At 72.4% G+C, this 54803-nt stretch carries 58 protein-coding genes and 1 tRNA gene (2 of these 59 only partly in view); 41 read left to right on the top strand and 18 right to left on the bottom strand.

Annotated elements, in window-relative coordinates; all coding sequences use genetic code 11:
• Together AB0O19_RS16305 and AB0O19_RS16300 are read left to right on the top strand one after the other, a co-directional pair.
• On the top strand, positions 1–208 hold the end of the coding sequence (locus AB0O19_RS16305) for a S8 family serine peptidase (RefSeq protein WP_363620083.1). It extends 944 nt beyond the left edge of the window; 208 of the gene's 1152 nt are visible here — the last part of the coding sequence; the start codon falls outside the window, past its left edge; it ends in the stop codon at positions 206–208.
• Between the two features lie 87 nt (positions 209–295).
• Positions 296–862 carry a DinB family protein gene (locus AB0O19_RS16300; RefSeq protein WP_363587187.1) on the top strand — a complete coding sequence of 189 codons (567 nt, stop codon included), beginning with the start codon at positions 296–298 and terminating at the stop codon, positions 860–862.
• 6 nt (positions 863–868) lie between these two features.
• Here AB0O19_RS16300 and AB0O19_RS16295 read toward each other — a convergent pair whose 3' ends face one another.
• Together AB0O19_RS16295 and AB0O19_RS16290 are read right to left on the bottom strand one after the other, a co-directional pair.
• The gene (locus tag AB0O19_RS16295; protein ID WP_063349204.1) at positions 869–1309 is read right to left on the bottom strand and encodes a hypothetical protein; all 441 of its coding nucleotides are present in this window, start codon (positions 1307–1309) and stop codon (positions 869–871) included.
• Positions 1310–2010: 701 nt separating this feature from the next.
• A complete protein-coding gene (locus tag AB0O19_RS16290) occupies positions 2011–2607 on the bottom strand; it encodes a hypothetical protein (protein WP_363620081.1) in 597 nt (198 codons plus the stop codon).
• 256 nt (positions 2608–2863) lie between these two features.
• Between AB0O19_RS16290 and AB0O19_RS16285 the strand changes: the two genes are divergently transcribed.
• Positions 2864–3871: a hypothetical protein gene (locus tag AB0O19_RS16285; protein ID WP_363620079.1), complete on the top strand. Its 1008-nt coding sequence runs from the start codon at positions 2864–2866 to the stop codon at positions 3869–3871.
• Between the two features lie 98 nt (positions 3872–3969).
• Here the strand turns inward: AB0O19_RS16285 and AB0O19_RS16280 are convergent, their stop codons facing one another.
• Both AB0O19_RS16280 and AB0O19_RS16275 read right to left on the bottom strand, forming a co-directional pair.
• Positions 3970–4560, bottom strand: coding sequence for an isochorismatase family protein (locus AB0O19_RS16280; protein ID WP_363620077.1), 591 nt, complete (start codon positions 4558–4560; stop codon positions 3970–3972).
• A gap of 330 nt (positions 4561–4890) precedes the next feature.
• A complete protein-coding gene (locus AB0O19_RS16275) occupies positions 4891–6207 on the bottom strand; it encodes a nicotinate phosphoribosyltransferase (protein ID WP_363620075.1) in 1317 nt (438 codons plus the stop codon).
• A gap of 141 nt (positions 6208–6348) precedes the next feature.
• On the opposite strand from AB0O19_RS16275, the gene clpS reads away from it, so the two are divergent.
• The 7 genes from clpS (at position 6349) to AB0O19_RS16240 (ending at position 11187) form a co-directional block, all read left to right on the top strand.
• The gene (clpS, locus tag AB0O19_RS16270; protein ID WP_063351371.1) at positions 6349–6642 is read left to right on the top strand and encodes an ATP-dependent Clp protease adapter ClpS; all 294 of its coding nucleotides are present in this window, start codon (positions 6349–6351) and stop codon (positions 6640–6642) included.
• 109 nt (positions 6643–6751) lie between these two features.
• Positions 6752–7324 carry a DUF2017 domain-containing protein gene (locus AB0O19_RS16265; protein ID WP_363620073.1) on the top strand — a complete coding sequence of 191 codons (573 nt, stop codon included), beginning with the start codon at positions 6752–6754 and terminating at the stop codon, positions 7322–7324.
• A 187-nt stretch (positions 7325–7511) separates the two neighbouring features.
• Positions 7512–8954 (top strand): amino acid permease, encoded by a 1443-nt coding sequence (locus tag AB0O19_RS16260; protein ID WP_363587181.1) that lies wholly within the window; start codon positions 7512–7514, stop codon positions 8952–8954.
• Between the two features lie 100 nt (positions 8955–9054).
• Positions 9055–9486, top strand: a complete 432-nt coding sequence (locus AB0O19_RS16255) for a M67 family metallopeptidase (protein ID WP_363587180.1) — start codon at positions 9055–9057, stop codon at positions 9484–9486.
• 139 nt (positions 9487–9625) lie between these two features.
• Positions 9626–9745: a putative leader peptide gene (locus AB0O19_RS16250; RefSeq protein ID WP_347878546.1), complete on the top strand. Its 120-nt coding sequence runs from the start codon at positions 9626–9628 to the stop codon at positions 9743–9745.
• Positions 9746–9860: 115 nt separating this feature from the next.
• Positions 9861–10139 (top strand): MoaD/ThiS family protein, encoded by a 279-nt coding sequence (locus AB0O19_RS16245; protein ID WP_363370276.1) that lies wholly within the window; start codon positions 9861–9863, stop codon positions 10137–10139.
• Positions 10140–10218: 79 nt separating this feature from the next.
• Positions 10219–11187, top strand: a complete 969-nt coding sequence (locus AB0O19_RS16240; protein ID WP_350881189.1) for a cysteine synthase — start codon at positions 10219–10221, stop codon at positions 11185–11187.
• Positions 11188–11221: 34 nt separating this feature from the next.
• Here the strand turns inward: AB0O19_RS16240 and AB0O19_RS16235 are convergent, their stop codons facing one another.
• Positions 11222–11692 (bottom strand): type II toxin-antitoxin system PemK/MazF family toxin, encoded by a 471-nt coding sequence (locus AB0O19_RS16235; protein WP_363620071.1) that lies wholly within the window; start codon positions 11690–11692, stop codon positions 11222–11224.
• 186 nt (positions 11693–11878) lie between these two features.
• On the opposite strand from AB0O19_RS16235, the gene AB0O19_RS16230 reads away from it, so the two are divergent.
• Together AB0O19_RS16230 and AB0O19_RS16225 are read left to right on the top strand one after the other, a co-directional pair.
• Positions 11879–12070, top strand: a complete 192-nt coding sequence (locus AB0O19_RS16230; RefSeq protein ID WP_363583755.1) for a MarR family transcriptional regulator — start codon at positions 11879–11881, stop codon at positions 12068–12070.
• A gap of 199 nt (positions 12071–12269) precedes the next feature.
• Complete coding sequence (locus tag AB0O19_RS16225; RefSeq protein ID WP_350881195.1) at positions 12270–13016, top strand: MBL fold metallo-hydrolase; 747 nt, start codon at positions 12270–12272, stop codon at positions 13014–13016.
• 41 nt (positions 13017–13057) lie between these two features.
• Here AB0O19_RS16225 and AB0O19_RS16220 read toward each other — a convergent pair whose 3' ends face one another.
• The 4 genes from AB0O19_RS16220 to AB0O19_RS16205 all read right to left on the bottom strand — a co-directional run bounded on the left by AB0O19_RS16220 (position 13058) and on the right by AB0O19_RS16205 (position 19201).
• A complete protein-coding gene (locus AB0O19_RS16220) occupies positions 13058–14344 on the bottom strand; it encodes an LLM class flavin-dependent oxidoreductase (RefSeq protein ID WP_363620069.1) in 1287 nt (428 codons plus the stop codon).
• Positions 14341–15405 (bottom strand): LLM class flavin-dependent oxidoreductase, encoded by a 1065-nt coding sequence (locus AB0O19_RS16215; protein ID WP_363620067.1) that lies wholly within the window; start codon positions 15403–15405, stop codon positions 14341–14343. The genes AB0O19_RS16220 and AB0O19_RS16215 overlap by 4 nt, the downstream gene beginning before the upstream one ends.
• A gap of 406 nt (positions 15406–15811) precedes the next feature.
• Positions 15812–17083 (bottom strand): PTS transporter subunit EIIC, encoded by a 1272-nt coding sequence (locus AB0O19_RS16210; RefSeq protein WP_363620065.1) that lies wholly within the window; start codon positions 17081–17083, stop codon positions 15812–15814.
• Between the two features lie 816 nt (positions 17084–17899).
• Positions 17900–19201 (bottom strand): PTS transporter subunit EIIC, encoded by a 1302-nt coding sequence (locus AB0O19_RS16205; RefSeq protein WP_363583747.1) that lies wholly within the window; start codon positions 19199–19201, stop codon positions 17900–17902.
• 399 nt (positions 19202–19600) lie between these two features.
• Here AB0O19_RS16205 and AB0O19_RS16200 point away from each other — a divergent pair, with 399 nt between their 5' ends.
• The 4 genes from AB0O19_RS16200 (at position 19601) to rdgB (ending at position 21907) form a co-directional block, all read left to right on the top strand.
• Entirely contained in the window at positions 19601–19834 is a 234-nt protein-coding gene (locus AB0O19_RS16200) for a PTS glucose/sucrose transporter subunit IIB (protein ID WP_063349220.1), read from the top strand.
• A gap of 148 nt (positions 19835–19982) precedes the next feature.
• A complete protein-coding gene (gene rph / locus AB0O19_RS16195; protein WP_363620063.1) occupies positions 19983–20708 on the top strand; it encodes a ribonuclease PH in 726 nt (241 codons plus the stop codon).
• Positions 20709–20880: 172 nt separating this feature from the next.
• On the top strand, positions 20881–21270 hold the full coding sequence (locus tag AB0O19_RS16190) for a hypothetical protein (RefSeq protein ID WP_363620061.1): 390 nt from the start codon (positions 20881–20883) through the stop codon (positions 21268–21270).
• 31 nt (positions 21271–21301) lie between these two features.
• Positions 21302–21907 (top strand): RdgB/HAM1 family non-canonical purine NTP pyrophosphatase, encoded by a 606-nt coding sequence (gene rdgB, locus AB0O19_RS16185; protein ID WP_363620059.1) that lies wholly within the window; start codon positions 21302–21304, stop codon positions 21905–21907.
• A 69-nt stretch (positions 21908–21976) separates the two neighbouring features.
• Here rdgB and AB0O19_RS16180 read toward each other — a convergent pair.
• Positions 21977–22060, bottom strand: a tRNA-Leu gene (locus AB0O19_RS16180).
• 408 nt (positions 22061–22468) lie between these two features.
• On the opposite strand from AB0O19_RS16180, the gene AB0O19_RS16175 reads away from it, so the two are divergent.
• Positions 22469–24868, top strand: a complete 2400-nt coding sequence (locus tag AB0O19_RS16175) for a chitinase C-terminal domain-containing protein (RefSeq protein ID WP_363620173.1) — start codon at positions 22469–22471, stop codon at positions 24866–24868.
• Positions 24869–25009: 141 nt separating this feature from the next.
• On the opposite strand, the gene bcp is transcribed toward AB0O19_RS16175, so the two are convergent.
• The gene (bcp, locus tag AB0O19_RS16170; RefSeq protein ID WP_063349225.1) at positions 25010–25486 is read right to left on the bottom strand and encodes a thioredoxin-dependent thiol peroxidase; all 477 of its coding nucleotides are present in this window, start codon (positions 25484–25486) and stop codon (positions 25010–25012) included.
• A gap of 146 nt (positions 25487–25632) precedes the next feature.
• Here bcp and AB0O19_RS16165 point away from each other — a divergent pair, with 146 nt between their 5' ends.
• The 3 genes from AB0O19_RS16165 (at position 25633) to AB0O19_RS16155 (ending at position 27837) form a co-directional block, all read left to right on the top strand.
• Entirely contained in the window at positions 25633–25974 is a 342-nt protein-coding gene (locus AB0O19_RS16165) for a DUF3618 domain-containing protein (protein ID WP_063349226.1), read from the top strand.
• A 285-nt stretch (positions 25975–26259) separates the two neighbouring features.
• The gene (locus AB0O19_RS16160) at positions 26260–26562 is read left to right on the top strand and encodes a co-chaperone GroES (RefSeq protein ID WP_079136310.1); all 303 of its coding nucleotides are present in this window, start codon (positions 26260–26262) and stop codon (positions 26560–26562) included.
• Between the two features lie 96 nt (positions 26563–26658).
• Complete coding sequence (locus AB0O19_RS16155) at positions 26659–27837, top strand: winged helix DNA-binding domain-containing protein (protein WP_363620057.1); 1179 nt, start codon at positions 26659–26661, stop codon at positions 27835–27837.
• 59 nt (positions 27838–27896) lie between these two features.
• On the opposite strand, the gene AB0O19_RS16150 is transcribed toward AB0O19_RS16155, so the two are convergent.
• Positions 27897–30260 (bottom strand): transglycosylase domain-containing protein, encoded by a 2364-nt coding sequence (locus AB0O19_RS16150; RefSeq protein ID WP_363620055.1) that lies wholly within the window; start codon positions 30258–30260, stop codon positions 27897–27899.
• Positions 30261–30531: 271 nt separating this feature from the next.
• On the opposite strand from AB0O19_RS16150, the gene AB0O19_RS16145 reads away from it, so the two are divergent.
• The 12 genes from AB0O19_RS16145 to AB0O19_RS16090 all read left to right on the top strand — a co-directional run bounded on the left by AB0O19_RS16145 (position 30532) and on the right by AB0O19_RS16090 (position 42875).
• The gene (locus tag AB0O19_RS16145) at positions 30532–31401 is read left to right on the top strand and encodes an ABC-2 family transporter protein (protein WP_363620053.1); all 870 of its coding nucleotides are present in this window, start codon (positions 30532–30534) and stop codon (positions 31399–31401) included.
• On the top strand, positions 31394–32221 hold the full coding sequence (locus AB0O19_RS16140; protein ID WP_363620051.1) for an ABC-2 family transporter protein: 828 nt from the start codon (positions 31394–31396) through the stop codon (positions 32219–32221). Before AB0O19_RS16145 ends, AB0O19_RS16140 begins: the two co-directional genes overlap by 8 nt.
• Before the next feature lie 50 nt (positions 32222–32271).
• Positions 32272–33231, top strand: coding sequence for an ATP-binding cassette domain-containing protein (locus tag AB0O19_RS16135; RefSeq protein ID WP_363620049.1), 960 nt, complete (start codon positions 32272–32274; stop codon positions 33229–33231).
• 159 nt (positions 33232–33390) lie between these two features.
• Positions 33391–34623 (top strand): glycosyltransferase family 2 protein, encoded by a 1233-nt coding sequence (locus tag AB0O19_RS16130; RefSeq protein WP_363620048.1) that lies wholly within the window; start codon positions 33391–33393, stop codon positions 34621–34623.
• Between the two features lie 92 nt (positions 34624–34715).
• Entirely contained in the window at positions 34716–36011 is a 1296-nt protein-coding gene (locus AB0O19_RS16125; protein ID WP_363620171.1) for a nucleotide sugar dehydrogenase, read from the top strand.
• A gap of 230 nt (positions 36012–36241) precedes the next feature.
• Complete coding sequence (locus tag AB0O19_RS16120; RefSeq protein ID WP_363620046.1) at positions 36242–37537, top strand: DUF445 domain-containing protein; 1296 nt, start codon at positions 36242–36244, stop codon at positions 37535–37537.
• A 115-nt stretch (positions 37538–37652) separates the two neighbouring features.
• Positions 37653–38669, top strand: coding sequence for an adenosine deaminase (locus AB0O19_RS16115; RefSeq protein WP_363620169.1), 1017 nt, complete (start codon positions 37653–37655; stop codon positions 38667–38669).
• A gap of 182 nt (positions 38670–38851) precedes the next feature.
• The gene (locus AB0O19_RS16110) at positions 38852–39427 is read left to right on the top strand and encodes a YlcI/YnfO family protein (RefSeq protein ID WP_363620044.1); all 576 of its coding nucleotides are present in this window, start codon (positions 38852–38854) and stop codon (positions 39425–39427) included.
• A 132-nt stretch (positions 39428–39559) separates the two neighbouring features.
• A complete protein-coding gene (locus AB0O19_RS16105; RefSeq protein WP_363620042.1) occupies positions 39560–40396 on the top strand; it encodes a DUF4097 family beta strand repeat-containing protein in 837 nt (278 codons plus the stop codon).
• Positions 40396–41322 (top strand): ATP-binding cassette domain-containing protein, encoded by a 927-nt coding sequence (locus AB0O19_RS16100; RefSeq protein WP_363620041.1) that lies wholly within the window; start codon positions 40396–40398, stop codon positions 41320–41322. Before AB0O19_RS16105 ends, AB0O19_RS16100 begins: the two co-directional genes overlap by 1 nt.
• Positions 41319–42089, top strand: a complete 771-nt coding sequence (locus tag AB0O19_RS16095) for an ABC transporter permease (protein ID WP_363583716.1) — start codon at positions 41319–41321, stop codon at positions 42087–42089. Before AB0O19_RS16100 ends, AB0O19_RS16095 begins: the two co-directional genes overlap by 4 nt.
• A gap of 192 nt (positions 42090–42281) precedes the next feature.
• Complete coding sequence (locus tag AB0O19_RS16090) at positions 42282–42875, top strand: hypothetical protein (RefSeq protein WP_363620040.1); 594 nt, start codon at positions 42282–42284, stop codon at positions 42873–42875.
• 70 nt (positions 42876–42945) lie between these two features.
• Here AB0O19_RS16090 and AB0O19_RS16085 read toward each other — a convergent pair whose 3' ends face one another.
• From AB0O19_RS16085 to AB0O19_RS16075, 3 genes are all read right to left on the bottom strand, one after another.
• On the bottom strand, positions 42946–43350 hold the full coding sequence (locus AB0O19_RS16085; RefSeq protein ID WP_363620039.1) for a hypothetical protein: 405 nt from the start codon (positions 43348–43350) through the stop codon (positions 42946–42948).
• A gap of 267 nt (positions 43351–43617) precedes the next feature.
• Positions 43618–43803, bottom strand: a complete 186-nt coding sequence (locus tag AB0O19_RS16080) for a DUF397 domain-containing protein (protein WP_363620038.1) — start codon at positions 43801–43803, stop codon at positions 43618–43620.
• A 4-nt stretch (positions 43804–43807) separates the two neighbouring features.
• A complete protein-coding gene (locus AB0O19_RS16075; RefSeq protein WP_363620037.1) occupies positions 43808–44659 on the bottom strand; it encodes a helix-turn-helix transcriptional regulator in 852 nt (283 codons plus the stop codon).
• 180 nt (positions 44660–44839) lie between these two features.
• On the opposite strand from AB0O19_RS16075, the gene AB0O19_RS16070 reads away from it, so the two are divergent.
• The 6 genes from AB0O19_RS16070 to AB0O19_RS16045 all read left to right on the top strand — a co-directional run bounded on the left by AB0O19_RS16070 (position 44840) and on the right by AB0O19_RS16045 (position 50177).
• On the top strand, positions 44840–45202 hold the full coding sequence (locus tag AB0O19_RS16070) for an ATP-binding protein (RefSeq protein ID WP_363583708.1): 363 nt from the start codon (positions 44840–44842) through the stop codon (positions 45200–45202).
• Positions 45199–45456, top strand: a complete 258-nt coding sequence (locus tag AB0O19_RS16065; RefSeq protein ID WP_350881245.1) for a hypothetical protein — start codon at positions 45199–45201, stop codon at positions 45454–45456. Before AB0O19_RS16070 ends, AB0O19_RS16065 begins: the two co-directional genes overlap by 4 nt.
• Positions 45457–45634: 178 nt before the next feature.
• Positions 45635–46483 (top strand): helix-turn-helix transcriptional regulator, encoded by an 849-nt coding sequence (locus AB0O19_RS16060; RefSeq protein WP_363620036.1) that lies wholly within the window; start codon positions 45635–45637, stop codon positions 46481–46483.
• A gap of 254 nt (positions 46484–46737) precedes the next feature.
• Positions 46738–47868 (top strand): methyltransferase domain-containing protein, encoded by a 1131-nt coding sequence (locus AB0O19_RS16055; protein ID WP_363620034.1) that lies wholly within the window; start codon positions 46738–46740, stop codon positions 47866–47868.
• 177 nt (positions 47869–48045) lie between these two features.
• On the top strand, positions 48046–49209 hold the full coding sequence (locus AB0O19_RS16050; RefSeq protein ID WP_363620031.1) for a PQQ-binding-like beta-propeller repeat protein: 1164 nt from the start codon (positions 48046–48048) through the stop codon (positions 49207–49209).
• A gap of 137 nt (positions 49210–49346) precedes the next feature.
• On the top strand, positions 49347–50177 hold the full coding sequence (locus tag AB0O19_RS16045) for a putative adhesin (protein WP_363620030.1): 831 nt from the start codon (positions 49347–49349) through the stop codon (positions 50175–50177).
• Positions 50178–50270: 93 nt separating this feature from the next.
• On the opposite strand, the gene AB0O19_RS16040 is transcribed toward AB0O19_RS16045, so the two are convergent.
• Positions 50271–51260, bottom strand: coding sequence for a zinc-binding dehydrogenase (locus tag AB0O19_RS16040; protein ID WP_363620028.1), 990 nt, complete (start codon positions 51258–51260; stop codon positions 50271–50273).
• Between the two features lie 142 nt (positions 51261–51402).
• On the opposite strand from AB0O19_RS16040, the gene AB0O19_RS16035 reads away from it, so the two are divergent.
• Entirely contained in the window at positions 51403–51816 is a 414-nt protein-coding gene (locus AB0O19_RS16035) for a helix-turn-helix domain-containing protein (RefSeq protein WP_363620026.1), read from the top strand.
• 30 nt (positions 51817–51846) lie between these two features.
• Here AB0O19_RS16035 and AB0O19_RS16030 read toward each other — a convergent pair whose 3' ends face one another.
• Positions 51847–52614, bottom strand: a complete 768-nt coding sequence (locus tag AB0O19_RS16030) for a CDP-alcohol phosphatidyltransferase family protein (protein WP_063349245.1) — start codon at positions 52612–52614, stop codon at positions 51847–51849.
• A gap of 255 nt (positions 52615–52869) precedes the next feature.
• On the opposite strand from AB0O19_RS16030, the gene AB0O19_RS16025 reads away from it, so the two are divergent.
• Both AB0O19_RS16025 and AB0O19_RS16020 read left to right on the top strand, forming a co-directional pair.
• Positions 52870–53445, top strand: a complete 576-nt coding sequence (locus AB0O19_RS16025) for an NUDIX domain-containing protein (RefSeq protein WP_363620024.1) — start codon at positions 52870–52872, stop codon at positions 53443–53445.
• A 29-nt stretch (positions 53446–53474) separates the two neighbouring features.
• Positions 53475–54161 (top strand): HAD family hydrolase, encoded by a 687-nt coding sequence (locus AB0O19_RS16020; RefSeq protein ID WP_363620022.1) that lies wholly within the window; start codon positions 53475–53477, stop codon positions 54159–54161.
• Positions 54162–54216: 55 nt separating this feature from the next.
• Here the strand turns inward: AB0O19_RS16020 and AB0O19_RS16015 are convergent, their stop codons facing one another.
• Positions 54217–54803: the 3' portion of a YidC/Oxa1 family membrane protein insertase gene (locus AB0O19_RS16015; protein ID WP_363620021.1), read on the bottom strand. 106 nt of this gene lie beyond the right edge of the window; only the last 587 of its 693 coding nucleotides appear in the window; its start codon lies off the right edge, out of view — the gene reads right to left on this strand; the stop codon is at positions 54217–54219.

Raw genomic sequence — 54803 nt, 5'->3', positions numbered from 1 at the left:
GGCGGAGTCGCGGGGGGCTGCGGGGGACGGGGTGACGGAGCCGCCGGGTGGCGAGGCCGTGGTGCCTGCGGCTGGGGCCGGCGGGGGCGGCTGGTTCGGGGTCGGGGTTGCGGTGGGGGTGGCGTTGTGGGTGGTGCTGGTCGGCGGGGTGGTGGCGGTCGTGGTGTGGGTGGTGCGGGTGCGGCGGCGCAGGGGTGCGGGTGGCTGAGGGCTGCGGGCGGGGTGGCAGCATTTTGGTGGCGGTTGGCGTCCTTGCCGCTGGTGGGGCGGGTGGTGGGGTGGCCATGCTGGGGTCATGAGTGCTTCTGAGCGTGGCGTGGATCCGGTGGGTGTGGTCGTGCCGGACGGCAAGGACTGGACGTGGGTGTTGGAACGCCCGTGTCCGGATTGTGGGCTGGACGTTCCGGCGGTGGTGCGGGAGGACGTCGCGGGGATGGTCCGGGCCAATGCGGAGGCCTGGGTGGCGTTGTTGGCCGGGGCCGAGGAGGGTTTGCGTCGGCGGCCGCGGCCGGGGGTGTGGTCGGGGCTGGAGTACGCGTGCCATGTCCGGGACGTGTTCCGGCTGTTCCGGGTCCGGTTGGACCTGATGCTGGCCGAGGACGACCCGCTGTTCCCGAACTGGGACCAGGACGAGACGGCGGTCGCCGAGCGGTACGGGGAGCAGGTGCCGGCGGTGGTGGCCGGGGAGCTGGCGGCGGCCGCGGAGGCGCTGGCGGCGGCGTTCGGGCGGGTGGCGGGCGAGCAGTGGGGGCGGACCGGGGGCCGTAGTGACGGGGCACGGTTCACGGTGGAGTCGTTCGCCCGTTATCTGATCCACGACCCGGTGCATCACTTGTTCGACGTGACGGGTGAGCGGGTCTGAGGGGGCTCACCAGCCGGAGGCCTCCCACAGCATGGTGCGCCGGAGCCGGCCGGCGACGCTGGCGGTGTCGGTGCCGATGACGTCGGCGATCTCGGGGGCGGCGAGGCCGACGACGTAGTGCAGGATCGCCAGGTCGTCGTCGGCGGGGTGGCGGTCCGGTGCGGCGGGCACGTGCCGGGTGTGGTCGGCGACGGTGCTGCGCAGGATCTGCCAGGCGTTCGCGGTGGGGTTGGAGCTGCCCAGCAACTCGCGCCATTGGACGGCGATTTCGGCGAACGCCTGTTGGACGGCGGTGGCCGCGCTGCTGTGCTCGGTCAGCCACACCCGGGCGTAGCTGAGGTACCGGGGGCGGTGGAGTTCGCAGAAGGCGGCGAACTCCAGTGGTACGTCCTCCGGTTCACCGGGCCTCGGGGGCGGCTCGGCGGAACTCGCGTGACGGTTGGTCATCTCGGCTTCTCGGAAAGGGAGATGGGTGGCTGACGGTCGATCATCTGCGCTCACTCTACGATATGCCCTCGGTGCGCTGGGTTACCAATCGGATTGAATGCCCGGAACCCGCCGCCGCTCGGCCGGTTCCGGTGTCGACCGGTGGGGCGTGGTGGTGCGGCGGTGGTGGGGCGGCCGGGCGGGGGATCGGTGGGGGAGGGTGGCGCAGTGGTGCGGGGGGTGTAGTTGCGAGCGCGTCGCGGCTGGTCAGGGGGTGCAGAAGGGCCGTGGTTGCAGGACGGTTGATGTGCCACCGTAGGGCTTATGGAGGCTGGCGTCCACGCCCACGGCGCGAAGCTGCGGCCGCACAACCGTCCGCGCAACCACACCTTCGGTCGCGCCCGTTCCGGCGTGGCGTGACGGGCCGGGTGGACTCCGACGTGCATGTCTCCACCGGGGGCGCGCAGCCCGGGTGCGGGCGGTGGGTGCGGGCGGTGGATGCGAGGTGGACGCGCTGTGTGCCGAGGTGGGCGTGGCGGCAGGGGTGGTGGGTGGGCGGTGCGCTCGCCGTGGCGGCGGCGCACCGGGTGGCCGAGGGGGCGGAGCAGGCGCTGATCCGGACGGTCCCGCGCCTGCTGGCCGCCACCGTGCACGTCGGCCACGCCTCGGCGGCCTGGGGCCGTCCGGCCCGGGGGTCGAGGCGCGGGTGGGGTGGTCTGCCGTCAGGACTGCGGTCGGGCCTCCGTCGGGGAGAGGCGGTCGTCGACGGCGCTGCTCCGTTCGACCTGGGCGGGGAAGGAGTCGATGGCCCGCCGCCGGGCGAGTTGGGCGGCGGTGGCGGCTGCGACCGCAGTCGCCGCAGCGGCCTCGGCGGCGGCCTCCTCGTGTTCGCACCGGTGCGCGGCGCCGCCGGGATACCCGGCGGTGGCGGGGTGCGCGGCGCCGGTGGGGTGTCCGGTGGCGGGGTGTCCGCCGGCGGTTCGTCGGCGGCGGCCGAGCGCGGTGCGGGCGGCGTGTTCCTCGGCCGCCTGTCTCGCGGCCAGGTAGGCCTGGACGGCGGCCATGCCGTAGACCGGCTGGATGAGCTGGTGGCCTTTGAAGAAGGGTCTGGCCGGGGCGAACCCGGCGGCGACCACGAGGTCGCGGATCTCGGCTATCTCGGCCTCGCTGCGGGCGGTGAAGCGGACCTCCCAGCCCTTCTTGTACGTATGGCCCTGTTCGCCGCTGCGGCGGGCCGGGTCCGGGCGGCGGACGTATCCGGGCAGACGGCCAAGGCGGAGCTGGGCCGCGCGGAGGCCGGCGGTCTCGTCACGTGACATGACGCAAGCCTAGGCAATTCCCGGGGCGGGTTTGACGCCTGAAGGGTCTCCCGGCGTATGCCTTTGGTCACTCTGGGTCAGGCGGCCTGGTGGGCGATCGGGTTCGATCAGATATGACAACCTGACGACCGTCAATTACTCCGATTGAGTGAGGGTATGGGGACTTTAGTGCGAGCTGATCCCGGTTTCGCGACGGTTGGGTAACAGTGCGTCAGGTGGCCGGTGGCGGGTCGGAGCGGTTGGGGATGGTGTCCGCATGAGCTACCGGATTCCCACGCCGCCGCCGTCCCTGGAGGAGCTGGCGAAGCGTCAACAGAACGTCGTCACCGCGAGCCAGTTGCGCGCCCGGGGCGTGCCGGCCCGGGTCATCACCGAGCACTGCCGTCGCGGCGGGCCCTGGCGGCGGCTGCTGCCCCGGGTGTACCTGCTGCAGTCCGACGGGCCGACCCCGGAGCAGCGGATGTGGGCCGCCCTGCTGTACGCGGCGCAGAACGGCCGCGAGGAGGGCCGCCGCGAGGGCGCGGTGATCACCGGTGCGGCCGCGCTCGCGCTGTACGGATTCGCCGCGGTGCCCCGGCTGCCGGCGGTGACCGGGGTGGACGTCCTGGTGCCCCGCCAGCGTCGGCTGAAGGACGCCGGGGAGGTGCGGATCCGGCGCACCGAAAGGGAGTTGGTGGCCCGCTCGGTGCACGGCCTGGCCTGCGCGCCGGTCGCCCGGGCGGTCGCGGACGCGCTGTGCGAGTGGACCGCGGAGGAGGGTGGCACCCCGGTGCCGGTGCGGGCGCTGCTGCGCGAGGCCGTCTCGCGGCCAGACGGCCCGTGCACCGTACGGGAGTTGGCGTCCGAGCTGACGGATTCCGGGCTGACCGGCGAGCCCCGGGTGCGCGCCGCCCTGGACGAACTGCTGGCCGGTGAGCGGGACTTCGTCCTGGAGCGGGTCGGCGAACTGGTGGACGAGTGCCTGCTGCCCGTCCCGCTGGTCGGCCCCGAGCTGCGGATGCGCGGCGGCACGTACATCGCCGTCCCGGACCTCTACTGGCCGGAGCAGGGCGTCGCCGTGGAGGTGGACTCGGACCTGCGCTGCGTCAGCGAGGGCGAGGCCGCCTGGGTGCGCGGCGGCCAGCACCGGATGGAGTACCTGGGGATCCGGGTGGTGTACGTCTCCGGCGCCCGGCTCGCGGCCGACCGGGACGCGGTCGGCGCCGAACTGCGCGAGGCCCACCGGGTGGGCGGTTCGGACGTGGTGGAGTTGATGGTCGGTTAGATCCGGGCCGGATCCGTCCGCCCCCGGATCCGGGGGCGCACCCGAGTCGCACCCGAGCCGCGCCCGGGGCCGGGGCCGCTCCCGACCCGGAGCCGGGGCTACGCCCGAACCACCGGGGTGCCGACCAACTCGACTCCGGCGGCCCGCAGTTCGGCGAGCGCGGCGGTGGTGGTCGCCGGCGCGACCCCGGCGGTGAGGTCGAGCAGGACGCGGGTGGTGAAGCCGGCCCGGGCGGCGTCCAGGGCGGTGGCCCGGACGCAGTGGTCGGTGGCGATGCCGACCACGTCGATCTCGTCGACCTGCCGTTCGCGCAGCCACTCCACCAGGCCGCGGTTGTTCTCGTCCAGCCCCTCGAAACCGCTGTACGCCGCCGAGTAGGCGCCCTTGTCGAAGACCGCCTCGACCGCGCCGGAGATGACGGACGGGGCGAAGTTGGGGTGGAAGCCCACGCCTTCGGTGCCGGCCACGCAGTGCACCGGCCAGCTGGTGACGTAGTCGGGCTCGGTGGAGAAGTGGTCGCCCGGGTCGATGTGGTGGTCGCGGGTGGCGAGGATGTGCTGGTAGCCGGGGGAGGACTCGGCGATCAGATCGGTGATGGCGGCGGCCACCTCGGCGCCGCCGGCGACGGCCAGACTGCCGCCCTCGCAGAAGTCGTTCTGCACGTCGACGACGATCAGTGCCCGGTGCATGGCTCGCATCCTCGGATGTGGGGGGCGGCCGTGGTGGCGCCCTGGTGGGGGGAGCCCTCGGGAGTACTCGGCCCGCGGCGGGGCTCGGGGGTTCTCGGGGAGCTCCGGGGGAACTCTACGGCTGACTCTAGGGAGTGGCGTGCGGGGGCGGAAGGCCTGGGGCGGACCCCGGGCCGGCGCCCGGCGCGAACCGGCGAACCGCGGCGGACCGGTGAACCGGGTGAACCGCGGCGAACGGCGGACCGGCGATCCGCGGCGGACCGGCGGCCCGGAACCGGCGGCACGGCCCCGGGGTCGTCCGCCGGTCCGCGCCGGTCGGCCGGGGCGGGGTCAGAGCACGAGTTCGGTCGGCAGCACCGGGTCGCCCTTGGAGAGCTGGGTGGCCGACAGCGGCAGTGCGGCCCGGGCCCGGATGTGCCGTTCGCGCGCGGCGGTGAGCGGTTCGCGGCCGACGGCCCGGCCGGCCCGCACCAGCGGCACCTGCATCAGGTGCGGCTCCAGGTCGGCGGGGACCGCTCCGGTGCCGACCACCTCGGCCTCGGCGACGCCGTCGGCGTCGGGCCGGCGGGCGGCCCACTTGCGGCCGCCGATGCTGGTCTTGCCGCCGGCCGCGCGCTTGGCCACCGGCACCAGCGGCCCGTCCGCGCTCTCGGCGCGGGCGACCAGCTTGTAGACCATCGCGCAGGTCGGGTGGCCGCTGCCGGTGACCAGGCTGGTGCCGACGCCGTAGCCGTCCACCGGGGCGGCGGCGAGCGCGGCGATGGCGTACTCGTCGAGGTCGGAGGTGACGATGATCCGGGTCTTCGTGGCGCCGAGGTCGTCCAGCTGGCGGCGGACCCGGTGGGCCAGCAGGGTGAGGTCGCCGGAGTCGATCCGGACGGCGCCCAGTTCGGGGCCGGCCACCTCGACGGCGGTGCGGACGGCCTCGCGCAGGTCGAAGGTGTCGACCAGCAGCGTGGTGCCCTTGCCCATGGAGGCGATCTGCGCGCGGAAGGCGTCCCGCTCGCTGTCGTGGACGAGGGTGAAGGCGTGGGCGGCGGTGCCGGTGGTCGGGATGCCGTGGGTGAAGCCGGCCTCCAGGTCGGAGGTGGCGGCGAAGCCGGCGAGGTACGCGGCCCGGGCGGCGGCGACGGCGGCCTGCTCGTGGGCGCGCCGGGCGCCCATCTCGATCACCGGGCGGCCGCCGGCGGAGGCGGTCATCCGGGAGGCGGCGGCCGCGATCGCGGAGTCGTGGTTGAGGATCGAGAGGATCACCGTCTCCAGGATCACCGCCTCGGCGAAGCTGCCCTCGACGGTGAGCAGCGGCGAGCCGGGGAAGTAGACCTCGCCCTCGGGGTAGCCGTGGATGTCGCCGGCGAAGCGGTAGTCGGCGAGGTAGCGCAGGGTGTCGTCGTCGACCACGCCCTGGCCGGCCAGCCAGTCGAGCTGCGGGGTGGTGAAGCGGAAGTCCTCGATGGCGTCGAGCACCCGGCCGGTGCCGGCCATGACGCCGTAGCGGCGGCCGCTGGGCAGGCGGCGGGTGAACACCTCGAACACGGAGCGGCGGTGCGCGGCCCCGCTGCGCAGGGCGGCCTGCAGCATGGTGAGCTCGTAGCGGTCGGTGAGGAGCGCGGTCGAACCGGCCGCGCGCACTGAAGTGGCGTCCATGCGGATGATGCTACTACCACTTAGCGTCAGAGTGACGATTTCTCGTGCTGCGAGCCGGGCCGGAATCGCCCGGGGGTCCCCCGGATGGCAGCATGGGGCTGAAGAGGCGTGGACGGACTGCGCAGCGAGGAGGATCCGGCGGTGAGTGTCGCGCCCGTGGAGATCGAGCGCCCGGAGGTCGAAGGACTACCGGTGGTGGAGCCGGACACGCCCTGGGTGACCATCGTGCACAACGACCCGGTGAACCTGATGAGCTACGTCCAGTACGTCTTCCAGGCCTACTTCGGCTACCCGAAGGACAAGGCCAGGAAGCTGATGATGGAGGTGCACACCAAGGGCCGGACGGTGGTCTCCAGCGGCTCCCGCGAGGAGATGGAGCGCGACGTCCAGGCGATGCACGGCTACGGCCTCTGGGCGACGCTGCAGCACGACTGACCGCAGCACGACTGACCGCGGCACGACTGACCGCAGTGCGGACCGCGGCGCGACCGGCCGCGGAGCCGGTACCCCACCCGAGACGACGAAGACGGGCTGACCGATAGACATGGCTGGGTTGTTCGAGAGTGCCGGCGGCGGGAGCGCGGCGATCGCGCTGGACGAGGTGGAGGCCTCCATCCTGCGCTCCCTGGAGGTGGGGATCCTGCAGCTGATCGGGCCCGGCCCGGGCGGGGACGGCGGCGATCCGTTGGCCGCGCTGTTCGCCGAGGGCCCGACCGAGGCGCCGGCCAACCCGATGCTCGCCCGGCTCTTCCCGGACGCCTACGGCGACCCGGCCGGGCCGGAGAACGAGGAGAGCCGGGCCGCCTCGGGCGAGTTCCGCCGCTACACCGAGGTGGACCTGCGGACCCGCAAGCGCGAGGACGCCCTGCACGTCGTCCGGATGCTCGACCGGCTCGGCGGTGAGGGCGGGGTGGTCAAGCTGGACCCCGCCGACGGCCTGCGCTGGCTGGGCGCGCTCAACGACCTGCGGCTGACCCTGGGCGTCCAGCTGGAGGTCAGCGAGGACGACGAGGAGCTCTACGAGCTGCCGGACGAGGACGACCGCAAGCCGCTGGTGATGGCGTACGTCTGGCTGGGAGCGCTCCAGGAGACGCTCCTGGAGGCGATCGCGGACTGATCGTGCCCGCTTCCGGGCAGGCCCCGGTCGATTCGTCCAATATGTGGACGGACGGCCGGGGCATTTCTCTTTAAATCGGGCAAAACATAGCAGGTCATGCTCAAATAACGCTCAGATGAACACCGCTATCCGAACCCTGCGTGGTACGACTTCTCCACCCCACGAGACCCACCCAGGACGGTGCACCATGGCCGAGCAGCTGTACGACGACGTGGTCGACGCGAAACCGGACGAGGAGGGCTATCACCGGGGGCTGGGAAGCCGCCAGATCCAGATGATCGCGATCGGCGGTGCCATCGGCACCGGCCTCTTCCTCGGCGCGGGCACCGCGATCTCCCGGTCCGGCCCGAGCCTGATCCTCTCCTACGCCGTCGCCGGCGTGGCGATCTTCGTGATCATGCGCGCCCTCGGCGAACTCCTCACCTACCGCCCGGTCTCCGGCAGCTTCGCCGAGTACGCACGCGAGTTCCTCGGCCCCTTCGCCGGCTACGTGACCGGCTGGACGTACTGGCTGTTCTGGGTGGTCACCGGCATGGCGGAGACCACCGCCGCCGCCGTGTACGTGAGGTTCTGGGCGCCCGACATCCCGCAGTGGGCCAGTGCGCTGACCTTCCTGGTGATCCTCTACGCGGCCAACCTGATCTCGGTGAAGCTGTTCGGCGAGATCGAGTTCTGGTTCTCGATGGTCAAGGTCACCGCCATCATCGGCATGATCCTGATCGGCATCGGGGTGCTCACCCTCGGCTTCAGCAAGGCCGGTGACACCGCGTCGATCACCCACCTGTGGCAGGACGGCGGCTTCTTCCCCAAGGGCATCGGCGCCACCGTGATGACGCTGCAGATCGTCATGTTCGCCTACCTGGGCGTCGAACTCGTCGGCGTCACCGCCGGGGAGAGCGAGAACCCCGAGAAGACCCTGCCGCGCGCCATCAACACCCTGCCCTGGCGCATCATGCTGTTCTACATCGGCGCGCTGGTGATCATCCTCTCGCTCGTGCCGTGGACCGAGTTCCAGCCCGGCGTCAGCCCGTTCGTGGCCGCCTTCGGCAAGATCGGCATCCCGGCCGCGGCCGGCATCATCAACTTCGTGGTGCTCACCGCCGCGCTCTCCTCCTGCAACTCCGGCATGTACTCCACCGGCCGGATGCTGCGCGACCTCGCCCTGCGCGGCCAGGCCCCGGGGCAGCTCACCAAGCTCAACACCCACCGCACCCCGGCCTTCGCGATCACCCTCTCCTGCCTGCTGATGGGCGTCGGCGTGGTACTCAACTACCTCGTCCCGGCCAAGGCGTTCGAGTACATCACCTCCGTCGCCACCGTCTGCGGCCTGTGGACCTGGGCGATGATCCTGATCTGCCAGATCCGCTACCGCAAGGCCTGGCGGGCCGGCCACCTGCCGCCGCCCACCTTCAAGGCGCCCGGCGGCGCCTGGACCAGCTGGACCGCGCTCGCCTTCCTCGCCCTGGTCGTGGTGCTGATCGCGTTCGACGCGGACAACCGGATCTCGCTGTACGTCTTCCCGGGCTGGGCCGTCCTGCTGGTGATCGGCTACCAGGTGCTCAAGCGCCGCAACCCGAGGGCCGCCCACGGCGTCGCCCACGACCACCTGCACGTGCGCAACGGCGGCTGAACCGCCGGGACCTGGCCGCCGCGCCCAGGTGGCGGACACCCGGTGACCGCGCTCCGGACGGCCCGGCGGACACCCGCCGGGGCGTGGCTATCCTGACCGCATGCTGACCATCACCCGAGAACTCCGCGACCGGATCGTGGCCCACGCCCGCGCCGACCACCCGGACGAGGCCTGCGGCGTGGTCGCCGGACCGGCCGGCAGCGGACGGCCCGAGCGGTTCGTCCCGATGCTCAACGCGGCCCGCTCGCCCACCTTCTACGAGTTCGACTCGGGCGACCTGCTCAAGCTCTACCGCGAGATGGACGACCGCGACGAGGAGCCGGTGATCGTCTACCACTCGCACACCGCCACCGAGGCCTACCCCTCGCGCACCGACGTGAGCTACGCCTCCGAGCCGTTCGCCCACTACGTCCTGGTCTCCACCGCCGACGGCAACGGCGAGGACGACCCGTTCCAGTTCCGCTCGTTCCGCATCGTGGACGGCGAGATCACAGAGGAAGACGTCCAGGTCGTCGAGGCCCACCCGGCCTGACCAGCACCCACCTGGGCGCGGCCCGCCGACCGCCCGCGAGCGGTCGGCGGGCCCGTGTCGTCTCAGCCCGAGAAACGGGAACATCCGGATCCCGAGACGGGCATGGAGGAGCGGGCCGGGGAATCTATACGATGAGCCCATGCGTTCCGTCGATGTGAGCAACCAGGCCCCGGGCACCCGCCTCGTGGCGCGCCTGCACGTCGACCTGTGCCGGCTCGCCAGTGCGATCTGTCCCGGCACGCCCGCGCGTTCGCGCTGAGCCGCCCGCCCCACCCGGTGCCCACCGCCTGCCGGCGACGCCGAGCCCCGGGACCACCCTCCCCGCCGTGCCCGCCGCGGCCCACCCACCTCACGACTCGCACAGGAGCGCACCCATGGCCATCGAGGTCCGCATCCCGACCATCCTCCGCACCTACACCGACGGCGCCAAGGCCGTCGAGGGCACCGGCAGCAACCTCGGGGAGCTCTTCGCCGACCTCGACGCCCGCCACCCGGGCATCGCCGCCCGCCTGGTCGAGGGCGGTGAGCTGCGCCGCTTCGTCAACGTCTACCTGAACGACGAGGACGTCCGCTTCCTGGAGGGCATCTCCACCGCCCTCGCCGACGGCGACAGCGTCACCATCCTGCCCGCCGTGGCCGGCGGAGCCCGCTGACCTCCCGCCCTCCCGTCCGCCCAGCGGCGGGCGGGAGGGCGCCCTTCCGCACCCCCACCGCCGTGGCCGGAGGCCTCCCTTGCGTTACGACAGCCCGCTCGAAGCCGTCGGCAACACCCCGCTGGTCCGCCTGCCGCGGCTGTCCGCCGCCGTCCCCGGCAACACCGACGGGCAGGTGACGCTCTGGGCCAAGCTGGAGGACCGCAACCCCACCGGCTCGATCAAGGACCGCCCGGCGCTGCACATGATCGAGCGCGCCGAGGCCGACGGCCGGCTCACCCCCGGCTGCACCATCCTGGAACCCACCAGCGGCAACACCGGCATCTCGCTCGCCATGGCCGCCAAGCTCAAGGGCTACCGGATGGTCTGCGTGATGCCCGAGAACACCAGCGAGGAACGGCGCGAACTGCTCCGCATGTGGGGCGCCGAGATCATCCCCTCGCCGGCCGCCGGCGGCTCCAACACCGCCGTCCGGATCGCCAAGGAGATCGCCGCCGAGCACCCGGACTGGGTCATGCTCTACCAGTACGGCAACCCCGACAACGCGGGCGCCCACTACGCCACCACCGGCCCCGAGATCCTCGCCGACCTGCCGACCGTCACCCACTTCGTGGCCGGCCTCGGTACCACCGGCACCCTGATGGGCGTCGGGCGCTACCTGCGCGAGAAGGTCCCCGGCGTGCGGATCGTCGCCGCCGAACCCCGCTACGACGACCTGGTGTACGGGCTGCGGAACCTCGACGAGGGCTTCGTCCCCGAGCTGTACGACGCCGCGGTGCTCACCACCCGTTTCTCGGTCGGCTCCGCGGACGCCGTCCGCCGCACCCGCGAACTCCTCCAGCAGGAGGGCATCTTCGCGGGCGTCTCGACCGGCGCGATCCTGCACGCCGCGATCGGCGTCGGCCGCAAGGCCGCGGCGGCCGGGGAGCGCGCCGACATCGTGTTCGTGGTCGCCGACGGCGGCTGGAAGTACCTGTCCACCGGCATCTACACCGCGGAGACCACCGAGGCGGCCGTCGAGGCGCTGCAGGGGCAGCTCTGGGCCTGAGAGCCCCAGCGGTGCTGGAGGGCCAGCTCCGGGCCTAGCCGCGTTGCAGGGCCTGCTGCGCGCGGGACCAGACCTGCCGGTCCACCGTGCCGGCCCGGCGGCGGAAGGCCGACAGCGGCACCTCGCGCAGCTCGTCGGTCTCCAGCCAACTGGTGCGGCCCTGCCGGTCGCCCACCGAGGCGGGCGGCAGCGGCAGCACGCCCGGGCGTTCGGCGTGGTGCTTGCTGGTGATCTTCGCGACGGTCGCGGTGCGGCGGTGCACCCGCAGCACCAGGCACGGGCGGTCCTTCGACCCCGGGCCGTCCTCGAACGGGACCTCCGCCCACCAGATCTCCTGCGGCTGCGGCCCCGGACGGCCCTTGGCCGCCGGGCGCGGGCGCGGAGCCGTCGGACCGGCCGGTCGCGGCGCCGGGCGGGTGCGCCGGACCAGCGCCCCCACGACGGCGGCCAGCAGCGCGACGCCCGCCACCGCCAGGACCACCCAGACCCCGGTCGAACTGTTCATGGCGCGAACCGTACCGGGCCCATGGCGGCCCCCACCACCGTGAGTGCCCGGACGGCCGGGCATTTGTCCGCACCACGCACCCGGTTCGTCACGGAATGACCACGGTGCCCGTTCCGTGGTGAAGAGTCGCCGACGCCCGGACAGGCTGCCTCACGTACGCCCGCCCCGCCCCTCCGGAGGTGCCTCGTGGGGAGAAGCTCCGAGCTGTGGTCCTACGCCGAGATCGCCCGCCACATCAACGTGCAGGCCGAGAGCGTCCGCAACTACCGGCGGCACGGGCTGCTGCCCGACCCGGACGTCCTCGACGCCGGCGGCCACCCCCGCTGGTACCCCGACACGATCAAGGCCTGGGCCCGCAACCGCCCCCGCCACCGCTGACCCGACGGCACCCGAACGGACGGCACCGCCCCCGCCCCGGCGTTCTGGTGATTCCAGCCACAGCCCGGCACGGGGACGGGGGCAAAGTGCCGCTCCGCCCTTACTCTCGACACGCGAAGCAGTGCTACCGGCCGGTTCCACCGGCCCGGCCTGCCGTTTTCCAGCAGCAGCCAGGACGTGTCGGGGCGGAGGGGCTCGGATGAAACTGACCGTGGTGGGGTGCTCGGGGAGCTTCCCGTCCGCCGAATCGCCCTGCTCCAGCTACCTCGTCGAGGCCGACGGCTACCGCGTCGTGCTCGACCTCGGCAACGGCGCCCTCGGCGCCCTGCAGAAGTACGTGGACATCTACGAGGTCGACGCCGTCCTGCTCAGCCACCTGCACGCCGACCACTGCGTCGACCTGTGCGCCTACTGGGTCGCCCGCAACTACCGCGCCGAGGGCTGCCCCGACCCGATGCCCGTCTACGGCCCGGCCGGCACCGCCGAACGGCTCGCCCGCGCCTACGACATGCCGGAGAACCCGGGGATGAAGGAGGTCTTCGACTTCCACACCCTCACCCCCGGGGCCTTCGACCTCGGCCCGTTCCGGATCGAGGTCGCCCAGGTCAACCACCCCGTCGACGCCTTCGCCTTCCGCCTCGAACACGACGGCCGCGCGCTCGTCTACTCCGGCGACACCGGCGAGAGCGCCGAACTCGTCGAACTCGCCCGCGACGCCGACCTCTTCCTCTGCGAGGCCGCCTACATCGACGGCCGGGACACCTACCAGGCCGTCCACCTCAACGGCCGGGAGGCGGGCGAGCACGCCGCCGCCGCCCACGTCCGCCGGCTCGTCCTCACCCACATCCCCCCGTGGACCGACGCCGAGCACAACCGCCGCGACGCCGCCGCCGCGTACCCGGGCCCCGTCGAGGTCGCCCGGGCGGGTGCGGTGTACCGGATCTGAGCGGGCGGGCGGGCGGGCCGGTCGGCTCGGCGTCGGTCGTCTCAACGCCGGCCGGGGAGCGGCAGGCCGAGGTGGTCGCGCAGGGTCGTCCCGCTGTAGTCGGTGCGGAACACCCCGCGCTCCTGGAGCAGCGGCACCACGCGGTCGACGAACGCGTCCAGGCCGCCCGGGGTCAGGTGGGGGACGAGGATGAAGCCGTCGGCCGCGTCGTTCTGCACGAAGAAGTCGATCCGCTCGGCGACCGTCGCGGGGGAGCCGATGAAGGACTGCCGGCCGGTCACCTCGATCACCAGCTCGCGGCTGGTGAGCTGCTTCTCGGTGGCCAGCGCCCGCCAGCGGGCGGCGACGGCCGACGGGTCGCCGATCCGGACCCGGCCCTGGGCCAGGGCGCTGTCCGGGTCGGGGTCGACGGCGGGCAGCGGACCGTCCGGGTCGTGGTCGGACAGGTCGATGCCCCAGACCTGTTCCAGGAAGGCGATCGTGGTCTGCGGCCCGACCTGGGCCCGGCGGACCTCGGCGGCGAGTTCGGCGGCCTCGGCGTCGGTGTCGCCGAGGGCGAAGGTGACGCCGGGCATGATCTTCAGCTCGTCCGGCTTGCGGCCGTACGCGGCGAGCCGGCGCTTGACGTCCGCGTGGAAGGCCTGGCCGTCGGCGAGGGTGGAGTGCCGGCTGAAGACGACGTCGGCGGTCGCGGCGGCGAACTCCCGGCCCTCGTCGGAGTCCCCGGCCTGGATGACCACCGGGTGGCCCTGCGGCGGGCGGGGCAGCGAGAGCCGGCCCTCGACCTCGAACTGCGGGCCGCTGTGCCGGACGGTCTCCGCTCCGCCGTCCCAGAACTCCCGGGCGAGCTGCACGAATTCGGCGGCCCGGGTGTAGCGGTCGGCGCGGTCGAGGTAGCCGCCGCGGCGGAAGTTCTCCCCGGTGAAGGCGTCCGAGGAGGTGACCACGTTCCAGGCCGCGCGCCCACCGGAGAGGTGGTCCAACGAGGCGAACCGGCGGGCCAGTTCGTACGGTTCGTTGAAGGTGGCGTTGACGGTGCCGGCCAGCCCGAGGCGGGTGGTGACGGCGGCCAGCGCGTTCAGCACGGTGATCGACTCGGGGCGGCCGACCACGTCCAGGTCGTGGATGCGGCCCTTGTTCTCGCGCAGCCGCAGGCCCTCGGCGAGGAAGAAGAAGTCGAACTTCCCGCGCTCGGCGGTCTCGGCGAGGTGGCGGAAGGAGTCGAATTCGATGTGGCTGCCGGAGTCCGGGTCGCTCCACACCGTGGTGTTGTTGACGCCGGGGAAGTGCGCGGCGAGGTGGATCTGCTTGAGCGGGCGGTCCGTCATCGGGTCACCTCGGCGAGAGCGGCGGCGGACGGGGTGGCGGTGGCGTCGGTGTTGGTGGCGGCGTCGGTGGCGTAGCGGCTGGCCGGGCGGGCCAGGCCGAGGTGGTCGCGCAGGGTGCGACCGGCCGCGTACCCGGCGCGGAACAGCCCCTGGGCGCGCAGCACCGGGACGACCCGTTCGGCGAGGGCGGCCAGGTCCCGTTCGGGCTCGGCGGGGACGAGGTGGAAGCCGTCGACGCCGGTGCCGATCGCGGCGAGGTCGGCGAGCAGGCGGTCGGCCGCGGCGTCGTCGGGCAGGGAGGCGTCGGTCCGGGCGAGGATGCGCAGGTGCTCGCCGGCGCGCAGCCGCAGTTCGGTGGCGGCGGCCAGCCGGGCGGCGTGGTCGGGGGCGTCCAGCAGGACGACGTCGGCGTACCGGATCGCCGCCGCGACCCGGGCGCGACCGCCGGGGGAGGCGTACGGGGCGAGGTCGACGGCGGACACCGGGACGGCGACGACCGGGCGGCCCTGCGGCGGGCGCGGGGTGATCGACGGCCCGCGGACGGAGAAGTGCGGGCCCTCGAAGTCGACGTAGTGCAGCTTGTCGCGGTCGATGAACCGCCCGGTGGCGGTGTCGCGGATCTCCGCGTCGTCCTCCCAGCTGTCCCAGAGCCGGGCGGCGACCTCGACGGCGTCGGCGGCCTCGGCCCAGAGCGCGTCCGCGGGGGCGGTCGGGCGGCGGCCGAAGGCCTTGGCCTCGGCCTCGGTGGCGGAGACGCCGACCAGCCAGCCGGCCCGGCCCCGGCTCACCCAGTCCAGGGTGTTGACCGCGATCGAGGTGTGGAACGGCTCGGTGTGGGTGGTCGTGACGGTGGGCACCAGTCCGACCCGCTCGGTCAGCGGGGCGATCCGGGCGAGGGTGGCGAGGGCGTCGGGGCGGTGCGGTTCGGGGGTGAAGGAGTCGTCGAGGGTGACGAAGTCGAGGGTGGCCCGCTCGGCGAGGCGGGCGAGGGCGGCGTAGTGCCCGGCGTCGACGTGGCCGGGGCTGTCCAGGGCGGCGGAGAGGTGCAGTTGGCGGGGCATGCTGAGGCCTGACTTTCCTCGTGCGGACGCGTGCGGGCGACGCCGGCGAACGCGCACAGGGGGTGTGCGGGTGCGTACGGCCGCGCGCGGGTGCGCGGTGGCGGCCCGGAGGCGGGCGGGGCCCGTGCGGGCGGGAGGGGAGGAACGGCGCCGGGCGGGAGGTCAGCCGGGCGGCGGGGGGAACGGTCGGCTCAGCCGCGACACGCCGCGGACCACACGCGACCGAAGTCGATGTGGCTGCGGGTCACCAGCGGGCAGGACGCGTTCACGGCTTCAGTTGACCAGTGCCTCCGCCGGTTCGTCAACCGCCGTTCCCGCCGCCCCGGGGCGGGACGCACGACGACCCCGCCCCGCCGCTGGGGGAGCAGCGGCGGGGCGGGGTCGTGGAGTGCGGACGGGCGGGGCCTCAGGCCTTGGTCACGTCCTCGATCTCGTCGTCGTCCTCGCGACCGGGGGTCTTGAGGTTGAACTTGGTGATCGCGAAGCGGAAGAGGAAGTAGTACAGCGCACCGAAGACCAGGCCGATCGGGATGATCAGCCACGGCTTGGTGGCCAGGTTCCAGTTGAACCCGTAGTCGATCAGGCCGGCCGAGAAGCCGAAGCCGTCGTGCACGCCCAGGCCCCAGGTGACGGCCATCGAGAGGCCGGTGAGCACCGCGTGGATCAGGTAGAGGACCGGGGCGATGAACATGAAGGAGAACTCGATCGGCTCGGTGACACCGGTCACGAAGCTGGTCAGTGCGACGGAGATCATCATGCCGAGCACGGCCTTGCGGCGCTCGGGGCGCGCGGCGTGGGCGATCGCGATGGCGGCGGCGGGGAGGCCGAACATCATGATCGGGAAGAAGCCGGACATGAACTGGCCGGCGGTCGGGTCACCGTGGAAGAAGCGCGGGATGTCGCCGGTCCAGGTGTGGCCGGTGGGGTCGGTGAAGCTGCCGACCTGCTGCTGGAAGAAGGTGTTCAGGAACTGGTGCATGCCGACCGGGATCAGCGCGCGGTTGGCGACACCGTAGACGCCGGCGCCGACGCTGCCGAGGCCGGTCAGCCAGTCGCTGGCGTGGGTCAGGCCGGTGCCGATCGGGCCCCAGACGAGGCCCATGACGACGCCGAGCAGGGTGCCGAGGAAGGCCATGATGATCGGGACGAGGCGGCGGCCGTTGAAGAAGCCGAGCCAGTCGACGAGCTTCTTGCGGTGGTACTTCTGCCAGATCACGGCGCTGAGCAGGCCGACCACGATGCCGCCGAAGACCCCGGGGTTCTGGGGCTTTCCTTCCGGCAGCGCCGCGGTGATGCTCCCGTCCACCGGGAAGACGGTCAGCACGTTGTGGAAGACCAGGTAGCCGACCAGGGCGGCCAGCGCGGTCGAGCCGTCGGCCTTCTTGGCGAAGCCGATGGCGACACCGACGCAGAACAGCAGCGGCAGGTTGCTGAACACGGCGTCACCGGCGGTGGCGAAGACCTGGGCGACCTTTCCCCAGCCGAGCCAGTCCTTGCCGAAGACGTCGTCCTGGCCGAGGCGGAGCAGGATGCCTGCGGCCGGGAGGACGGCGACCGGCAGCTGGAGGCTGCGGCCGATCTTCTGCAGGCCCTGGAGGAGGTTCTGGCCGAACTTCTTGACGGGGCTTGGCGTGGCCGGAGCCGTGGCGGGCGCCGGTGCCTGCGCTGACTGACTCATTGGGGTGGGTTCCTAACGGCATGGCGGTCGGGGGAGGGGCACAGGGGGCCGAACCGCGAACTGGTCTACACCACGTGTGGTGTAGACCAGTTTTGTAGCACGGGTGGAGAAGGGGGGGAACCCCGGAAAGCGCCCCTGCCGGGAAGCGCTATGAAATCGAAACCTAGTTGCGGAACGACGATCATGATTACCCGCCGTGATTGGGATTTTGGCTATTTGCGCAACAAAAAGACCCGGCCCCGTCAGGAGGCCCCGCCGAGGCCTCGTCAGGGGTCCGCCGCGGGCCCGGCGGTGCGCGGACGGGGGTCGGGTCGGCGGGGTTCACCGGCGGACGCGACGGTGTCCGGGCGGAGGCGGCCTCCGGAACTCCGGTGTCCGCTGCCGGGGTCCGGTCCGGGTGCGGTGGGCGGCGGGGAAGGGGCCCACCGGGGTGTCGGACATCACGGACGGCCGGCGGTCGGGAGAAGTCCGGGCCCCACCCCGTCCGGCTTCGGCCAATCCGCGGCTTTCCGACCCCCGCGGCGCATGGTCGGGGCCGGCGGGGAAACGGTGGCGGCCGATTGCCGGCCACCGCCCGGGCCGGGCGGCGGCGGACTTTCCCCACCCCCGCGGTGCCCCCGGCCGGCGGCCCGGCGGCCGGGCGGTGCGGGTCGCCCCGGCCCCGCCCGGCACGGCTGACGGCCCGCCGGGGAATCCCCGGGGCGCATATCGGAATTGTTTTACCGCCCGGGCATTTGGTCCTTTCCGGAAATGCCGATGGCCTCCGGACCGTCGGGTCCGGAGGCCATTGCGGGTGCTGCCCGGTGACGCTCGGTTTCAGACCTTGGTGACGTCCTCGACCTCGCTCTCGTCCTCCCGCCCGGGTGTTTTCAGATTGAATTTGACGATGATGAACCGGAAGAGCGCGTAGTACACGGCGGCGAAGCAGAGCCCGATCGGGATGATCAGCCACGGCTTGGTGGCCAGCCCCCAGTTGATGACGTAGTCGATCAGGCCGGCCGAGAAGCTGAAGCCGTCGTGCACCCCGAGCCCCCAGGTGACGGCCATCGAGGCGCCGGTCAGCAGCGCGTGCACGCCGTACAGGGCCGGGGCGACGTAGGCGAAGGAGTACTCGAGCGGTTCGGTGACGCCCGTCACGAAGGAGGTCAGGCCGACCGAGAGCATCAGGCCGTAGATCTCCTTGCGGCGGTGCGGTTTCGCCGAGTGCGCGATCGCCAGTGCGGCGGCGGGCAGCGCGAACATCATGATCGGGAAGAATCCGGACTGGAACTGGCCGGCCGTCGGGTCGCCCGCGAGGAAGCGCGGGATGTCGCCGTGCGCGATGGTGCCGTCCGGCTTGATGAACTCGCCGAACTGGAACCAGACGAATGTGTTCAGCAGCTGGTGCATGCCGATCAGCAGCAGCGCGCGGTTGAACAGGCCGAAGATGCCGGCGCCGCCCGCGCCCAGGTCGGCCAGGGTCTGGCTGAAGTCGTTGAGCCCGCGGCCGATCGGCGGCCAGACCCAGAGCGCCACGCAGGCGGTGGCCAGGCCCACCACCGCGGTGATCATCGGCACCAGGCGGCGGCCGTTGAAGAAGCCCAGCCAGTCGACCAGCCTGGTGCGGTGGAAGCGGACCCAGAGCCAGGCCGACATCAGGCCGATCAGGATGCCGCCCAGGACGCCCGGGTTCTGGTACGTCGCGGCCGCCGCCTTGGCCGAGCTGTAGTCCACGCACTGGCCGGTCCAGGCGTCGGTGACCAGGACCGTCCCGTTCTTGCAGTTCTCCGGGAACGCGTGCAGGACCTTGTAGTAGACGAGGAAGCCCACCACGGCGGCCAGTGCGGTGGAACCGTCCGCCTTCTTCGCCATGCCGATCGCCACACCGACGCAGAACAGCATCGGCAGGCCGAACGAGGAGTCCAGCAGGGCGCCGCCGGCCGAGGCGAAGACCTTGGCGACGTCGGTCCAGCCGAGGCCGTCCTTGCCGAAGACGTCGGGCTGGCCGAGCCGGTTGAGGATGCCGGCCGCGGGGAGCACCGCCACCGGGAGCTGCAGGGAGCGGCCCATCTTCTGGAGGCCGCCGTAGAAGGTGTGCCACCACACGCGCTGCGGGGCCGTGGCGCCTGCCGAACTCATCCTTCGCCCTCCGAGAGCAGTTGCCGGCCGGTGGCCCCCGGCGGGACCCCCGGGCGGGGATCCGGAACACCCGGGGTCCTTTCTGCGTTCATCGGAGTACACATATATTGGTGTAGACCACTTTGGGACGCAGGCCGCACTCCGGGCACGAGCCCGCTGCTCGTCATCCTCTGGTGGCGGTCGGGACCGTGCGCGCCGGAATGGGCCAAAAGTGGATTAACGTGGCAGATCGGACCGGAGCAGGTGATGCTGGTCGCGCTGCCCGGCGGCGCGACCGCGGCTGAACCCGCGTCAGCACCGGTACCGACCACGCCGGCCACCGGTCGGCGGACACCCCAGTACAGCGCAGGACGGCACCCGGCAGAGCGGCCGGCGGGCCGAGACAGAGGGAGAAATCAGATGGCCAGCAAGGCTGAGAAGATCGTCGCCGGTCTGGGCGGCATCGACAACATCGAAGAGGTCGAGGGCTGCATCACCCGCCTTCGCACCGAGGTCAAGGACGCCTCCCTGGTCAACGAGGCCGCCCTCAAGGCCGCCGGCGCCCACGGCGTCGTCAAGATGGGCACCGCCATCCAGGTCGTCATCGGCACCGACGCCGACCCGATCGCCGCTGACATCGAGGACATGATGTGAGCTGAGCCACCGGGCTCACCCCACCCCCGGCCCGCCGCCCCACCCGGGAACGGCGGGCCGAGGCGCACCCGGGGACGGCGCCCAGCCGCACCCCGGCGGGCCGAGGCGCACCCGGAACACCCGCTCCGAGCGACTACGCTCAGTGCCTATGTCACGCATCGACGGCCGCACCCCCGACCAGCTCCGCCCCATCACCATCGAACGGGGCTGGAGCAAGCACGCCGAAGGATCCGTCCTCATCTCCTACGGCGACACCAAGGTGCTGTGCACCGCCAGCGTCACCGAGGGCGTCCCCCGCTGGCGCAAGGGCAGCGGCGAAGGCTGGGTCACCGCCGAGTACTCCATGCTCCCGCGCGCCACCAACACCCGCGGCGACCGCGAGGCCGTCAAGGGCCGCATCGGCGGCCGCACCCACGAGATCAGCCGGCTCATCGGCCGCTCGCTGCGCGCCGTCGTCGACCACCGCGCCCTCGCCGAGAACACCATCGTCCTCGACTGCGACGTCCTCCAGGCCGACGGCGGCACCCGCACCGCCGCCATCACCGGCGCCTACGTCGCCCTCGCCGACGCGGTCGCCTGGGCCCGCGACCGCAAGCTCCTGCGCGCCAAGGGCCAGCCCATCACCGGCGGCGTCAGCGCCGTCAGCGTCGGCATCATCGACGGCGCCCCGATGCTCGACCTCCAGTACGAGGAGGACGTCCGCGCCGAGACCGACATGAACATCGTCTGCACCTCCGACGGCCGCTTCGTCGAGGTCCAGGGCACCGCCGAGGGCGCCCCCTTCGACCGCGCCCTGCTCGACCGCCTGCTCGACCTCGGCACCCTGGGCTGCGCCGAGCTCGACGAGATCCAGCGCAAGGCCCTGGAGGCCTGAACCGGTTCGGCCCACGGCGCCGTGGACCCGGATGTACCCGCAGCCGTACGGGCCGCTGTACACGCCGGGCCCGAAGCCCGTACGGTTCCCGCAGCACCCCTGCTGCGGGAACCGCGCACCCCCCGGCGCGCGTCCCGTCCCACGGAACCCGCGCGCCCCACAGGAGGACCGGATGCCGTCCAGCATCGCCCGCCCCGCCGCCCTCGCCGTGGCCGGCCTGATCGCCATCCTCCCGCTCAGCATGGTCAGTTGCTCCGCAGCCCAGAAGGCGATCGACTGCGGCAACACGGCGGTCAGGATCACCGGCGACCTCGCCGACGTCACCAGCGCCTACGGCAACGCGAGCAACGACTCGGCGGCCGCCGGGAAGGCGCTGGAGAAGCTCAGGACCGACCTCAACCAGGTCGGCAAGAACTCCAAGAACACCGACGTCGCCAAGGCTGTCGCCGACCTGCAGAAGCAGGCCGACAAGGTCCAGCAGGCCGTCGACAAGAAGGAGGTCCCCGACCTCAAGCCGCTCGGCGACGCGGCCGGCAACCTCACCTCGGTCTGCACCGGCTGACGCCGGGACGGCTGCCGATAGGGTGGGCGATATGTCCACCCGATTGATCCTCGCCACCCGTAACCAGCACAAGGTCGCCGAACTCCGCGCCATCCTCGGCGAGGCCGGCCTGGACGTCGAACTCGTCGGCGCCGACGCCTACCCCGAGATCCCGGACGTCCCGGAGACCGGCGTCACCTTCGCCGAGAACGCGCTCCTCAAGGCCCACGCCCTCGCCCGCGCCACCGGCCTGCCCGCCGTCGCCGACGACTCCGGCCTCTGCGTCGACGTCCTGAACGGCGCCCCCGGCATCTTCTCCGCCCGCTGGGCCGGCAAGCACGGCGACGACCGCGCCAACCTCGACCTGCTGCTCGCCCAGCTCTCCGACATCTCCGACCCGCACCGCGGCGCCCACTTCTTCTGCGCCGCCGCCCTCGCCCTCCCCGACGGCACCGAGCGCGTCGTCGAGGGCCGCCTCCTCGGCACCCTGCGCACCGCCCCCTCCGGCGACGGCGGCTTCGGCTACGACCCGATCCTCCAGCCCCTCGGCGAGACCCGCACCTGCGCCGAACTCACCCCTGCCGAGAAGAACGCCATCAGCCACCGCGGCCTGGCCTTCCGCAGCCTCGCCCCGGTCGTCAAGGACCTCCTGGGCTGACGGCCGGTCGGAGAGCGCCGAAGGCCCGCCCCGGATCATTCCGGGGCGGGCCTTCGAATCTAAGGCTAGTGCGGCCTGAGGGACTTGAACCCTCACGGGATTTCTCCCACGGGCACCTAAAACCCGGGCGTCTGCCGATTCCGCCAAGGCCGCATGGCCTCTAGTCTAGGGCTTCGCCCGTGCCGGGGCACCGTCCTTTCCGGTGCGGCACCGTCCCGGACGCGGGCGGGCGGTGGTGTCGAGGGGGTCGGCGGCGGGTTCGGCGGGGGGCGTTCGGTCGCGGGGTGACGGGGTTTCGGCCAGGGGGTGACTTGTTGTCGTCGGTGGGGTGACCGGCGGGGTTGGGGGTTTGATTACCAATTGGTACAGACCTATTGACCTATGTGGTTCAGACCACATAGCTTCGGCGCCAATTGCAATCCCCCACGTGCGTGCTCCCCCACAGGCACGCGCCGACACTCTCTCCCGGAGGACCGAGTGTTGATCCGAAACACGGCGGAGCGGCGTCCCACCGCCGCACTCCGCCGCAAGAGCCCGGCTGCCCGGGCGGGCGCGGTCGCGCTGGCGGCGGCCGGTCTGGCCGGTCTGCTGCTGTCGACGCTGGGCGCGGTGCCCTCGCAGGCGTCCGCGACCGTCGACAACGGGGCCTGTCGCCCCGACGGCCTGTACCAGACGCCCGGGGTGGACGTCCCGTACTGCTCGGTCTACGACACCGGCGGCCGCGAGAAGATGGGCGCGGACCACCAGCGCCGCATCATCGGCTACTTCACCGGCTGGCGCACCGGCAAGAACGGCGACCAGCCCTACCTGGTGAACGACATCCCCTGGGACAAGGTCACCCACCTCAACTACGCGTTCGGCCACGTCGGCGGTGACAACAAGCTCTCCGTCGGCACCGACGGCCCGACCAACGAGGCCACCGGGATCTCCTTCCCGGGCGTGCCCGGCGCCGAGCTGGACCCGACGCTGCCCTACAAGGGCCACTTCAATCTGCTGACGAAGTTCAAGAAGCAGTACCCGAACGTCAAGACCCTGATCTCGGTGGGCGGTTGGACCGAGACCGGCGGCTACTTCGGGGACGACGGCAAGCGCGTCAACTCCGGCGGCTTCTACTCGATGACCGTCAACCCGGACGGCAGCGTCAACCAGGCCGGCATCGACACCTTCGCCGCCTCGTCCGTCGACTTCATCCGCAAGTACGGTTTCAACGGCGTCGACGTCGACTACGAGTACCCGACCTCGATGAAGGACGCCGGCAACCCGCTGGACTGGCAGCTCGCCAACTCCAAGCGCGGCTCGCTGGCGAAGGGCTACGCGGCGCTGATGAAGACGCTGCGCGAGAACCTGGACCGGGCCGGCGCCGCCGACGGCAGGCACTACCTGCTGTCGGTCGCGGCCCCGTCGTCCGGCTACCTGCTGCGCGGCATGGAGACCTTCCAGGTGGCGCAGTACCTGGACTACGTCAACATCATGTCGTACGACCTGCACGGCGCCTGGAACAAGTACGTCGGCCCGAACGCCTCGCTGTTCGACGACGGCAAGGACGGCGAGCTGGCGGCGGCCAACGTGTACGGCACCGGCCAGTACGGCGGCATCGGCTACCTGAACGCCGACTGGTCGTACCACTACTTCCGCGGTGCGATGCCGGGCGGCCGGATCAACGTCGGCCTGCCGTACTACACCCGGGGCTTCAAGAACGTCACGGGCGGCACCAACGGCCTGTGGGGCACCGCGGCGGCGACCACCTGCCCGGTCGGCTCCGGCCTGACCTCCTGCGGTGACGGCGCGGTCGGCATCGACAACATCTGGAACGACAAGGACGACGCGGGCAAGGAGTCCCCGGCCGGGTCGAACCCGATGTGGCACGCGAAGAACCTGGAGAAGGGCATCCTGCCCGACTACCTGGCCAAGTACGGCGTGAAGGACACCGCGCTGCAGGGCACCTACGCCCGCAACTACAGCAGCAGCCTGGTGGCGCCGTGGCTGTGGAACGACGCCAAGAAGGTGTTCCTCTCCACCGAGGACGAGCAGTCGGTGGGTGCCAAGGCGGACTACATCGTCAACCAGGGCGCCGGCGGCGCGATGATCTGGGAGCTCGCGGGCGACTACAAGTGGGACGCGAGCGCCAACGGCGGCAAGGGCGAGTACGTGCCGGGTTCGACGCTGACCTCGCTGATGTACGACAAGTTCAAGGCGGCCACGCCGTACGGCGCGACCCGTTCGACGGTCCCGCTGCCGCAGCAGACCCTGCCGATCGACGTGTCGTTCACCAACTTCGCGCTGGGTGACTCGAACTACCCGATCAACCCGAAGATCCACATCGTCAACAACTCGACGACGACCCTGCCGGGCGGCACCGAGTTCCAGTTCGACTACAGCAACTCGGCTCCGGGCAACGCCAAGGACCAGTCCGGCTTCGGCCTCCAGGTCATCCGGCAGGACAACCCCGGTCCGGGCAACGTGGGCGGCCTGAAGGGCACCTACAACCGGGTGTCGGTCAAGCTGCCGGGCTGGCAGTCGCTGGCGCCGGGCGCCTCGGTGGACCTGGACTTCGTCTACTACCTGCCGGTCTCGACCCCGTCGAACTGGACGGTCAACGTGAACGGCACGCTGTACGGGCTCAAGGGCGACCTGACCCGGGGCACGGTGGACGGCGGCACGCCGACCCCGACCCCGACGCCTACCGCGACCGCCACCGCTTCGCCGACCGCGACCGCCTCCCCGACGGCGACCGCCTCGCCCACCGCCACGGCCTCGCCGACCGCGACGGCCACCGCGACCGCCACCCCGACGACGGGGGCCTGCACGGCCGCCCCGAGCTGGGACGCGGGCACCACCTACGCGGCCACCACCAAGGTGTCGTGGAAGGGCCACTACTACCAGAACAAGTGGTGGACCAAGGGCGACGACCCCGCGGCCAGCGGCTCGTGGGGTGTCTGGAGCGACCTCGGGGCCTGCTGACGGCGCCCTGAGGTGAGAGACGGCGGTGGCGGTGCACCCGGTCGGGGGGTGTGCCGCCACCGCTTCGTTCAGCGAGGTGCCGGGCGAACGAGGCACCGGGCGAGCGAGGTGCCGGGCCGTCGAGCGCCAGGCCTTCGAGCGTCAGGCCGTCTCGACCTTGAGGTCGCGCAGCAGCTTGGCGACGTGCCCGGTGGCCTTCACGTTGTACAGCGCGCGCTCGACCTTGCCCTGCTCGTCCACGATCACGGTGGAGCGGATCACGCCGACGTAGGTGCGGCCGTAGTTCTGCTTCTCGCCGTAGGCGCCGTAGGCCTCCAGCACCTGGTGGTCCGGGTCGGACACCAGGGTGACCTTGAGGTTCTCGGCCTCGCGGAACTTGCCGAGCTTCTCCGGCTTGTCCGGGGAGACGCCGATGACGTCGTAGCCGGCGCCGGCGAGGACCTCCAGGTTGTCGGTGAAGTCGCAGGCCTGCTTGGTGCAGCCGGGGGTGAGCGCGGCCGGGTAGAAGTAGACGATGACCTTGCGGCCCAGGTGGTCGGCGAGGGACACCTGGTTGCCGTCGGCGTCGGACAGACTGAAGGCGGGCGCGGTGTCGCCGGGCTGGAGACGCTCACTCACGGGTAAATCTCCTGTTGCTGGGGCGGGCGGTCATAGCACGGCAAACTTACCCCCGATGGTGGGTGGGGTCGCGCGGCCCTGCTCGGCAACTGACAGACTGGGTCAGTCGCACAGGACAACATCAGCAAGTGAATGGGGTGGCCCGAGTGGGCGAGGCGAGCACGAAGGACAAGTCGGCGCGGACGACCGCCCAGATCGAGGCGGACATCTCCCGGACCCGCACCCAGCTGGCGGCCACCCTGGACGAGCTGGCCGTGCGCGTCCACCCGAGCACGATCAGCGCCCAGGTGAAGGCGAAGGCCGTGGCCGCCGTCGAGGAGAAGGCCGGTCGGGCGTACGTGGCCGCCAACGGCGTGGTGGAGAAGGTGCGGGCGCAGTTCGTGGACGAGAAGGGGCAGCCGCGCACGGAGCGGATCGTCCCGGCCGCGCTGGTCGGCGTGGGCGTGCTGCTGCTGGTGGCTTCCGCCCGGAAGCGCCGCAAGGGCTGAACGGGCACGGGGTGAGGGCCGGGCGCGGGAGGCGTCCGGCCTTCGGTGTGCCCGGGCCCGGGAGGTGCGCCCGGTTCTGGGGGGTGTGCCCGGGCCCGGGTGCGTGTCCGGCCCCGCGGGCGCCGCGGCTTCCCGCATGCCGGGCCAGCGTCACGCCGCGCGCCCGGGGGCGGTACCTTCGGGATCGTGAGTACGAACGACGAACCGACCCCGCAGGCCTCCTCCGCCGCACCCGAGTACGAGGCGGCGCGGCACGACCGGCTGGGCGAGAAGCTGCCGATCCGGATGCTGCACGACCGCGTGCTGGTGCGGATCGAGGGCAGCGAGGGCGAGCGCCGCTCGACCGGCGGCATCCTGATCCCCGCGACCGCGGAGCTGTCCAAGCGCTGCACCTGGGCGGAGGCCGTCGCGGTGGGCCAGAGCGTCCGCTCGGTGGAGCCGGGCGACCGGGTGCTGTACGACCCGGAGGACAAGCTGGAGGTCGAGGTCCGCGGCGCCACCTACGTGCTGCTGCGCGAGCGTGACCTGCACGCGGTGGCGGCGACCCGCTTCGGCGACACGGAGGGCTCGACCGGGCTCTACCTCTGAACCTCTGAGCACGGACGTGGCGTGAGCCGGTCGGGGCGGTGCCCCGGCCGGCTCCTTGCGTCCGGGCCTGTCGGTGGTGGGGGCTAGGGTCCGGGCATGACGAGGCGTGTGCCGGTGATCGGCGAGGGTGAGCGGCGGGCCCGGGTGGGGCGGCGGCAGTTGCTGGCGCCGTCGGTGCGGGTGGCGCGGGTGGAGCAGGTGGCGGACGCGCTGGTGGGGCTGCACGCGTCGGACCCGGCGACGGTGTACCTGTCGGCGTGCGCGCGGCTGGTGGAGCCGTCGGTGGCGGAGGTGGACCGGGCGCTGTACGAGGACGTCACGCTGGTGAAGCTGCTGTCGATGCGGCGGACGCTGTTCGCGGTGACGGAGGGCTTCGCGCCGCACGTGAGTTCGTCGACGGCGCGGGCGATCGCGGCGAGGGAGCGCGCGACGCTGCTCAAGCACCTGCGGGACCACGCGGACGGCTGGGACGAGGCGCGGCTGGCCGGGGCGGAGCGCGCGGTGCTGGCCGCCGTGGCCCGGCGCGGCGAGGCGACGACGAAGGAACTCGGCGACGACGTGCCGGAGTTGCGCGAGACGATGCTGATGTCGGCGGGCAAGCCGTACGAGAACCGGCAGAGCGTGGGCAGTCGGCTGCTGCGGCTGCTGGCCGCGGACGGGCACGTGCGGCGGGGCCGCCCGCGCGGGTCGTGGCTGAGCAACGTCTATCCGTGGGCGCCGGTGCCGCAGTGGCCGGAGGCGCCGGTGCGGGAGGCGAAGGCGGAGGTGGTGCGGCGCTGGCTAGCCGGGTACGGCCCGGCGACCGTCGAGGACGTGAAGTGGTGGACGGGCTGGACGCTGGGGGACACCCGCCGGGCGCTGGCGGACGTGGGCGCCGAGGACGTGGAGCTGGCGGGCGGGGCGGCGGCGCTGGTGCTGCCGGGGGACGCCGGGCCGGTGGCGGAGCCGGAGCCGTGGGCGGCGCTGCTGCCGGGGCTGGATCCGACGGTGATGGGCTGGCGGGGGCGGGACTGGTACCTGCGGCCGGAGGACGTGCCGGCGCTGTTCGACCGGGCGGGCAACGCCGGGCCGACGGTGTGGTGGTGCGGCCGGGTGGTGGGCGGCTGGGCGCAGCGGCCGGACGGTGAGGTGGTGTGGCGGCTGTTCGGTGATGTGGGGGCGGAGGCCGAGGGGGCGATCGCGGCGGAGGCGGCGCGTCTGGCGGGCTGGTTGGGGGAGGTGCGGGTGACGCCGCGGTTCCGGTCGCCGTTGGAACGGGAGTTGGTGGCGGGGTAGTTCACCGGCCGGCGGGGTGGTTCACCGCTCGGGGGGTGGTTCACCGCTCGGGGGGTTGCTCACTGGGCGGGAGGGGTGGCTCGCTGGGCCGGTGGTGTCGCGCTCGTCGCCGGGTTGGTGGCGGCGCCGGTGGTGCTGGGTGGCGTGGTCGGGTGGGTGGGCCGGGTCTGGGTGGGTCGGGGGGTGGGGCTGGACTGCTCCTGGGTGGCGGTGGGCTGGGGTGCCTGCGGGCTGGGCTGTTCCTGGGTGGTGGTGGGCTGCGGGGCGGGCGCGCTGGGGGCGTGGGTGGGGGTGTCGGGCACGGGGGTGCTGCTGGGGGGTTCCTCGCTGGTGCCGCCGCCGGTGGTGGGGGCGGTGGCGGTGGGGCTGGGGGTGGTGGTGGCGCTGCTGCTGGGGCTGAAGCCGGGGGCGGGGGTGTCGCGGCCGGTCTGGAGGTCGAACTGCTGGGTGGCGGTGCCGTCGAGGGCGGCGCTCATGTAGGCGGTCCAGATCCGGGTGGGGAAGGTGCCGCCGTTGATCCGGGCGAGTCCGGCGGTGCCGGCCAGTGGTTCCTTGGCGTGGGTCTTCGGGTTCTCGCGGAACAGGCCGACGGTGGTGGCGAGTTCGGGGGTGTAGCCGGCGAACCAGGCGGAGAGGTTGGAGTCGGTGGTGCCGGTCTTGCCGGCGGCGGGGCGGCCGAGGTCGAGGGCGGCGGCGCCGGTGCCGCGGGGGCCGATGACGTCGCGCAGGACGTCGGTGACGGTGTCGGCGTAGGGCCGGTCGATGGCGTCGACGGGGGTGTGGTCGGGCATCTTGGGGGCGTCGACGGCGCCGCCGGTGTGGACGCGTGCGAGTTTCAGGACGGACCACGGGGCGTTCGCCTGGCCGTGGTTGGCGAGGGTGGCGTAGGCGCCGGCCAGGTCGAGGGCGCTGGGGGTGGCGGTGCCGAGGGTCATCGAGGTGTTGGCCGGGTCCATGCCGCGGACGCTGTCGGGGATGCCGAGTTTGACGGCGGTGTCGCGGACGCGGGCGAGGCCGGCGTCGACGCCCTCCTGCGCGTACACGGAGTTGACGGACTTCACCATGGCGTAGCGCAGGGTGATGTTGCCGTAGTCGACGTCGTCCTCGTTGGGCGGCGCGTAGGGGGTGGGGCCGCCGGTGACGGGGCGTTCGCTGGTGCCGTCGTAGCGGGTGTCGGGGGTGATCTGCCGGCCGTCGAGGGTGTGCTGGGCGATGAGGCCGGCGGCGAGGTCGACGGGTTTGAAGGTGGAGCCGATCTGGTTGTCCTGGCGCAGGGCGTCGTTGTAGGGCTGTTTGGCGTAGTCGGGGCCGCCGTAGACGGCGACGACGCGGCCGGTGGCGGTTTCGACGGAGGCGCCGGCGACCCGGACGTCGGTGTCGGTGGCGGGGCGGCGCCGGGGGTCGAGTTCGTCGGTGAGTTCGTCCTGCACGGCCTTGTGGAAGGCGTCCTGCTTGGGCTTGTCGAAGGTGGTGGTGATGCGCCAGCCGCCGGCCTTGAGGGTGGCGGTGTCGATGATGCCGGCGGAGACGAGGTAGTCGTCGGCGACGCCGACGAGGTAGCCGGCCTGGCCGGAGAGGCCGGTGGCGGGCTGGGGGTCGATCGGTTCGGGGAAGGTGGTGGCGGTGCGTTCGGCGTCGGTGAGGAAGCCGAGTTGGACCATGCCGTCGAGGGTGTAGTGCCAGCGGGCGATGGCCTTCTCGCGGTTGGCGGGGGTGGCGGTCTTGACGTCGTAGCTGCTGGGGGCCTGGAGGAGGGAGGCGAGGTAGGCGCCCTGGGCGAGGGTGAGGGCGGAGACGTCGACGCCGTAGTAGGCGTGGGCGGCGCTCTGGATGCCGTAGGCGCCGCGGCCGAAGTAGCTGCTGTTGAGGTAGCCGGCGAGGATCTCGGGCTTGTCGCGCTGTTGGTCGACCTTGAGGGCGATGAAGAGTTCGCGGCCCTTGCGTTCGATGGTCTTGTCCTGCGTCAGGTAGTAGTTCTTGACGTACTGCTGGGTGATGGTGGAGCCGCCCTGCGTGCCCTTGCCGGTGAGGGTGTTCCAGCCGGCCCGGAGCATGCCTTTGAGGTCGATGCCGCGGTTGCGGTAGAAGGTGCGGTCCTCGGCGGAGACGACGGCGTGCTGGGTCTGCGGGGGGATCTGGTCGATGGTGACGTCGGTGCGGTTGACGGCGCCGGTGCGGGCGATCTCGGTGGTGTCGTCGGCGTAGAGGTAGATGTTGTTCTGGGCGACGGCGTGGGCGTTGGGGTCGGGCACCGGGACGATGACGTAGAGCACGGCGAAGGCGCCGACGGTGAGCAGGAGCGCGGTGGTGAGGGCGCCGAGCGTGATGCGCCAGGTGGGCAGGAGCCGGCGCCAGCGGGGGAGGGCTCGGCGGGCCGCGCGGCGGGCGGCTCGTTTGGCCTGGCGTCGGGTGCTCAAGGTCATGCCGCGATTATGTGCTATTTGATGGCCGATCAGGGGGTGGTCGGGGGGTTGGCGTGCTCGGGGAAACCGGGTGCGGCGGCTGGTCCTCGGCGCTACGGTGAAAGGTGCAAACCAGGTAGCGCCTCACGTGGCGCACTCGCATAGCGCACCCAGTTCCGTCAGCTCCGCGCGTTCGGCCCGGTACCCCCGGGTGCGGCCGGTCGGAGCCGCTGGGGTGTGCGCGGACGTCGGCGGGTATCCACCTGCCCGTATTTGTCGACAAGGAGACAATATGCTGAATCTCGCGCCCCCGGAGACGCGGACCGCACGCCCTCCTGATCCCACCGGGCCGCTCCCCGTCCTCGGGCTCTACGCGGCCGTCGCCCGCGGCGCCTTCCGCCGCTACTCCACCTACCGGGCCGCCACCGTGGCCGGCACCTTCACCAACACCGTCTTCGGCATCATCCTGGCCTCCTCCTTCCTCGCCCTCTGGCAGGCCCGCCCCAGCCTCGGCGGCTACGACCAGAGCCAGGCCGTCACCTACATCTGGGTCAGCCAGGCCCTGCTGGCCACCGTCGCGGTGTGGGGCGGCGGCTTCCAGGACGACCTCCAGGACCGCTTCCGCAGCGGGGACATCGCCGTCGACCTCTACCGCCCGGTCGACTTCCAGGGCTGGTGGCTGGCCACCGACCTCGGCCGGGCCGCCTTCCAACTGCTGGTCCGCGGCACCGTGCCGCTGCTGGTCGGCGCGTTGGTGTTCCGCACCCGGATGCCCGAGCAGCCGCTGACCTGGGCGGTCTTCCTGCTCTCGGTGCTGCTCGCGCTGGTGGTCAGCTTCGGGCTGCGCTTCCTGGTCTCGATCACCGGCTTCTGGCTGCACGACTCGGACGGGGTGCGCTCGGTGATGCTGGTGGTCTCGATGTTCTTCTCCGGGATGCTGCTGCCGATCGTGCTCTTCCCCGGCCTGCTCGGCGACGTCGCCGCGGTGCTGCCCTGGGCGGCGCTGGTGAAGGTGCCGACCGACGTCTTCCTGGAGCGCTCGACCGGCGCCGGCCTGCTCGGTGCGCTCGGCTTCCAGCTCGCCTGGGCCGCCGCCCTGCTCGCCGCGGGCCGGGGCGCCCAGTGGCTGGCGACCCGCAAGGTGGTGGTGCAGGGTGGCTGAGCCGATCGTGCCCCGTACCGCGTGGGCGGTCCGCTCCTGGTGGCTGTGCGCCCGGATGTGGATGCGCTCGATGATGGCCTACCGGGCCTCCTTCACCCTGAACCTGGTGGCCAGCCTGGCCACGCACTCGCTGGACTTCGTCGTCCTGGTGCTGATGTTCCGGCACACCGACCAACTGGGCGGCTGGCGACTGCCGGAGATCGCCTTCCTCTACGGCACCGCGACCTTCGCCCTCGGCGTGGCCAACCTGCTGGTCGGCTCGGTCGAGGGCCTCGGCGTGCGGATCGTCAACGGATCGCTGGACACCATGCTGATCCGGCCGGCGCCCGCGCTCGCCCAACTGTGCGCCGAACGCTTCTCGCTGCGCCGGCTCGGCCGCCCCGTCCAGGCCCTGGCGGTGCTCGCCTGGTCACTGGCCACCCTGGACGTCCACTGGACCTGGGACCGCGTGCTGCTGGTGCCCGCCCTGCTGGTCTGCGGCAGCGTCATCTTCGGTGCGATCTACGTCGGCGGCGCGACCGTGCAGTTCTGGTGGGGCGAGTCCAAGGAGATCCAGAACTCCTTCACCTACGGCGGCGCGACCCTGCTGCACTACCCGCCGACCATCTTCGCCAAGGAACTGGTGGCCGGCGTGGTCTTCGGCGTCCCGCTGGCCTTCGTCAACTGGCTGCCCGCCCTGCACGTCCTCGGCCGGCCCGACCCGCTCGGCCTGCCCACTGCCTTCCAGTACGCCTCCCCGCTCGCCGCCGCGCTCTGCGTCGCCGCCGCCGGGCTCGCCTGGCGGGCCGGGCTGCGCGCCTACCGCGGCACCGGCAGCTGAAGCTACCGGGGCACCGGTAGCCGAACCCCCCTCCTACGCAAGGAACCCCCATGGCACTGATCGAACTCGAGGACGTCCGCCGCACCTTCACCGTGCGGGTCCGCACCGGCCGCTTCAGCCGGGTCAGGCGCGAGGTGCGCGCGGTGGACGGGCTGAGCTTCACCGTCGAGGCCGGCGAGTGCGTCGGCTACATCGGCCCCAACGGCGCCGGCAAGTCGACCACCATCAAGATGCTCACCGGCATCCTCGTGCCCAGCGGCGGGCGGCTGCGCGTCGCCGGAGTGGACCCGGCCCGCGAACGCGTCGCGCTGGCCCGCCGGATCGGCGTCGTCTTCGGCCAGCGCACCACGCTCTGGTGGGACCTCCCGCTCCGCGACTCCTTCGAACTCGCCCGCCGGATCTACCGCATCCCCGACCGCCGATATCGCGAGAACCTCGGCCGCTGCGTCGAACTGCTCGACCTGGAAGGACTGCTGGACACCCCCGTCCGCCAGCTCTCGCTCGGCCAGCGGATGCGCGGCGACCTCGCGGCGGCGCTGCTGCACGACCCGCAGGTGCTCTACCTGGACGAGCCGACCATCGGCCTGGACGTGGTCAGCAAGGGGAAGGTGCGCGAGTTCCTGCGCGAGGTGAACCGGGACCGGGGCACCACCGTGCTGCTCACCACGCACGACCTGACCGACATCGAGCAGCTCTGCGGCCGGGTGATGGTGATCGACCACGGCCGGGTCGTCTACGACGGCGGGCTGGACGGCCTGCACGCCACCGGGCGCAGCGAGCGCACCCTGGTGGTCGACCTGGCCGAGGCCCGGCCCGAGATCGAGGTGGACGGGGCCCGGGTGGTGAAGGTCGAGGGGCCCCGGCAGTGGCTGGCCTTCCCGGCGCAGCAGAGCGCCGCGCCGATCGTGGCGGCGGTGGCCGCGCGCTATCCGCTGGTGGACCTGTCGGTGCGCGAGCCGGCGATCGAGGACGTGATCGCGCGGATGTACACGGAGGCGGCGATCGGCTGAGCCCCCGGGACGGCCTGGACGCCTTGGACGCCTTGGACGCCCTGAAACGTCCGTTCGGGCGCTGTCACCCGTCCGGGGAGGGCACGTGACTCCCCGGCGGGCAGTCGAGTTGACGTTGCATCGCTCGGCGAACAGCACACCGGAGGGCAGCGCTTCTCGATGACCGGACCCGATGTGACCGTGGTGGTCGCGGTCTACAACACCATGCCCTACCTCACCGCCTGCCTGGACTCGCTGGTCGGGCAGACCCTGGCACCCGGGCGGCTGGAGGTGGTGGTCGTCGACGACGGCTCCACGGACGGCGGCGAGGCCGTCCTGGACGACTACGCCGCCCGCCACCCCGGGCTGTTCCGGGTGGTGCACCAGCCCAACTCGGGCGGCCCGGCGGCCCCCACGAACCGGGGCCTGGCGCTGGCCCGCGGCCGCTACGTGCTGTTCCTCGGCGCGGACGACTGGCTCGGCGCCGAGGCGCTGGAGCGGCTGGTCGCGGCGGCCGACGCCTGGGGTTCGGACGTGCTGGTGCCCAAGCAGGTCGGGGTGAACGGGCGGCTGGTGCCGCAGGGGATCTTCCACGCCAACGCCGAGTCCGTCGGTTTCACCGACTCGGCGCTGGCCTGGGCGCTGTCCGACACCAAGCTGTTCCGGATGGACCTCGTCCGGCGCCACGGGCTGCGCCGCGACGAGGAGTTGAAGGTCTTCTCGGACCAGCCGTTCACCCTGGAGGCCTGCCTGCGGGCGGGCCGGGTGTCCGTCCTCGCCGACTACGACTGCTACTTCCTGGTGCTGCGCGAGGACTTGGGCAACGTCACCCAGCGGGCCGGGGTGTTGGACCGGCTGCGCGGGATCGCGGCGTTGCAGCAGGTCGCCGCCGATCTGGCCGCGCCCGGCTGGGAGTTGGACGCGATCCGGGCCCGCAGCTTCGCCTGGGACGTGCCGCGGCTGCTCCAGGACGACTTCCTGCTGCTCGACGACGCCGTCCAGGAGCAGGTCTGCGCCGAGGTCGGCCGGCTGATCGAGCGCTTCGACGCCCGCGCGGTCTACCCCCGGCTGCCCGTCGCCGAGCGGCTGCGGCTCGAACTCGCCGCCGCCGTCCGGCCGGAGGCGCTGCGGGACCTGATCCGGTACGAGGCCGCGCACGGCGATCCGCCGGTGGTCGTCGACGGGCGGCGGCACTACGCGGGCTACCCGGCGTTCCGGGACGCCCGGCTGGGGCTGCCGGACGAGCTGTTCCTGCTGGGCGAGGAGCCGGTGCGGCTGCCGTCGGAGGTCCCGCCGCTCAACCTGGCCCAGCAGCTGTGGCGCGGCGCCGTGCCGGCCCAGCTGCGGCGCGGGCTGCGGCGCTACCCGGTGTGGCGTCGGCTCGCCAACACGGTGAACGGGGGCCGGGGGTGAGCGGGGGCCCCGGAGGCCGGGGGCCCCGGAGGAATGTGACACGAGGATGAACGGGGTGCGGGGATGAACGGGGTGCGGGGATGAGCCGGGCGATGGACGTGTGCGTGGTCGGGCTGGGCAAGCTGGGCTTGCCGCTGGCCGTGCAGTTCGCGCTGAAGGGTCACCGGGTGACGGGGGCGGACATCGCTCCCGGGGTCGTCCGCAGCGTCAACCAGGGCGTGCCGCCGTTCCCCCGGGAGGCGGGTTTGGACGAGGCCCTGAAGCAGGTGGTCGCCGAGGGGCGGCTGCGGGCCACCACCGACACCACGGCCGCCGTCGCCGCCGCCGAGGCCGTGGTGCTGGTCGTCCCGCTGGTCACCGCCGCCGACGGCACCCCGGACTTCGGCCTGCTCGACGCGGCCACCGACGCCGTCGCCGCCGGGCTGCGCCGGGGCACCCTGGTCAGCTACGAGACCACCCTGCCGGTCGGCGTCACCCGGGGCCGCTGGGCGCCCCGGCTGGCGGCCGGCTCCGGGCTGGCCGCCGGGGCGGACTTCGCGCTGGTGTTCAGCCCGGAGCGGGTCCGCACCGGGCGGGTCTTCGCCGACCTGCGGCGCTACCCCAAGCTGGTCGGCGGCGTGGACGCGGCCTCGACCCGGTGCGGCGCCGAGTTCTACCGGGCCGCGCTGGACTTCGACGCGCGCCCCGACCTGCCCCGGCCCAACGGCGTCTGGGAGTTGGCCTCGGTGGAGGCGGCGGAGTTCGCCAAGCTCGCAGAGACCACCTACCGGGACGTCAACATCGCGCTGGCCAACCAGTTCGCCCGGTACGCCGACCGGGTCGGGGTGGACTTCGCGGAGATCGCCGACGCGTGCAACTCGCAGCCGTACAGCCACCTGCACCGGCCCGGCATCGCGGTCGGCGGGCACTGCATCCCGGTGTACCCGCGGCTGTACCTGTGGAACGACCCGGGCGCGACGGTCGTGCGGGCCGCCCGGGAGGCCAACCTGGAGATGCCCGGGTACGCGGTCGGGGTGCTGGACGGCGCGCTGGCGGGCGGGATCGCCGGGCAGGGCGTGCTGGTGCTCGGGGCGGCGTACCGGGGCGGGGTCAAGGAGACGGCGTACTCCGGGGTGTTCCCGCTGGTCGAGGCGGTTTGGGCGGCGGGGGCGCGGCCGTACGTCAGCGATCCGCTGTACCGGGGCGGGGAACTGGCGGCGCTCGGGTTGCCCCCGTACGACGGGGAGCCGGTGGTGGCGGCGGTGCTCCAGGCGGACCACCCGGAGTACCGGGAGCTGGCGCCGGAGGACCTGCCGGGGGTGCGGGTGCTGCTGGACGGGCGGCGGTGCACGGATCCGGCGGCGTGGGCGGTCGAGGGGGTGCGGCGGATCGTGCTGGGCGGGGCGTGATCGTGCTAGGCGGGGCGTGATCGTGCTGGGCGGAGCCTGAGGGGTTGCGTTTCAGGCTCTGACGGGCGTGCGGGGTGCCGCGTCGGCGGGCACGGTGGACCGCACACGGCGTGAGGGGGAGGGTACGGGGCGTGCGCCCGGCTGCGCGCGAGGCGTGCCCGGGCGCGCAACCAGGCGCGTGATCGCGGGGCGCGCCCTCGCCCGCGCCGGGCAGCGGGCAGACTGGCGGGGTGAGTGACGAAGCCTTCAGCGGTACGGGCCCCGGGGTCCGGTTCACCGCCGCCGACGAGCAGAAGAGACATGGCGTCCGCCGGATGAAGACCATCGCGACCGGCCTGCTGGCCTTCGCGAGCCTGGTCTTCGCCCTCGCCACCTGGGCCAAGGCGGCCGGCGCCGGCGCCTGGGCCGGGTACGTGGCGGCGGCCGCCGAGGCGGGCATGGTCGGCGCGCTGGCCGACTGGTTCGCGGTGACGGCGCTGTTCCGCCGCCCGTTCGGCCTGCCGATCCCGCACACCGCGATCATCCCGACCAAGAAGGACGCCTTCGGGCGCTCGCTCGGCGACTTCGTCGGCGACAACTTCCTCTCCGGCCACGTGGTGCGCGGGCGCCTCGCGGCGCTGGGCATCGCCCGGCGGCTGGGGGAGTGGCTGGCCGCGCCGGGCAGCGCCGAGCGGGTCACCAAGGAGGCCTCGGCGGCGCTGCGCGGGGTGCTCGCGGTGCTCCGGGACGACGACGTGCAGGCGGTCGTCGCCGAGGCGGTGACCAGGCGGGCGGCGGCCACCTCGGTGGCCGAGCCGATGGGCCGGATGCTGGGCAAGGTGGTCGCGGACGGCGGGCACCACGGCGTGGTCGACCTGGTGGCCGTCCGGGCGCACGGCTGGCTGACCGCCAACCACGAGGAGGTGGTCCAGCGGGTCACCCAGAAGACCCCGGGCTGGACGCCCAAGTTCCTCGACCACCAGGTCGGCGAGCGGGTCTACAAGGAGCTGATGCGGTTCGTCACCGACATCCGGGACGACCCGGACCACCCGGCCCGCGGTGCCATCGACAACTTCCTCGCCGACTTCGCGACCGAACTGCAGACCGACCCGGAGACCATCGCCCGGGTGGAGCGGGCCAAGGTGGAACTGCTGGCCCGGCCCGAGGTGCAGGACCTGATCGCCTCCACCTGGGCGGCCGTCCGCACCCTGGTGGTGAACGCGGCCGGAGACGAGGACAGCGAACTGCGCCGGCGCATCCGCGAGGGCGTGGGCAGCTTCGGCGCACGCCTGGCCACCGACGCCAAGCTCCAGGCCAAGGTGGACGGCTGGCTCCAGGACGCCGCCCAGTACCTGGTCGACACCTACCGCGCCGAGATCACCTCGCTGATCTCCGAGACGGTGGCGGGCTGGGACGCCGACGACGCCTCCCGCAAGATCGAGGCCAACGTGGGCCGCGACCTGCAGTTCATCCGGATCAACGGCACCGTGGTCGGTGCCATGGCCGGGCTGCTCATCCACACCGTCGCGACCGCCCTCGGAGGCTGACCCCGGGGCGGCCTATCCTTGCCAGCACCTGTCGGTACGCGCGTAGAGGAAGTAGGGAACCACCGTGGTCCAGCCGGACGGAAGTCGGATCGGAAACCCCAGTGGCCAGGGGGGCATCGAGGCGTTCATCGCCGGGATGCCCAAGGCGGAGCTGCACGTCCACCACGTGGGTTCGGCCTCGCCGCGCGTCGTCGCCGAGCTGGCGGCCCGCCACCGCGGCCGGTCGAAGGTACCGGTCGACCCGGCGGCGCTCGCCGAGTACTTCACCTTCACCGACTTCGCGCACTTCATCGACGTCTACCTGAGCGTCGTGGACCTGATCCGCGACGCCGAGGACGTCCGCGCGCTCACCTACGGCGTGGCCGAGGACATGGCGCGCCAGAACATCCGGTACGCCGAACTGACCATCACCCCGTACTCCTCGGTCAAGCGGGGCATCCCGGACGTCGCCTTCATGGAGGCGATCGAGGACGCCCGGCTGCGCGCCGAGAAGGAGCTCGGGGTCGTACTGCGCTGGTGCTTTGACATCCCCGGCGAGGCCGGTCTGGAGGCCGCCGAGGAGACCGCCCGGCTCGCCGTCGACCTGGCCCCCGAGGGCCTGGTCAGCTTCGGCCTCGGCGGCCCGGAGATCGGTGTGCCGCGCCCGCAGTTCAAGCCCTACTTCGACCGGGCGCGGGCGGCCGGCCTGCGCAGCGTCCCGCACGCGGGCGAGACCACCGGGCCGGAGACGGTCTGGGACGCGATCCGGGTGCTCGGCGCCGAGCGCATCGGGCACGGCACGCAGTCGGTGAAGGACCCGGCGCTGCTGGACCACCTGGGTGAGCACCGGATCCCGCTGGAGGTCTGCCCGACCTCCAACATCGCCACCCGGGCGGTGGAGCGGATCGAGGAGCACCCGATCAAGCGGATGGTGGACGCCGGGCTGCTGGTCACGATCAACAGCGACGACCCGCCGATGTTCGGCACCGACCTCAACACCGAGTACGCCGTCGCGGCGCGGCTGCTGGGCCTGGACGAGTCCGGGGTGGCGGCGCTGGCGCGCAACGCGGTCGAGGCGTCCTTCCTGGACGTGGCGGGCAAGGCGCGGCTGGCGGGCGAGATCGACGCGTACCTGGCGGGCTGGAAGGCCTGATTCCCGGCGTCCGCCCTGGTGGACGCCCCGCGGGGTGCCCCCCGAAGTGCCCTGTGAAGTGCCCCTGAACCGCCCCGCCGGCAGCTGTCGGCGGGGCGGTTCGCTGTTTCCGTCCGGAGGTGGTGCCAAAGTGGCGCCATTAATGGCTCGACATGGCGCCACTGCTGTGCCATGCTGAGGCCATGGACCTCACGCCGTACGTCGAAAACCTTCGGAACGAGCTCGCGGTGGCCGCGGGCATGGGCGGGGACGAAGCCCGCGCGCTGGCCGAGCGGCTGACGCTGCCGCTGGATTCCGCCGTGCGGCTCACCCTGCTCAACGCGCTCTCGGCCGCGATGGGCGAAGTGACCCGCGAGCTCGCCCCCGGCTCGGTGGACGTGCGGCTGCGCGGGCTCGATCCCGAGTTCGTGGTCACCGTACCGCCCGGCGCCGACACCTTCCACGGTGATGTGCCGCCCGTGGCGCCACCGATGGCGCCGATGGTGGCATCGGTGGTGCCAGTGGCGCCGCCCGTGGTGCCGGAGTCGGACGAGACGGGCACGGCCCGGATCAACCTGCGCCTGCCCGCCCACCTCAAGGCCCGGGCCGAGGAGGCCGCCGGGCAGGAGGGCCTCTCCCTCAACGCCTGGCTGGTCCGGGCCGTCGCCGGCGCGCTGGAGGCCGGCGAGCCGACCGCCCGCCCGGCCGCCGCACCGGCCCCCCAGCCCGCGGTCCGCCCGCGCCGCGGCGGCCAGGGCTTCACCGGCTGGGTCCACTGACGCTTCCGCCCGCTCGACCCGCTCCGCCTGCTAGACCCGCTCCATCCGCTCCATCCGCGCTCCATCCGCAACGACGTCACCCCCGCTCCGACCAGCGGGAACACCCATCAGAGTCAAGAGGACGGGACAGCCATGCCTACGTACGAGACCGACGGACCGATCTCCGCCACCCTCGAATTCGAGATCGGCTCGGTGCGGATCAGCGCGAGCAAGCGCACCGACACCGTGGTCGAGGTCAAGCCCGCCAACCCCGCCGAGGAGGCGGACGTCAAGGCCGCCCAGCAGACCCAGGTCGACTACGCCGGCGGCCGGTTCACCCTCAAGGGCCCGAAGAAGCGCTCGCCGTTCGGCCGGATCGGCTCGATCGACATCCTGATCGAGCTGCCGACGGGTTCGGAGATCAACGCCGACGCCCCGATGGCCACCTTCGTCGCCGAGGGCCCGCTCGGCGACTGCCGGCTGAAGACCTCGCTCGGCCGGATCCAGGTCGAGCAGGCCGCGAGCGCGCGGCTCAAGACCGACCACGGGGAGGTCCGGGTCGACTCGGTCGACGGGGACGCGGAGGTCTCCGGGCTCGGCCGGGTCGCGGTCGGCACGGTCGGGGGCGCGCTGACGGTCAAGAACAGCAACGGCGACACGGAGGTCCGCGAGGTCCACGGGGCGCTCAAGGCCAGCTCCTCCTTCGGCCGGATCGAGGTCGGCACCGCCCACGCGGGGGTGGACGCCAAGACGGCGCACGGCCCGATCCGGATCGGCCGGGTGGTGCGCGGCCAGGTCACCATGCAGACCTCCCTGGGGGACTTGGAGGTCGGCATCGCGGAGGGCACGGCGGCCTGGCTCGACGTGCACAGCAAGGTCGGCACCGTGCGCAACGCCCTCGGCGCGGCGCAGGGCCCGGGCGACGCCCGGGAGACCGTCGAGGTCCGCGGCCGCACCCAGCTCGGCGACGTCGTGATCCGGAGGGCGTGATGGCGGCGATCTCGGCAGTCGGACTGACCAAGTCCTACGGTGACAAGGCCGTGCTGAAAGGCATCGACCTGGAGATCCCGGCGGGCAGCGTGTTCGCCCTGCTCGGGCCGAACGGCGCCGGCAAGACCACCACCGTGCAGATCCTTTCCACCCTGATCCCGGCCGACGGCGGGGTGGCCCGGGTGGCCGGGCACGACGTGGTCGAGCAGGCCTTCGGGGTGCGGGCGGCGATCGGTGTCACCGGCCAGTTCTCGGCGGTGGACAACCTACTCACCGCCGAGGAGAACCTGCTGCTGATGGCGGACCTCAACCACCTCCCCCGTCGGGAGGGGCGGAGGCGGGCCGAGGATCTGCTGCGGCGGTTCGACCTCACGGAGGCCGCGCGCAAGCCGGTCGTCACCTTCTCCGGCGGCATGCGGCGCAAGCTCGACCTGGCGATGACGCTGGTCGGCGATCCGCGGGTGATCTTCCTCGACGAGCCGACCACCGGGCTGGACCCGCGCAGCCGGCGGACGATGTGGGAGATCATCCGGGGGCTGGTCGCCGACCACGGGGTGACGATCTTCCTCACCACCCAGTACCTGGAGGAGGCCGACGAACTCGCCGACCGGATCGCCGTCCTGGACGGCGGGCGGATCGTCGCCGAGGGCACGGCGGACGAGCTGAAGCGGATCGTCCCCGGTGGGCGGATCCGGCTCCAGTTCGCGGATGCCGCCCAACTGGGTGCTGCCGCCGGGCTGTTCGACTACGCCGCGGTCGACACCGAGGCGCTGCGACTGGACATCCCGGGGGACAACTCCGTGGTCACCGTGAAGGCGGTGCTGGACGCGCTCGACAACGCCTCGGTCCAGGCCGAGTCGCTGGTCGTGGAGACGGCCGATCTGGACGACGTGTTCCTCACACTGACCGGGGAGGGCGCCCGATGAGCGCTTCGGTGAGCTACGCGGTCAGTGACTCGCTGACCATGCTGCGGCGCAACCTCAAGCACGCGCTGAGGTATCCGTCGCTGACCTTCGCGGTCGTGATCATGCCGGTGATGATGCTGCTGCTGTTCAACTACGCCTTCGGCGGCGCGCTCGGCGCGGGCATCGGCGGCGGCAGCTACATCGACTACGTGACGCCCGGCATCCTGCTGATGGCGGCCGCCTCGGGGTCGCTGGTCACGGCGATCGGGGTCTGCGTCGACATGACGGAAGGCATCGTCAACCGCTTCCGCACGATGGCGATCTCACGCTCGGCCTTCCTGGCCGGGCACGTGGTCGGCAGCGTGATACAGACCATGCTCGGCCTGGTCCTGGTGGTCGGCGCGGCGCTCGCGATGGGCTTCCGGCCCAACGCCGGGCTGGTGGAATGGCTGGCGGCCGTCGGACTGCTGCTGTTCGTCACCGTCGCGCTGACCTGGATATCGGCGGGCATCGGGCTGGTCGCCAAGACGGTGGAGAGCGCCAGCAACCTGCCGATGCCGATACAGTTCCTGCCCTTCATCGGCAGCGCGATCGTCCCGCCCGACTCGATGCCGACCGCCCTGCGGTGGTTCGCCGAGTACCAGCCGTTCACGCCGATCATCGAGACCCTGCGGGGGCTGCTGATGGGCACCCCGATCGGCAACAGCGCCTGGAGCGCGCTGGCGTGGTGCACCGGGCTGACGCTGATCGGCTACTTCTGGTCGAGGAGCGTCTTCTACCGGCGGTGACGGGGGTGCGGCCGGTAGCGGGAGGCCCGGGAGGACAGCGATGTCCGCCCGGGCCTTCCGGCGTCGTGGCCGGTCCTGAGTCGTGGCCGGCACCGGTAGACGCCCAGGGCCTGGGCCGGAGCCGACCGGAGCCCCAACCGCCGGACATCCGGTAGTAAAGTCCGGGCAAAGGCTCACCCTGGGGAGGGGCGCATGACGGCGGCACGTCGCAAGCGGATCGTGTGGTGGCTCAGAGGTCTGGCGCTGGCGGCGTTCCTGGTCTATCTGCCGGGCTATCAGGCCTCTTTCTCAGGCGGGCTGGTGGAGGTCGAGCGCTGGCTCAACCATCCGCTGCCGCTGCTCGGCGCCACCGTCGTGCTGGCCGTGGTCTCGCTGGTGATCCAGTTCGAGTTCCGCACCTGGTGGTCGCAGGTCGGCTGTGCGGCCGCCCTGGTGTCGCTCGTCTTCCTCGCTGGGGTGGCCGTGCTCCTGTCGTTGCTGCTCGACCGCGACGGGCAGCCCGTCAGCCGGAAGAGCCACCCGGAGCACCCGGACCGCGTGCTGACCGTGACCGACGTCGCCTTCTCGATCGACCCGATCTACCGGGTCGAGCTGTTGACCGGCAGCGGTTGGTCCGCCCGCCACTGGGAACTGGGCGAATGGGACATCCGTGGCGGCGAGTTCGGCAGGATCGACTGGTCCGGGCCGGACCGGATCGCTGTGACCGGGGTGGAGGGGACCGAGACCGCGGTGTTCACTGTCGACCCGGACGGCCGGCCGAGCAGGCAGGACCCGACGCCCGGGTAGGCCGGTAGAGCCGAGGGGGGCGGTAGGCCCTCGCGCGGCGGGGAGGCCGCGCGAGGGCCTACCGGCGGGGCTACCAGGTGTCGATGCCCATCTTCTTGGCCGCGTCGTGGACGGCCTTGTAGTGGGCGTGGGACATGCCGGACTGCTTGTCCTTCTCGGGCAGGTTCTTGTCCGTCGCGCGGAATTCGTCGCGGGCCTCGGCGAGCAGGCTCGTGCCGTAGGAGACGGGGACGTCCTTGACGCCGTGGGACGGGTGGGTCTTCTCGGCCGTCTTGCTGCCCGCCTTGATCAGGATGTCGCGGGCCTTGTTGAAGTCGTCGGCCTTGACCGTCTTCGGGTTGCTGAGCTGGGCCTGCACCCGGGCCGTCGGCTGGGCCGGCGCGGTGCCTGCGGCCATGGCGGGAGCGGCGGCGGCAGCGGCGAGGGCGCCGGCGGTCGCGACTGCCACGAGGGCGTTCCGGAGGGTCCTGTTCATGGATATCGATCCCTTCGCAATGTCTAAGCATCAGTGCCCGCACCGGACTTGGAGTCCGTGGGAGTGCGAACTCCTCGGCACTACCCCGGCCCTCCTCGGCGGCAAACCGGTGTCTGTTCGGGGGCGGTGGGGGAACGGCGGGATCAGGCCGTCTTGTGATTATCGGACGGCTGGGTCAGTGGAGGCGGAAGGGTCCCAAGGGGGACGGCCAGGATCGGGTGTGCGGAGGGCGGGCCGTTCGACGAACGGACCGCCCGGTGCGGTGGATCAGACGTCGAACTCGCCGGCGCGGATGGCGGAGAGGAGGTCGCGCCATTCGGTGACATCGAGTTGGGCGATCGCGTCGGGCCGGAGGCTGCTGCGGACATAGACGGCGTCGGAGGTGACGGCTACCTCCGGGCAGCTCGCGCCCTCACCGCAAGCCTCTGGACGCTGCCAGTCGAGTATTTCCATGGCTCTAGATCTCCTTCTTGATAAGCCTGATGGCGTCACGAGACTGGCTTTCGGTGAGCGATCGCTCTGTCATCCTGTCGATGATGTGGCGATAGTTCTCCATCAACTTCTGCTCGTGAAGGAACATCGGGCCGTTGGCAGTGTCGAGCTGAACTGTGTCCAGGCGGGGCACCGGCCCGCTCGCGTGGATGATGCCTTGACCTGCACCCATGAAGCCATTGGTGCTGAAGGTGATCACCCGAAGCGTCACGTGGGGAAGTTCCGAGTACTCAAGCAGCTGGTCCATCTGTCGCTTTGCGGCGTCGCGGCCGCCGAACAGCATGCGCAGAGCGGCCTCGTGGACCAACGCGGAGTACGGCGCGGCTCCGTCTCTCATCAGGAACGCCGAACGCTGAACTCGATGCTCGACGCGGGCTTCCACGTGGCGGGGTGAGAGCGGCGGGTGGACATCCTTGAAGATGGCTCTCCCGTATTCCTCCGTCTGCATAGCGCCGGGGACGTGCGAGATCTGGTACGTGAGCAGTCCCCTGGAGAAGTACTCCATCTCGGCGATGTTGAGGAAGCCAGGCGGCACGGACCCTCGGTAGTCCTCCCACCAACCCTTGTGGCGTTCCTCGGCCATGGCCGCGAGCGCTTCCACGTAGGCGCGATCGCTCTCCTCATAGTCGCAGGCGAGCATGCGTACCCGCTCGGCGCTGATCGGGTACAGCCCCTTCTCGATCTGCGTGATCTTCGGTCGGGCGAATCCGAACAGCGCGGCGGCTTCGGCCGTTGTGCGGCCCGCGCAGTCGCGCATCTTCCGCAGCTCGGTGCCTACTCGCTCCTGCCTGGCTGACGGGGTGGTTCGTGGTGGCATGCCCCCAAGCATCCATCGCGATCCCTTGAAGGGTCCAGCAATCCATCGATCGAGTGAAGGCGGGGGTAAAAGTACCGGTACATGTACCACCAGTGCCCTACAGTCAGTGATGCACCGATCACCGAACCGGGCGTCAGTGGCCCGCTCGGCATTTCCCCTTCACCTCTCCGGGAGATCCCCGTGCGTAACCTCAACTCCCCCTCCCTCACCCTCGCTCGCGACACCCTCCGCGACGGCATGACCCGCGTCGGCTGGTCGCCCTCCTCCATCGCGGACGCCGAGCTCGCCCTCGTCGAACTGATCGTCAACGCCTGGCGTCACGGCGAGACGACCTCCCCCGTCGTCCTCATCCACTTCCTCTCGAATACTCTCCGCGTCACCGTCGCGGACCGCTCCTCCACCCTCCCCGAGCAGCGAACGCCGTGCCCGCTCGCCGAGTCCGGCCGGGGCCTCCAGCTGGTCGCCGGCCTCACCCACCGGTGGGGCGTCGACCCCCTGAAGCTGGGCAAAATCGTTTGGTTCGAGCTGGACGGTGTCGCGTGATCGCCCACCACCCCATCCATCCGGCCGATCCGGCGCTGCGCCACCTCACGGCCCGCCAGATCACCGGACTCATCGTCGAACTCCGCACCGAGGGGCGTGAGTTCGGGATCCTCTGGCCCTCCGCCCAGCCCGGCGAGACCGACCTCAACGGCCGCGCCCTCGTCTCCCTCGGCAACATCCCGGCCAGCACCCTCATCAACCTCCTCGCCCTCCTCCGCGAGTACAAGCGCGAGCGGGACCGCCGCCGATGCTAGGTCTCCTGACCTTCAACCTCCTGGCCTCCCTCCTCGGCGCCCTCTGCGAAACCCGCGCCCGCCACCTCCACGACCGCACGGCCGCCTACGCAGTGCTTGCCTCATGTCAAGCCTGCGATTCCGCACGGCACTTCGCGGAACCGACGTGCGAGTTCGGTCGGCAGGTAGCCTCCGGGTGGTGAGCACCGATTTTCAGCAGGCGCGGCTGTCACTCGGTGTGCGGCTACGGGAGTTGCGCACCGAGGCGGGCGTGAACGGCCGCGACCTCGCCGGACGGCTGGGCTGGCCGGCGTCGAAGATTTCGAAGCTGGAGAACGGCAAGCAGACGGCCACTCCCGCGGATCTTCATGCGTGGGCCGAAGCGCTGGGATGCCCCGAGACCGCTGCCGAGTTGAAGGGCAGGCTGCAAGGCCTGGAGTACCGCTATCGGGGATGGAAGCGGGTGCTGGCCGGCGGGCACCGGGTGCGCGAGGAAGCCGGAGTCAGGCACGGCCGGGAGGCGGCGGTGACCACCGGCTACGAACCTGCCATCATCCCGGGCATTTTCCAGATCGCGGAATACGCCCGCCACGTCCTGACTCAGGCAACCGATCTGGATGACGGGCCACGTGACATCGAGGAAGGAGTATGTGCCCGGCTGAAGCGTCAGGAGTCCCTCTACCAGCGAGGGAAGCGCTTCCGCTTCATCATGTCCGAGGCCGCACTGTACGTGCAGATCTGTCCGCCCGACATCCTGGCTGCCCAACTCGACCGGCTGGGCGGCCTGCTGGGGCTCGGCACGGTTGAGGTGGGAATCGTTCCGCTCGGGGCTCCGGTGACAGTCATTCCCAAGCACGGTTTCTGGATCTACGACGACAGGCTCGCGATCGTCGAGACGTGGAACGCCGAGCTGCGGCTCGACGAACCCGCCGACATCGCGCTGTACCGGAAGGTCTGGGGAAAGCTGCACGATGCTGCGGTGTACGGCCCTACGGCACACCGGCTGATCGCCCGCGCGCGCTCGACGCTGGCACTGGCAGCCACCTGAGAAACCTGCGGAAGCCTCGCCGCGCACAGGAGAAATGCGGAGAAATGCGGCTCACGCCAGCTTGGTTGGGCCTCTACCGTGCTGGACAGGACCTTGCCGGCACCCGAATGACCGGCACCGATCGAGAGGAGCCGGAATGGGCGAGCACGGAGACGGCAAGGGTGGCGAGGACGGGGACAAGAAGCAGTCCCCGAAGGAGTCCGACGGTCAGTGGACCAAGCCCGTGAAGCCGCCGAAGAAGTGAGCGCCAACTGATGGACGACTACGCACAGTTGCTGACCCGGCTGGAATCGGCGGGGGCGCTGGGCGAGGGGTGGCGGGGCGCGTTCGAGCGTGCCCCGCGCTCTTCCTTCGTCCCGGACTCCGTCTGGGCGCCGGACGGCGACAGCCCGACCGGCTACGGCCGGATCACCCGGGCCGACCACCCGGACACCTGGTGGGCGCTGGTGAACGCCGACGAGGTGGTGGTCACCCAGATCGATGACGGCCTCGATACCGGGCCGGGCATCGCCACCTCCTCGGCCTCCATGCCCTCCCTCGTCGCGAGAATGCTCCGGCACCTGGACGTGGTCGACGGGAACACCGTGCTCGACATCGGCACCGGCACGGGATGGACGAGCGCGCTCCTCTCCGCCAGGCTCGGTGACGTCCACGTGACCACCGTCGAGGTCGATCGAGCGGTCGCCGCCGCAGCGGTCCGACGGCTCACCGCAGCGGGCTTCCATCCCAGTTGCTCGACCGGCGACGGCCTCGAAGGCCGGCCCCTCCGGGCGCCTTACGATCGCATCCATTCCACGGCGGCGGTTCGCCGACTGCCGCGTGCCTGGCTCGAACAGACCCGCCCCGGCGGCGTGATCGTCACCCCCTGGGGCACGCCCTACGCCAACGCCGGACTCCTGCGCGTGGTGGTCGGCGTGCCGGGGGAGCCCTCCCGGGGCAAGTTCGTGGACAACGCCAGCTTCATGTGGGTCCGCAGCCAGCGCCCCCACCCGGTGGCCGAACCGACCGGCCGGCCGATCCTCCGGGGCTCGTCGCCGATCGACCCGGAGCTGGCGCTGGAGAACGTGGACGTGGCGTTCGCCATCGGCCTCCGGGTGCCCGGCGTTCGGTATCACCACACCTGGGACGACGCGGACCCCGGCGGCACCTATCGGATGCGGCTCTCCGACGGCGCCGGCTCCTGGGCGTCCGTCCGCCACCACGACTGGGGCGCCGCCGACGCAGTCCAGCAGGCCGGGCCCCGCCGCCTGTGGGACGAGATCGTCCGCGCCCGCCGACGATGGCTCGCCGACGGCGAACCGGACCTCACCCGCTTCGGCGTGACGATGACGCCGACCGGCGAACAACACGTGTGGCTCGACGAGCCCGGCAACCTGATCGGATGACCCAGCCGCGAACCCCCAGGCACCTGACCTGAGCCCCCGCGCAGGAAGTCGGCCCGGCCGACTTCCTGCGCGGGGCCTTCAGAATCCCGGCCGCATCCTGGCCGTCCTTTTCGGCGCCTTCTGTGAAGCTCGCCCGCGCGGTGGAACCGGTGGCAGGCGCAGACGGTCACCTTCGGTGTGACCTCGAACGAATCGCAGACCGATCCCGTCCGCCCCCACGTCAGCCGCAGGCGCATGCTGTTGGGCGTCGCCGGCGTGGCGGCGGCCGCCGTCACCGTCGGGGGCATCGGCTGGTGGGCGCGGCGGGACGCCGACACCGGCCACCGCGTCTGGAGCCGGACCGGCACCGGCAGCCGGGTCGCCCTGTCGGCCACCCCGCAGTCCGACCTCTACGTCGCGGACTTCGACGGCACGGTCAGGGCCCTCGACCTGCGGACCGGCGCCCCGCGTTGGAGTGCCGAGGTCGCCTCGCGCAACCCCGCCGACAGCAGCTTCGGCTGGCCGATCGCCGCAGGTGACGGACTGGTCTGCGTGACCACCGACTCCCACGTCCACGCCCTGGACGCCGCGTCCGGAGCCGTCCGGTGGACCGTGCCGGCGCCGGGGGGCTACCTGTCCGGATGGACGGACGGCCCCATCGTCGGCGGGGACGTGTTCGCGAGCTACGACGGCCGCGTCCACTCCTACGACGCGGCCACCGGCGAAGCCCGGTGGAGCAGTCCGCTGGAGGCCGCCTGCGTACCGGCGGTCGCGGGCGGCACCGTGTACCTCGCCGCCCCCGCCGGTGGGATCTCCGCCCTCGACGCGAAGACCTGTGAGCGGCGCTGGGAGCAACCCGCCGTCGGCAAGCTCGTCGACCGGCCCGTGGTCCACGAGGGCGTCCTCTACCTGTCGGCTTCCGCCGGCGCCGCCTCGACCGTCTCGGCCTCGACCGTCTCCGCCCTGGACGCGGCGACCGGCCGGGTGCTCTGGCAGCGTGACGACCTCGGCCACCCCGGTGTCCAGCCCGCCCCGGTCGCCGACGGGACGCTCTGCCTCCTCGACAACGACCGGGTCGTCGCCGTGGACGCGGGTACGGGCCGCAGCCGGTGGACCTCCTCGGTGCCGGACGGCCTGGGCCGGGGCATGAGCACCATGGCCGTCGCCGACGGCCGGGTCTACGTGGCGCTGAACGATGGTCGGCTGCACGCCCTCGACCTCGCCACCGGCCGGCTTCAATGGCAGGACGATCCGGCCAAGTTCGGCACCGAGTACACCGGGCTCTCGCTGACGGCCTTCGGCGGCGTCGCCTACCGCGGCAGCCGGGCCGGCCTCTACGCGGCGGGCATACCCGCGGCCTGACCTCCGCGCGAGGTCTCGGCGCGGCAGGGCACCGCGCGGTGCGCCTTCAGGCAGCGGGCACTGCCCGTACGGACCTGGCGCCCGGGTCGACGTCACCGATATCCAGGAGAGTGAGCTTTCGAGTCGAGAGGGGGACGATGCACGCCCACGACAGGACCAAGGCTGCCGCCGCCGGCAAGGCCCGCACGCCGGTCCGTACTTCGGAGCCGGCGACCCGGAACCCGAACCGGGCGCAGGCCGCCGCCCAGTCGCTGCTCGGCCTCCAGAGCACCCACGGCAACGCGGCCGTCGTGCAGATGCTCCGCGCGACCGGGATCCAGCGCGCGTCCGACCAGAACCGGCCCATGATCAATCACCAGAACCCGGACGACGACTGGGAGGCCGACAACACCGCGCCCGCGCGTACGGACGGTCTCGTCCTCAGCGGTCACGGCGCCTGGGAGGCCGCGAACGGCAGCTTCCGGGTGCCCGCGGGGACGAGGGTGCACTTCTACACGCAGCACGGGATGGTCCTCCCCGACGACCTGGGCGGGCAGGTGGAGAACGGCGCCAACCGGGGCGGCAGCGTGGAACAGGGGCAAGAGCGTGGCGCCGCGCGCACCGTGGTGGGCGGGCGGAGCCTGCAGAACTACACCATCTCCTACCCCAGCGGCCTCACCATCCGGGGAAACCCGGCGATCGCCAGCCCGGTGGGCGGTGGGTACGACGTCGAACTCGATCCGGGGACGCCGGCCGCAACCGTCATCAACGTCGCCACGCTGACCGACCCCCAACTCGCGGGCCGCTCGATCGTCTTCGACGGCGACGTGCTGCTGAGCGACATCCTGCGGCCCGGCATGGGCGACGTGCACTTCGCGGCCTGCCGCTTCGTCGAGACCAACAGGCCCGGGACGCGCAACCAGGGCCGTCCTCAGGGCTACAACGGTCCCGGCGACCCCGGCGAGGCCGGCGGCCTCTACAACCCCTGACCCGCCCGGCCTCCAATGCTCCACGCTCTGTGCTCTGCGCAGGAAGTCGGCCCGCCCGACTTCCTGCGCAAGGGGCGCAGCCCCGAGCGGGGCTCAACCGGCCACGCGCACCACGTACTTGCCGGTGGCCCGACCCTCCGCCATCGCGTCGTGCGCGGCGGGGACGGCGGCCAGGCCGGGGACTTCGGTGACCGGCAGCGTGAGGTCACCGGAGGCGAGCAGGTCGAGGACCGTGCGGATGGCGCGGGCGAGCCGTTCGGGGGCGGTGGCGGCCAGGGCGCGGTGGCTGAAGCCGGTGACGGTGAGGTTCCCGGCCATCAGGCGGCCGAGCGGCGGCAGGTCGGCGACGGCGCCGCCGCCCGCGTTGCCGAAGAGGACGATCCGGCCGCCGGGTGCGGTGAGTTCGAGGTCGAGCTCCAGGGCCTCGGTGCCCAGCGGGTCCAGCACGAGGTCGACGCCCCGGCCCCCGGTCGCGGCCCGGACGGCCTCGGGCAGCGCCTCGTCGCGGGCGAAGGCGTGGTGGTAGCCGGAGGCGACGGCGGACGCCGCCTTCTCCGGGCGGCCCACCGTGCCGATCAGCCGACCGCCGCCCCCGATCAGCGGGACCAGTTGGGCGACGGCATGGCCGATCCCGCCGCCGGCCGAGTGCACCAGGACGGTGTCCCCGGCGGTGAGCCGGCCGGCATCGGTGAGCAGCAGCACGGCGGTGGCCAGGCCCAGCGGGGCGGCGGCGGCCTCGCGCAGCGCCAGCCCGTCCGGGACGGGCACGGTGAGCGCGGCCTCGGCGAGCACCACCTCGGCCAGGCCGCCGCCGACGGGCGCGGCCGCCACCCGGTCGCCCACCGCCAGTCCGGTGACGCCCTCGCCGACCGCCCGGACGGTGCCGGCCACCTCCTTGCCCGGCCGGTACGGCCAGGCGGTGACGTAGCCGGCGTCGCCCCGGCGGCCCATCACGTCGACGAAGTTCAGCCCGGCGTAGGCGACGTCGACCGCCACCTGGCCGGGGCCGGGGCTCGGGGCCTCGATCTCCCGGATCTCCGTGTGCTCGGCCCCACCGGGTGCGGTCATCACCAGTGCGCGCATGTCGGTCCCCCTCGACTACGATGTTCGACGAACGGCGAAATTGACGTGAGGCAGTGGTACCACGCAGTTTCGATGATTGTCGAACATTGCAGATCAAGCGCATATCAAACGCGGATCAAACGCAGATCAGGGAGGTCGGATCATGCCCCGCAGCACCCGGCGCCGACCGGCGCTCGCCCACCCCGCGACCGAGGAGATCGACCTGCTCGACGTCCTGCACGCGCTCTCCGACCCCACCCGGATGACCATCGTGCGCATCCTGCGCGCCGAACCCGAGCGGGCCTGCGGCACCTTCCCGGTGGACGTCGCCCCCTCCACCCTCAGCCACCACTTCAAGGTGCTGCGCGAGTCCGGCCTGATCCGCCAGCGCGAGGAGGCCAACCGCAAGTTCTCCGCCCTGCGCGCCGTCGACCTGGAGCAGCGCTTCCCCGGCCTCCTCGACACCATCCTCGCCGCCCACACGCGGGCCGAAGCCGACGCACAGGCCGAAGCTGACGTACAGGCCGAAGCTGACGTACAGGCCGAGGCCGACGCGCGGGCCGAAGCCCGCGCGTAGGCGGCCGCTCGCGCGCGGTGGCGCAGCCCGTCAGCGCAGGCGCGAGGAGGACAGGATCGACGCCAGGTGTGCCACCACCATGCCCCAGGTGATCACCGCGATCCCCGCGACCGCCGCCCGCGTCGCGTCCAGGTTGCCGAGCGCCGCGTCCACCACGGCCGCCGCCAGCAGCACCAGGGAGGCCTCGATGCCGTTCGTCACCCGGTGGATCTTGAACACCGAGGCGAGCCGGCGCGCGGTCGCGATGCCCTGCGAGCGCGGCTGGGTGGACTCCTCGTCCGCCGGGGCCTGTCCGCTGCGGGCCCGGGCCACGTCCACCAGGTCCGTCGAGGCCTTGAGCAGCACCACGCCCAGCGCGGCCGCCAGGCCCACCGACACCCACAGCTCCGACCCGCCCCGGGCCGCCCGCACGCCCGCGCCGATCATCAGCGCCGCGTCCGCCAGATAGGCGCCGAGCCGGTCCACGTAGACCCCGGCCATGCTGAACTGGCGCTTCCAGCGCGCCACTTCGCCGTCGACGCAGTCGAAGAGCAGGAACAGCTGGAACAGCACCGCCGCCAGCACGGCGCCGGTCAGGCCGGGGATCAGCAGGGCCGCCCCGCCGCCGACCCCGCAGACCACCATCACCCAGGTGAGGGTGTTCGGCGACACCGAGGTGCGTACCAACTGCCGGGTCGTGCGCAGCGAGATGCGGCGCATGTACAGCCGTCCCGCCCAGTGCTCACCGTTGCGGCTCTGCAGCTTGGCCTGCGGCTGGCACACCTCGCGCAAGTCCGCGAGCGCCGGAGCAGCCACCATGACGACATCCCTCCACCTGTCCCGAAACGATCACCACAGGCTACGGCCTCCCGGACGCCGCCCCGACAGGCCCCTCGTCGCCGTCCGGAGGCGGGGGAGCCGCCTGCCGGGCGGCCCCGGGAGGAAAACCGGTGGGCCGCCGGAGGGCCCCGGGGCTAGGCTTCGCGGGTTCGTCGGAACCGGAAGCCCCGGCCCCGATCACCCGCCCCCGCAAGCCGGTTGACGTGGTCCGGAGCGCAACGAGGAGTGCTGATCATGGTGACCACAGGCGGCGCGGCGCACAGCCCGGGCCTGGCCGAACTCCTGGCCGAGCACCGGCCGCAGGGCCCGACGGAGACCGCCGACCACGAGCGCGTCCGCCACCTCACCGGGGCCGCCGACGCCTGGGACCGCGGGACGCCGCTGCACTTCACCGCCTCCGCACTGATCGTCCACCCGCCGACCCGGCGCGTCCTCCTGCGCTGGCACGTGCGCCAGCAGGCCTGGCTCCAGGTCGGCGGCCACGGCGACCCGGGGGAGACCCTGCCGCTGGACATCGCGCTGCGCGAAGGCCTGGAGGAGACCGGACTCACCGACCTCACCCCGTGGCCCGACGCCGCCCTCGTCCACCTCGCCGTCGTGCCCGTCCCGGCCTCGCCCGTCGAACCGGCCCACGAACACGCCGACCTGCGCTTCCTGTTGGCCACCGCCACCCCGGAGCGGGCGCGGCCGGAGGACCCCGCCGCCCCGCTGGAGTGGCTCACCATCGCCGAGGCCCGGCAGCGGACCACCGAGGAGAACCTCCGCGAAACGCTCGACCGGGTCGGCCGCCTGCTCGACGCCCCCGCCTGACCTTTCGAACCCCGTTGGAGCGCACCCGGATGCACACCGACCAGACCCTCATCTTCGACGCCGACGACACGCTCTGGGAGAACAACGTCCTCTTCGAGCGCGTCATCGACGGCTTCCTGGACTGGGTCGCCACCCCGGCCGACCGCGAGCGCGCCAGGACCGTCCTCGACGAGATCGAAGCCGCCAACTCCGCCGCCCTCGGCTACGGTGCCGCCGTGTTCCGGCAGAGCCTCGCCGACTGCCTGCGGCGGCTGAACGGCGACCGCACCCCCACCCCGGCCGAAGAAGCCCGGATCGACGGCCTCCTCACTCCGCTCAGCAGCCGCGAGATCGAGCTGATCCCCGGCGTCGCCGACACCCTCGCCGACCTCGCCGGCCGCCACCACCTGCTGCTGCTCACCAAGGGTGACCTCGACGAGCAGCAGCGCAAGGTGACGGCCTCCACGATCGACCACCACTTCCGCGGCGTCCACATCGTGGCCGAGAAGTCGGCGGACACCTACCGGCGGCTCAGGGCCGAGCTCGGCCTCGACCCCGACCGGACCTGGATGATCGGCAACTCGCCCAAGTCCGACATCGCCCCGGCCCGCCAGGCCGGCCTGCGCACGGTCTTCATCCCGCACGAGCACACCTGGGTCCTGGAACACCAGGACCTCGGCCCCGACGAGGCGACCCTGCGACTGGCGGCCTTCTCCGAGTTGCTGCGGCACTTCTGACACGGACCGGCGGGGTCGCCGGGGTCGCCGGGTTCGGCGGGGTCGGCGGCGGCGCTCACAGCGCGAGCACCGCCGCCGGCGCCGGTGCGCCGCCCCGGTGCAACCAGGCCCGCTCCGCGGCCGTCCACGTGCTCGTCGTCACCAGGTGGAGCGCGGCGGCCACCGGCACCAGCATCGCGAACAGCACCGACCCGAAGGACAGGTAAGGCAGCAGCCCCGCCCCCGGCTGAGGGGTCGGCTGCGCGGCCGCCGCCCGCCTGGCCCGGCGGAAGTTGACGTACCCGACCGCCGCCAGCCCGGCGTACAGCAGGCCGAACACCGCCAACTGCCCGGCACCGTGCGCGCTCCCGACGTGCAGGCCGAGCGGCACACCGAACAGGGTGTGGTCCAGCAGGCCGTTCGGGGTGGTGAACAGGCGGTACATCACCGAGAAGAACGGAATCTGCACCAGCATCGGCAGGCACCCCGCGAACGGCGAGGCCCGCTCCTCCCGGTACAGCTCGGCGAGCGCCTCCCGCAGCTTCTCCGGGCGGTCCTTGAACCGCCGGTTCACCTCGGCGACCTTCGGCGCCAGCCGCGCCCGCGACTTCTCCCCCCGCGCCGCCGCGCGCGCGAAGGGATGCAACGCCAGCCGGACGGCGA

Source organism: Kitasatospora sp. NPDC091276 (genome assembly GCF_040684355.1).
Lineage (GTDB): Bacteria > Actinomycetota > Actinomycetes > Streptomycetales > Streptomycetaceae > Kitasatospora.
Note: the sequence above shows the minus strand (reverse complement) of the source record. Positions and strands in the feature narration are given on the sequence as shown.

Excerpts from the sequence above, each read along its gene's own strand:
- AB0O19_RS16300 (WP_363587187.1), top strand. The coding sequence starts at position 296 with ATGAGTGCTTCTGAGCGTGGCGTGGATCCGGTGGGTGTGGTCGTGCCG.
- AB0O19_RS16295 (WP_063349204.1), bottom strand. The coding sequence starts at position 1,309 with ATGACCAACCGTCACGCGAGTTCCGCCGAGCCGCCCCCGAGGCCCGGT.
- AB0O19_RS16290 (WP_363620081.1), bottom strand. The coding sequence starts at position 2,607 with ATGTCACGTGACGAGACCGCCGGCCTCCGCGCGGCCCAGCTCCGCCTT.
- AB0O19_RS16285 (WP_363620079.1), top strand. The coding sequence starts at position 2,864 with ATGAGCTACCGGATTCCCACGCCGCCGCCGTCCCTGGAGGAGCTGGCG.
- AB0O19_RS16280 (WP_363620077.1), bottom strand. The coding sequence starts at position 4,560 with ATGCACCGGGCACTGATCGTCGTCGACGTGCAGAACGACTTCTGCGAG.
- AB0O19_RS16275 (WP_363620075.1), bottom strand. The coding sequence starts at position 6,207 with ATGGACGCCACTTCAGTGCGCGCGGCCGGTTCGACCGCGCTCCTCACC.
- AB0O19_RS16265 (WP_363620073.1), top strand. The coding sequence starts at position 6,752 with ATGGCTGGGTTGTTCGAGAGTGCCGGCGGCGGGAGCGCGGCGATCGCG.
- AB0O19_RS16260 (WP_363587181.1), top strand. The coding sequence starts at position 7,512 with ATGGCCGAGCAGCTGTACGACGACGTGGTCGACGCGAAACCGGACGAG.
- AB0O19_RS16255 (WP_363587180.1), top strand. The coding sequence starts at position 9,055 with ATGCTGACCATCACCCGAGAACTCCGCGACCGGATCGTGGCCCACGCC.
- AB0O19_RS16250 (WP_347878546.1), top strand. The coding sequence starts at position 9,626 with ATGCGTTCCGTCGATGTGAGCAACCAGGCCCCGGGCACCCGCCTCGTG.
- AB0O19_RS16245 (WP_363370276.1), top strand. The coding sequence starts at position 9,861 with ATGGCCATCGAGGTCCGCATCCCGACCATCCTCCGCACCTACACCGAC.
- AB0O19_RS16235 (WP_363620071.1), bottom strand. The coding sequence starts at position 11,692 with ATGAACAGTTCGACCGGGGTCTGGGTGGTCCTGGCGGTGGCGGGCGTC.
- AB0O19_RS16225 (WP_350881195.1), top strand. The coding sequence starts at position 12,270 with ATGAAACTGACCGTGGTGGGGTGCTCGGGGAGCTTCCCGTCCGCCGAA.
- AB0O19_RS16220 (WP_363620069.1), bottom strand. The coding sequence starts at position 14,344 with ATGACGGACCGCCCGCTCAAGCAGATCCACCTCGCCGCGCACTTCCCC.
- AB0O19_RS16215 (WP_363620067.1), bottom strand. The coding sequence starts at position 15,405 with ATGCCCCGCCAACTGCACCTCTCCGCCGCCCTGGACAGCCCCGGCCAC.
- AB0O19_RS16210 (WP_363620065.1), bottom strand. The coding sequence starts at position 17,083 with ATGAGTCAGTCAGCGCAGGCACCGGCGCCCGCCACGGCTCCGGCCACG.
- AB0O19_RS16205 (WP_363583747.1), bottom strand. The coding sequence starts at position 19,201 with ATGAGTTCGGCAGGCGCCACGGCCCCGCAGCGCGTGTGGTGGCACACC.
- AB0O19_RS16200 (WP_063349220.1), top strand. The coding sequence starts at position 19,601 with ATGGCCAGCAAGGCTGAGAAGATCGTCGCCGGTCTGGGCGGCATCGAC.
- rph (WP_363620063.1), top strand. The coding sequence starts at position 19,983 with ATGTCACGCATCGACGGCCGCACCCCCGACCAGCTCCGCCCCATCACC.
- AB0O19_RS16190 (WP_363620061.1), top strand. The coding sequence starts at position 20,881 with ATGCCGTCCAGCATCGCCCGCCCCGCCGCCCTCGCCGTGGCCGGCCTG.
- rdgB (WP_363620059.1), top strand. The coding sequence starts at position 21,302 with ATGTCCACCCGATTGATCCTCGCCACCCGTAACCAGCACAAGGTCGCC.
- AB0O19_RS16160 (WP_079136310.1), top strand. The coding sequence starts at position 26,260 with ATGCTGCACGACCGCGTGCTGGTGCGGATCGAGGGCAGCGAGGGCGAG.
- AB0O19_RS16155 (WP_363620057.1), top strand. The coding sequence starts at position 26,659 with ATGACGAGGCGTGTGCCGGTGATCGGCGAGGGTGAGCGGCGGGCCCGG.
- AB0O19_RS16150 (WP_363620055.1), bottom strand. The coding sequence starts at position 30,260 with ATGACCTTGAGCACCCGACGCCAGGCCAAACGAGCCGCCCGCCGCGCG.
- AB0O19_RS16145 (WP_363620053.1), top strand. The coding sequence starts at position 30,532 with ATGCTGAATCTCGCGCCCCCGGAGACGCGGACCGCACGCCCTCCTGAT.
- AB0O19_RS16135 (WP_363620049.1), top strand. The coding sequence starts at position 32,272 with ATGGCACTGATCGAACTCGAGGACGTCCGCCGCACCTTCACCGTGCGG.
- AB0O19_RS16130 (WP_363620048.1), top strand. The coding sequence starts at position 33,391 with ATGACCGGACCCGATGTGACCGTGGTGGTCGCGGTCTACAACACCATG.
- AB0O19_RS16125 (WP_363620171.1), top strand. The coding sequence starts at position 34,716 with ATGGACGTGTGCGTGGTCGGGCTGGGCAAGCTGGGCTTGCCGCTGGCC.
- AB0O19_RS16110 (WP_363620044.1), top strand. The coding sequence starts at position 38,852 with ATGGACCTCACGCCGTACGTCGAAAACCTTCGGAACGAGCTCGCGGTG.
- AB0O19_RS16105 (WP_363620042.1), top strand. The coding sequence starts at position 39,560 with ATGCCTACGTACGAGACCGACGGACCGATCTCCGCCACCCTCGAATTC.
- AB0O19_RS16100 (WP_363620041.1), top strand. The coding sequence starts at position 40,396 with ATGGCGGCGATCTCGGCAGTCGGACTGACCAAGTCCTACGGTGACAAG.
- AB0O19_RS16095 (WP_363583716.1), top strand. The coding sequence starts at position 41,319 with ATGAGCGCTTCGGTGAGCTACGCGGTCAGTGACTCGCTGACCATGCTG.
- AB0O19_RS16090 (WP_363620040.1), top strand. The coding sequence starts at position 42,282 with ATGACGGCGGCACGTCGCAAGCGGATCGTGTGGTGGCTCAGAGGTCTG.
- AB0O19_RS16085 (WP_363620039.1), bottom strand. The coding sequence starts at position 43,350 with ATGAACAGGACCCTCCGGAACGCCCTCGTGGCAGTCGCGACCGCCGGC.
- AB0O19_RS16080 (WP_363620038.1), bottom strand. The coding sequence starts at position 43,803 with ATGGAAATACTCGACTGGCAGCGTCCAGAGGCTTGCGGTGAGGGCGCG.
- AB0O19_RS16075 (WP_363620037.1), bottom strand. The coding sequence starts at position 44,659 with ATGCCACCACGAACCACCCCGTCAGCCAGGCAGGAGCGAGTAGGCACC.
- AB0O19_RS16055 (WP_363620034.1), top strand. The coding sequence starts at position 46,738 with ATGGACGACTACGCACAGTTGCTGACCCGGCTGGAATCGGCGGGGGCG.
- AB0O19_RS16045 (WP_363620030.1), top strand. The coding sequence starts at position 49,347 with ATGCACGCCCACGACAGGACCAAGGCTGCCGCCGCCGGCAAGGCCCGC.
- AB0O19_RS16040 (WP_363620028.1), bottom strand. The coding sequence starts at position 51,260 with ATGCGCGCACTGGTGATGACCGCACCCGGTGGGGCCGAGCACACGGAG.
- AB0O19_RS16035 (WP_363620026.1), top strand. The coding sequence starts at position 51,403 with ATGCCCCGCAGCACCCGGCGCCGACCGGCGCTCGCCCACCCCGCGACC.
- AB0O19_RS16030 (WP_063349245.1), bottom strand. The coding sequence starts at position 52,614 with ATGGTGGCTGCTCCGGCGCTCGCGGACTTGCGCGAGGTGTGCCAGCCG.
- AB0O19_RS16025 (WP_363620024.1), top strand. The coding sequence starts at position 52,870 with ATGGTGACCACAGGCGGCGCGGCGCACAGCCCGGGCCTGGCCGAACTC.
- AB0O19_RS16020 (WP_363620022.1), top strand. The coding sequence starts at position 53,475 with ATGCACACCGACCAGACCCTCATCTTCGACGCCGACGACACGCTCTGG.